Origin of the sequence: Solidesulfovibrio sp. C21, assembly GCF_047785625.1 — a bacterium.
Taxonomy (GTDB): Bacteria; Desulfobacterota; Desulfovibrionia; order Desulfovibrionales; family Desulfovibrionaceae; genus Solidesulfovibrio.
The window spans coordinates 1-48,066 of sequence record NZ_JBLODY010000031.1 but is presented as its reverse complement, the minus strand read 5'-3'; the positions used below and the strand labels follow the sequence as shown (position 1 = coordinate 48,066).

Here is a 48,066-nt window from a genome sequence, read left to right as displayed (position 1 = left end):
CCCTTTCTTCAGAAAGGGTTCCCCCCAGCCGCCGGAGGCATCCCCCCCTCCTCCTCTCCCTCACGTCCTACCACAGCGATAGCGCCGCGCCGGCCGAGCAGGCGCAGAAATTCGGCCACGGCCATCTCGGCCTCGCGGGCGTCGAGGTTGTAGCGCCTGGCCAGGTCGGCGGCGATCTCCCCGGCGGAGCGTTTGCCGTCGATGAGCCGCCACACGGCCGAGCCCATGGCGTCGAGTTCCACGGTCTTGCGCAGCACCTTGCCGTCCCACAGGCCGAAACGCCGGGCCAATCCGGCCAGGGCCGGGCGCACGGCCACGGGCAGGGACAGCTGCACCACGCCGGAGGGAGTTTCTGCGGCGCGCACATCGCGGCTGGCCACCGGGGAGAGTGCCATGGCCTGGCGCCGGGTCAGACCGCCGGACTCCAGGGGCACGGGTTTCTTTTTAAAGAGAGACACAGTGCGTTGCCACCTCGGCCAGCCATTGCCGGTCCACGGGTTTGCCCGAGGCGAGCCCCGCGCCGAGCAGTTTGTTGACGCCGGCCTCGTGGCGCATGACGCAAAGCCGCCCCTGCCGGCCAAGGCCCCGGGCCAGCGCGTCGATGACGCCCGTTCCCTGGCGGCTGGCCAGCCAGACCGCCGGAGCCCCGGCAAGACTCCCCGCCTCCCGCCGCGTCCGGTCGTCGCAGCCGAAGGCCAGGGCCGCCACCTCGGCCAGGCGTGAGCGTTCGAGGAGCACATCGGCCGGGGCCAGGCGGACGATGTCCAGGCGCTGCCGCCCGGCGGCGAAAGACAGGGAAAAACGGCCCGGCACGAAGGTGTGGGAACACAGCATGAATCCCGGCGGCGGCGTGAAGGAAAGGCCGAAGAGCCGGAAAGCCGGCGGCCCGGGATCATGATGGCGCAGGCTGGCCAGCACCTTGGCCACCAGACGGCGCATGGCCGCGTCCGGTCCCTCGCCCTCGCCGAAGGCCTGAAACACGGCGGCCAGGCCGCACTCCGGGCAAAAAAGCGCCGCCCCCAGCCCGGCCCGTCCGTTTTTGCTCCAGGAAAGCGGCATCAGCTCGAAATCGGAAAGGGGCTCAAGCCAGCTTTCCGGGAGCGTCGCCCCGGCCGAGGCCTCCCCCTTGGGGGTCAGGGCCCGAAGCGCCGCCTCCATGCCCTGGCGTCCGGCCCGGGGCCGCCATTTGAACTCGAAGGCCGGACCGTCGGGGCCCTCGAAATACAGGTAGCCGAGCCCGAGTCTGGCCGGTCGCCAGTCGCCGGGCACGTCCAGGGACACGCCGTTCCAGGCCACGGGGAAAAAGGCCGGGGCACCGGCGGCAAGCTGCTGTCGCGTCATGTCCTGCTTGTAGGCCAGGGCGGCGGCCCGGGGCAAGGCTTGCGGTTTCGGGGAGGAGGCGGCGGCGCGCGGCCCGACCGGCGTGGGCCCGGTGCGCGGCGTCAAAAGCGCTGCAGCACGACTTTGCTGTGGGGCGGCCCGGCTGTTTGGCCGCGCATTCCCCCTATTACAGTTTGGCAATACGCCCGCCAGCCGGTGCCAACCCTGCGGCGGCAAGAAATATTTTACAATAATGTTCAATATGACAAAGTTGAAACGACACAAAACCGTCTCTTTTCGCTAAACAGCAAAAAAGCACCACACCGGAGATACGGGATAATAATCCCGTTCCATGGCATTTTTCCGGAAACCCCATGCGACAACAACACATTTGTCGCACAGCAGGCCAAAACCCCTGGCCATGCCGGGCCGACATTCTCCCATGGCCCGCATGCACCGGGAAAAAACAATACGGGCCACCGCCCACGGCGCGGCGGCGCAACACCTTTCGCAGCGGAGACCCAACATGCCCTCCCCCTTCGATTCCTCGTAAGCACGGCCCCGAAGGCCTGGGCCGCGCCAGCCCCGGCGCAAGACGCACCATCCCCAACATCCAAGGATTCGGAGGAGAACATGAGAAAAACGCTGCGTTGCCTGCTTCTGGCCCTTTTCATGACCATCATCGCCCTGCCGGCGGTTGTCGGGGCCGAGGAAGCCCCTGTGCCCGATCCCACGGGCGCTTCCGTCGGCACCGCCGCCGACGTCGTGGGAGCCACCGCCGGCGCGCCCACCAAGGAAGATATGGCCACCCTGTCCCAAAACGAGCCCCTGGCCGCCAAACTGGCCGACGTCGTGGGGCATAACCGTATCTCCATCAACGTCGTCTGGACGCTGGTGTGCGGCTTTCTGGTCATGTTCATGCAGGCGGGCTTCGCCCTGGCGGAAACGGGTTTCACCCGCGCCAAGAACGCCGGCCACACCATGGCCATGAACATGATGGTCTACGGCATCGGCATGCTCGGCTACTGGATCTGCGGCTTCGCGCTCCAGATGGGCGGCGTCGGCGGGGTGGCCTCGCTCGGCGGCGGACAGGTGCTGGCCAACGAGTTTTCCATCAGCCTCGGCGGCCACGACTTCGGGCTTTTCGGCACCACGGGCTTTTTCCTGTCCGGCGTGTCCTATGACGCCATCGTGTTCACGATCTTCCTGTTCCAGATGGTCTTCATGGACACCACGGCCACCATCCCGACAGGCACCATGGCCGAGCGCTGGACGTTCAAGTCCTTCGTCTTCTACGGTTTTTTCATCTCCATGTTCGTCTATCCGCTCTACGCCAACTGGGTCTGGGGCGGCGGCTGGCTGTCCTGCCTCGGCAAGTACTTCAGCCTGGGCCATGGCGTGGTCGACTTCGCCGGCTCGTCGGTGGTGCACATGACCGGCGGCGTGACGGCTCTGGCCGGCGGCATCATCCTCGGACCGCGCCTCGGCAAGTACCGCGAGGACGGTACGCCCAACGCCCTGCCCGGCCACCACATTCCCATGGCCATCGCCGGCTGCTTCATCCTGGCCTTCGGCTGGTTCGGCTTCAACGCCGGCTCCACCCTGTCCGGCACGGACCTGCGCATCGGCGTCATCGCCACCAACACCATGCTGGCCTCGGCCGCCGGCGCGTTCTCGTCCATGGTCTACATGTGGACCTTCTACGGCAAGCCCGACATCTCCATGGTGGCCAACGGCCTGCTGGCCGGGCTGGTCGCCATCACCGCGCCGTGCGCCTTCGTCAACTCCGTTTCGGCTGTCATCATCGGGGCCATCGCCGGGGTGCTGTTGTGCATAAGCGTCTTTTTCGTGGAGCGTAAACTCAAGATCGACGACCCGGTCGGCGCCATCTCGGTCCATGGCGTCAACGGCGCGTTCGGCGTCCTTTCGGTGGGCCTTTTCGCCGACGGTACCTACGGCGATGCCTTAAACGGCGTGGACGGCACGGTCAGGGGGCTTTTCTACGGCGACGGCGGCCAGCTCGTGGCCCAGATCGTCGGCATCTGCACCAACTTTGTCTTTGTCTTCGTGGTGATGTATGTCTTTTTCAAGGTGCTTGACCGGATCGTCCCGCTTCGGGTCGATCCCGAGCACGAACTGGAAGGTCTGGACCAGCACGAAGTGGCGGTTACCGCCTATCCGGAATTCGTCCTGCAAAAAACCCACAGGTAAGACGCGGAGAACGCCATGAAAAAAATCGAAGCCATCATCAAGCCGTTCAAGCTTGACGAGGTCAAGGACGCCCTGGACAAGATCGGCATCCATGGGCTCACCGTCACCGAAGTGCGCGGCTACGGCCGCCAGAAAGGCCATGTCGAGGCCTACCGCGGCGTCGAATACCAGGTGCAGTTCAACGCCAAGGTGCGCCTGGACATCGTCGTGCCCGACGAACTGGCCGAAAAGGCCGTGGACGCCATCCGCACCACGGCCAACACCGGCAATATCGGCGACGGCAAAATCTTCGTCTACCCCGTCGAGGGCGTGGTGCGCATCCGCACCGGCGAATCCGGGGACGCGGCCATCTAGCGCCGCCGGAAACCGGCAATACGAAAGGGACGTGGGCGACCGCGTCCCTTTTTTCGTTGCTTCGACTTGACTTAAGTCATGCCGCCATTCCCCGCGCCAAAGCAGACTGCCTCCCGGAGGAAGCAGCACATGACGTACACGCAGGAGCCCGTCCCGACGAACAGGGACGGCTTTTTCCGCAAAATGCGCGGCGGCGGGACCTGCCCGTCCTGCGCCTGTCCGGCCGAGATCCTTTGGTCTTTCATCGGGGCCATGGGCGGCATTGGCCTTGTCGCCTGGCTGCACAGGAATGTGGCCGATCCGGCGGGATTGAGCCTTTTGATCGGCTCGTTCGGGGCCTCGGCGGTGCTGCTCTACGGCGCGCCCCAAAGTCCCCTGGCCCAGCCGCGAAACCTGCTCGGCGGCCATTTTCTGTCCGCCCTGTTCGGGGTCTCGGTGCGCCTGCTCGTGCCGGGTCCGTCCTGGCTGGCCTGCGCCCTGGCCGTGGCCGGGGCCATCGCCCTCATGCACGCCACGGGAACGCTCCATCCCCCGGGAGGCGCGACAGCACTCATCGCCGTCACCGCCGGGCCGAAGCTCGCCTCCCTGGGCTACCTCTTCGCCCTGATCCCGGCGCTCTCCGGCGCGGCGGTCATGCTGGTCGTGGCCCTCGTCGCCAACAACCTGGCCCCGGGCCGACGGTACCCGGAATATTGGCTTTGAGGGGGGAAGAAGAGAACGGAAGAGAATGCGAGAGGGGAAACCCTTTGAAAAGGGTTCTCCCCTCTCGCGCTCTCCCCTTCCTCAACTTTTTAGCGGGAAGTGCCCCACGGAGGACTTTCCGTTCTCAAGCAGCGATCTTTCAATACCCGGGAGCGGGCAGGTCGAGCACCATTTTGATATTCTCGCGCAGCACCGTGTTGCGGGCGTCGCTGACGCGTTCGACAACGCGGAACCCGGCTTTTTCGTACATGCGGCGCGACACGGGCAGGCCGTCCACGGTCCAAAGCGACATCCGGCCGCCCCCGCGTTCCCGCCACCAGGCCATGGCCCGGATAAAAAGCGCCTTGCCGATGCCGTTGCCCTGCCAGGCCGGGTCCACGAGGAAAAAGCGCAAGTGCGCCCCGTCCGCCCCGGAAGCGCGGCCGATGACGGCAATGGACCCGACCAGTACCTCGCCGGCATACGCCGCAAGCATCAGGTCCCTGTCCGGGTTGTAGCCCTCTATGAACGCGCACACGTCGCGCACGGCCATCACCTCATACGCTGCGCCCGCGCCCCAGACCTTGGCGTAATACCGGCCGAGCAGCGCGCCCACGCCGCCGATCAGCCCCGGCGCATAGCCGATGCGGATTGAGACCCCGCCGCCGGCCAAAACCTGTGCCGCTTCCTCCCGGCGCGTCGCGCCGTATTCCCTAGCGCGTGCCATCTCGCTCACTCCTTTCACAGGGGCCTTGCCGCCTGCCACAAGGCTTCAAAGGCCAGGGACAGCATGGCCGCCACCCCCCGGTTATAAATGACCACCGCCGTGAAATGCGGCGGCCCGCCGGCCGGGTCCTGCATGGAAAGCAGCGCCACCTCGTCGTCGAAGGCCTGCATCTTGAGCGGCAGCGAGTCGGCCACGCGCAGCGCCAACCCCTGGCCGCAAAGCGTCTCCAGCAGGACGCCCAGTTCCGGATCATCCAGTATGGCCGCGTCGCAAAGGGCCCGGTAGCCGAGCCCCCGGCCGAGCGGCGCCTGCATGAAGGTGGTGTTTTGCTCCACGGACAGGATCATGGGCCGGGTGATGCACGAGGCGACCGACCGCCTAGCCTCCCGGGCCAGGGCAAGCGCCCGGTGGGCGATGCGGGTCGGCCCCGAAAGCACCTCGACATAGGCCAGGGGATCGTTCTGCCCCCGGCCCGAGGTGAAGAGAGGCCCCAGGGCCGTGGCCAATCGGGTCGCCAGGGCCTTGGTCGTCTCCCGCTCCCGGGCCAGAGCCGCCTCCCGCTCCCGGGCCAGCAAATCGAGCCCCACCGCCGGGTCCACGGCCACAAAGGCCTTGGGCGAAACGTCCCGGGCCAGACACAGCCCCTTGGCGGCCAGGGAGGCCAGCACGTCGTACACGCGCTGCCTGGGGATGCCGGACCGGGCCGCCACCTCGGCCGACGTCAGTTCCGGCCGGCCGAGCAGCGCCAGATACGCTCCGGCCTCGTAGGCCGTCAGCCCCAGGGCCGTCAGTTCCTGCGGATCGATCGCCATTTGTCACCATCCTTCAGTGATGGCTATTTTCTAGCACCACTGTACAGTGGTGTCAACTGAACCGCCACGCTCCTTGCCAGGAAGCGTGGCCGGGGCTATTGCGCCTGGACGCGAAGTTGCCGGACGACCGCACACCCTCATCGCCCTTTCCTTCGCCCGCATCCGTAACCTCAAGTCCGGGACCCGCATGGATTTTACCGCGCCTTCGCAGATTGTCGGTTATGTCGCGTTCGCGCTCGGGATCTTCGCCTTTGCCCAGCGCATCGACTGGCGGCTCAAGTTTCTGGTGGCCAGCGAATGCGTGGCCTACACGCTGCACTTCTACCTGCTCGGCAACAATGCCGCGGCGGTCAGCGCGGCCCTGTCGGCCATGCGGACCTTTACCTCGCTCAAGACCCGCTCGCCGTGGGTGGCGGGATTCTTTCTGGCGCTCAACCTCGTGCTCGGCGTGGCCGTGGCCACGTCGTGGACGGCGGTCTTTCCCATCATGGCCGGACTGTCGGGCACGGTGGCGGTCTTTCTCCTGCGGGGGATCGGCATGCGGCTCGGACTGATGTGCGCGACGCTTTGCTGGCTGACCAACAACATCCTGTCGGGCTCCATCGGCGGCACGATGCTCGAATCGTCCATCGCCGTGGTCAACGCCACGACCATGCTGCGGCTGTGGCGGGCGGGCAGACTGCGCTAAAAGGAAAGCCGATCCGGACAAAGGATCGGAGCGGGCGGGGATCGGCGCGGGGAAAAAGCGTCTAGAGGATGGGGTCCATGGGCAGGACGAAAAAGAAGTTGTTGCCGAGCGACGTGGCCTCGTAGCCCTCGACCCCGCCGTGCAGCCGCACCACCTCGCGGATGAAGTACAGGCCGTGGCCGGTGCCGTACTCGCCCGAGGCGTTCTCCCCCCGCACCCCCTCCTCGAACAGGTGCGCGGCGGTCTCCGGCGGAATGGGCGGCCCGGAAGTGAAAACGTTGAGCTTGATGCCGTCGCGGCCGGGCCCGAAGAAATTCTCCTTGCGCTCCCAGCCAAAGGAAATGAACCGGCGCTTGCGGCCGGAACCGTCCACCACCTCGCGGGTGTACTTGACCGCGTTGGAAAAAAGATTGGCGTAGACTTGGCTGATAAGCCCGATGTCGACCACCACCTCGATTTCCTGATCCGGCACGCCGCCAAGGGAGGTGTCGATCTCGATGCCGCGTTCCTCGAAGCGGGGGCGGTAGCGTTCGAGCTGCAGGTCGATGACCTGCTTTTTGAAGTTGCAGGCCCGCTTCTCCAGCACATAGCGCCCTTCCTCGAAATGGGAGCGCCGCAGGAGCGTCTCCAGAAAAAGGCTGGTCTGTTCGTAGTGGGTGAGGATCTGACGATACTGGTCCATGAGTCCTTCATGGATGTAGCCCAGATCCCGCAGGAGCTTGTCCTGGGCGGGGCTTATCGCCTGCCCTTCCCCGGCTTCGCCCTCGAAGGACTGCTTGAGCTTCCATTCGAAGAACTTGAGCAGGTCGATTTTTGAGCGCAACCGCTTGTAATACAGCTTGAAATAGATGTTGGGCACGATGACGTTGTGCCCGATGTCCTTGACCAGGCTGCGGATGAAGTGGAGGTGCTCCTTGTTCTTGTTGGCCAGGATGCGGTTGTGGAGCTGGTAGCCGAAGCGGTTGGCATAGCGCTCGAAAAAAAGCTGGTCGTGTTCGCTCAGGCGGCTGGCCGGGAATATCTCGAGCATGCCGAAGACGTCCTCCCGGGGCGTGAACGGCAATTGCGAAATGAGTTCGTGGTTGCCCTTGATGGGGATTAAAAGCTTGTCCTCGCGCACCATGGCCTTTTGCGGAAAGGGCAGATCCCCAAGCTCCCCGGCGTCCTTGGGCGGGCATTTGTAGGCGCAACGCCGGATCGAGCCGCTCTTGCTGTCCAGGACATACAGGTTGCAGTCGATGTTGAAAAACATCTTGGGGATGAGCAGGCACACCGCATAGAGATGCTCCAGGGTCGGAAACTCCTGGGCCAGATCGAAAAAAACGTTGAGGGAGATACTTTGCAGGGCCGAAAAACTGTAGGCCTCGTAGTCGTCCATTTTCTGATGGACGCGGCGGGCCACGGCCTCGAGCACGTCACGGTCGAGGACGGACGAATCTTCCGAAGCGCCAAGGCTTAGGACCGTAAGCGTCTCGGCAACGTCCCTGGCGCTGGTCATGCGGGTCCTCCGGGTAGGGATGCAGTTCATTCCCCCATACCCGCGTTAGACGGTGAAGACAATACGGCGTCACCTAATCGATATGAATTTCAATGGGGCCGGGAGCAAAGCCCTTGAGTTCGGAGAGAAGCCCCCGGATGCCGGAAGCCAGAATGCGCTCCACGAAGGGATTGACGGTGAGCTGCCGGCCGCCGACGGTCACGGACAGGCCCACGCGGGTGGTGGCGCAGTCGTCGGGCGTGGCCCGGCCGGCCAGGATGTCGGCGGCCAGTTCGCCGCAGCCTTCCCGGCCGCAGGCCCCGCAGTCGAGACCGGGCAGGGCGAAACCTTTTTCCAGGACCGCCTCGGCCACGGCTTCCAGGCTTTCGAAATGGGGCAGCCCGGGGGCGCGCACCGTCCCGTAGGTCCCAAGGACGAGCCCCGGGGCGGAGAGCGCCTCGGCCTCGGCCGGCTCGCGCAACACCAGCACGCGCGGGGCCACGGCATGTTCCCGGCCGCCCTCGATCACCAGCACCTCGCCGTCGAGCATGGCGATCATGTCCGAAATCTTGCGCGGATCGTTCCAGAAAAGCGCGCTCTCCCGGGCGGCGATGGCCCCCACCGTGCGGCAATGCGCCAGGAACCGGTCGGTGTCCGTATCCTCCTTGTCGAGTCCCGGGTTGTGCGTGCACTTGAGCGCGCACGGCACGACACCCAGGCTGGAGAACCGCGCCAGCAGCGCCTCGCACAAGGCGGTCTTGCCGGATTTCTTGAACCCCAGAACCTGCACCCCTTTTCTCATGCCATCCTCCCGGGTTTGCCCGTTTCGCGGCCTTGCGTCGCCTCCGACATGGCAAGCCCGCCCTCGCGCAACTTGAGCTTGCTGTCGCACACCGCGTCCAGCCAGCGCTGGTCATGGCCGCTTATGACCAGGGTCGTGCCGTGTTCCTCCCGGGCGGCAAAGACCGCCCGGCGCACCAGCTCGGCGCTGTCCTTGTCCAGGTTGGCCGTGGGTTCGTCGAGCAGCAGCACCCTGGGCCGCAAGGCGAGCCTGGCCGCCAGGGCCACCCGCTTGACCTCGCCGCCGGAAAGCTGCCGCCAGGACCGTGGCGCGAAACGGCCCGGGTCGAGCCCCACGGCGGCCAGGGCCGTGTCCACGCGTTCCCGGATATCCTTCGCGCCCGCGCCCCGCACCAAAAGCCCGTAGCCCACGTTGGCCCGCACCGAACGCTTGAGCAGATACGGCTCCTGGGGAAAATAGGTGACTTCGCCGCGCAGGGCAAACTCGCGGCCAAGGGTCGGCTTCCCCCGGTAGCGCACCACGCCCGTAGCCGGGGATTCCAGAAAGGCCAGCAAACGCAAAAGCGTGCTCTTGCCGCCGCCGTTTGGTCCGGCAAGCCCCGTAATGGAGCCCGGCGCGATGACCAGGCGCGGGATATCGAGCACGACCCTCCCGTCATAGCGCTGGGTCACGTTCTCCAGCTCGTAGAGCGCGTCCATCAGCCGGCCCTCCGGCGGCAGACCGCCGCGATCAGGTTGACGGCGAAGGCGATGACCATGAGCACGATGCCGAGGGCAATGCCGGTTGCGAACTCGCCCTTGCCCGTCTCCAGGGCGATGGCCGTGGTGATGGTGCGGGTGTCCCACTTGATGTTGCCGCCAAGCATCATGGAAATGCCGATTTCGGACACGATGCGGCCGAAGGCGGCGGTGGTGGCGAGCAGCATGCCGAAGCGGGCCTCGGACAAGGTGGCCAGGAACAGATGACGCGGCTTGGCCCCGAGGGTGAGCAGGGTCGGGCGCAGCCTGGAATCGAGACTTTCCACGGCCTGGGCCGTCAGCGCGATGACGATGGGCAGCCCCAGGATGGTGAGCCCCACGGCCATGCCCGGCACGGTGAATAAAAGCTCCCAATTCCCGAGCGGCCCGCGCCGGGAGACGAAGGCATACACCACGAGCCCGATGACCACCGTGGGAAAGGAAAGAAAGGTTTCGACCACCAGCCGCACGGCCCGCTTGCCCGGAAACTCGTGGTAGCCGAGCACAAACCCGGCGGGCGCGCCGAGCATGAGGGTTGCGATCATGGCCTCGAAGGTGACGATCAGGGTGGTCCAGACAGCGGAAAAGGTTTCCGGATCGCCGTGCGCCAGAAGGGCCAGGGCCTGGCGTAGTCCGTCGAGAATATAATTCATAAGGGGCGGTTACCTCCGGCCGGGCCCTTGCGTGCCCGGCCGGTATGGGAATGCGGCGTCCTTATTTGGCGGCATTGGGCGTAAAGAGCTTTTTCCCCTTGAGGGTGAAATCGCCCACGAGCATTTGTCCCTTTGGTGACGCCAGCCACTCGCGAAACTTCTCGGCGGCCTTGAAGTTGGTGTTCTCGCAATTGTCCGGATTGACGGTGATGACGCTGTACTGATTGAGCAGCGGCTTGTCGCCCTCGACCAGCACGACCAGGGGCGGCTTGCCCCCGGCCTGGTCGGCGTACTTGATGTACGTGCCGCGATCGACCAGGGTGTAGGTGCCGCGTTCGCCGGCGATGTTGAGCGTCTTCATCATGCCCTGGCCCACCGAGGCGTACCAGGAATCCTTGTCCGGCACGGCCATGCCGGCGGACTTCCACAGGGCCTTTTCCTTCTTATGGGTGCCCGAATCATCGCCACGGCTCACGAAAGGCGCCTTGGCCGCGGCGATGGCCGCCAGAGCCTCGCCGGCCTTCTTGCCCTTGACCTTGGCCGGATCGGTCGCCGGGCCGACCAGCACGAAGTCGTTGTACATGACTTCGGTACGGTTAACGCCGTTGCCGTCCTCCACGAATTTTTTCTCGGCAGCCGGGGCATGGACCAGCAGCACGTCCACATCGCAGTTGCGGCCATGCTCCAGGGCCTTGCCCGTGCCAACGGCCACCCATTTGAGGGTGATGCCGGTGTCCTTTTTAAAGGCGTCGGCCAGAACCGGCAGCAGCCCGGTATCGTCGGTGCTGGTGGTGGTGGCCATCATCAGGGTTTCGTCCTTGGCCAAAGCCGGCCCGGCGCACAACACGGCAATGGCAACTGCCGCAAGCACCCAGCGCAAGGTTTTCAAACGCATCGCTTCCTCCTCTCTTTTCCACTGGTTAGCAATAGTCCGTCATGATTCTGAAATAGCCTATGAACGCTGTCAAGGCGACCCCTGGGCGGAAATTTGCGAAAAAAACCATTCCCGGCCCTAATGCCTTTTGCGGACAGGACGATAGGAGCAATGACAAGCTTGGTTTTATGCCTCAACTGCAATACGACTGCTACTCCTTCACAACACTCGCTTTTTCAACAGGTTATTTTCCGATTCATTCCTGTGATTTTCCACATGCGCGAGAGAAGCGTTGATTTCTCCCTCTGAGTCCACAGAATTTTTCTTTATTTTCGCCTAAAGGGTTTTCCCCTTAGGCCGATAGGTGAGGCAAGCAGCCACTCACAGCACGAGAATGGCAGCGATTGATCGGCTAGGGATGTTTACCAGCGAGTCAATACGATGGAGCAGACCGGCACAAGCCGTTCACCTCAAGTAACCCCATGCTGCCGGCGAGCTCTTCGCTTACATGGGTAGCAAGCTGGATGCACGCACTTTTCAAGGAGGAAAAGCCATGGCTCTCTCAATCAACAACAACCTGATGGCCAATACTGTTTCGCGGAACCTGAACAATTCCTACTCCGCTCTGGCCACTTCGACCCAACGTCTGTCCTCGGGCCTGCGCATCAACACCGCGGCTGACGACGCCGCCGGTCTGGCCATTCGCGAGCTCATGCGCTCGGACGTCGCCGCCATCAACCAGGGCGTTCGAAACGCCAACGACGCCATCTCCATGATCCAGACCGCCGACGGCGCGCTCCAGGTCGTGGACGAAAAGCTCATCCGCATGAAGGAACTGGCCGAACAGGCTTCCACCGGTACCTACACCTCGGATCAGCGCCTCATCATCGACTCCGAATACCAGGCCATGGCCTCGGAAATCACCCGTATCGCCAGCGCCACGGACTTCAACGGCATTTATCTCCTGAACGGCAACCTGTCCGGCAGCACCCACAGCGGCGCGGGGTTGAACGCCTCCGGCAAGCTCAAGGTGCACTTCGGTTCCGGCAACCAGAGCGCCGAGGACTACTACTACGTCCAGATCGGCACTTCCACCGCTTCCGCCCTGGGCGTGGGCCTGGGCGCCGCATCCGGCGCTACCGGCCGCAGCATCTCCACCCAGGAACTGGCCCAGAAGGCCCTCGACGCCATCCAGACGGCCATCGTGTCCAAGGACAAGATCCGGGCCAACCTGGGCGCCCTGCAAAACCGCCTGGAGAACACCATCTCCAACCTGCAGGTCCAGAGCGAAAACCTGAAGGCCGCCGAATCCCAGATCTCCGACGTGGATGTGGCGACCGAAATGACCCAGTTCGTCAAGAAGCAGATCCTGACCCAGTCGGCGGTGGCCATGTTGTCCCAGGCCAACTCCCTGCCCAAGATGGCCATGCAGCTCATCCAGGGTTAATAAGAAGCGCTTTCCCAAACAACAAAAGCCCGCTCCGGTCCAGGCCGGGGCGGGCTTTGTCGTTTGGGAAAGGTCCTACAGGCTTTCGCTGGCCGCCAAAAAAAAACGCAAGGCGGGAAACATATAGCGCCGGCCGTGATAAACGATATAGAAACTGCGCCGCATGACCAGTCCCGGCGTTTCCAGAAGCGTCACCGCCCCGCTTTCCAGGTAACCGCGGGCGGCCATACGGGATACGACCGACACCCCGAGACCGGCGGCCACGCATTCAAGCACCGCCAGCGACGAATGCACCTGCAACACCGTACGCAGGTGCCGCGGGTCGACGCCGGCCGCGGCAAGTCCCTCTTCCATGGCCTGTCGCGTGCCGGACCCCGGTTCGCGCATGACCCAGGGCAGTTCGGTCAGGCGTTGCCGCCAGTCGTCGCCGTCAGGACGGACAAGGGCCTGGGCGCGGGAACCGACAAGAACCAGCGAGTCCTCAAGGATCGACCGGCAGGCCAGCTCCGGCTGTCGCGCCGGCGCGCCGATGATGCCCACATGGGACTCGCCGGCCGCCACCATGGCCGTGATTTCCGAGGTGTCGCCGCCGCGCAGGTCCACGCGCACTTCGGGATACTGGTTGAGAAAACGGGCCACGAGTCCGGGAATGATGTATTGGGCCGGGATGGTGCTGCCGCCGATGACAAGGTCCCCGGAGACCCGCTGGGACAAGGCCAGGATATCGGCCTTGGCCATGTCAAGCTGACTGAAGATGGTGGTGCAGTAGCGATGGAGCACGTCGCCGGCCTGGGTCGGCAGCACGGTGCGGCCAAGACGATCGAAAAGCTGTGCCCCGAGTTCCTCTTCCAAGGCCATGATGTGGGCGCTGATCGTCGGCTGGGACAGCATGAGCTCCTCGCCGGCCTTGGAAAAACTGCGCAAATCATAGACTTTGGCAAAGGCCTGAAGACGACGAACATCCATCTCCGCCATCCTTCCCATAGAAAAAAACTATAGATACGCGTAAAAAAAAAGCAGGGCCGTATAACCGGCCCTGCCTGATACTATTCCTGAGACTCGCCTTCGGCCGGGGCAGCCGGCGTCTCGGCGGGAGTGGCGGCGGGAGCGGGCTTGGCCTCGACGGCCGCCTCGCCCTCACGGCGGGTCAGCTCGATGATGGCCATGGCGGCGCAATCGCCGTTTCGCGGCAGGCTCAGCTTGACCACGCGGGTGTACCCGCCACCCTGTCCGCGAAAACGGGGACCGACCTCGTCGAAGAGGCGGGCGACCAGCTGGTGGTTCTCCAGAACCTTGTAGGCCAGGCGACGGGCGTGCACGCTGTCGGTCTGGGACAGGGTCACCAGATGCTCGACAACGCCGCGCAACTCCTTGGCCTTGTGTTCGGTGGTACGAATGCGCTCGTGGACAAGAAGCGAGCGCGCCATATTACGCAGCATGGCCTTCCGATGGGGGGCGGACCTGCCAAATTTGCGTCCGGATTTTTTATGTCTCATCGACCTGCTTCCTCTTGAGCCATTCCTGGTATTTTTGCTCGAAGTTCTCGATGCGCATGCCGAATTCCAGGCCCATGTCTTCAAGCACCCGGCGAATTTCCTCAAGGGACTTCTTGCCGAAGTTCTTGGTCTTGAGCATCTCGTTTTCGGTCTTCTGCATGAGTTCGCCGACAGTTTGGATGTTGGCGGACTTTAAGCAGTTGGTCGCGCGCACGGAAAGTTCGAGCTCGTCTATGCTTTTGAAAAGGCTGGGATTGAGTTCGATGTCGTCGCGGCGGCGAGCCTTGTCGGCTTCGGACTCTTTCTCGTCGAAGTTGATAAAGACAGTCAGCTGGTCCTTGAGGATCTTGGCGCTGTAGGAAATGGCGTCCTCAGGAGAGATGGAGCCGTCGGTATCCACCTCAAGCACAAGCTTGTCGTAGTTGGTCATCTGGCCGACGCGGGCCTGTTCGATGGTGTAGGCCACCTTCTTGACCGGCGAAAAGCTGGAATCAAGCAGGATCAGGCCGATTTCCGAATCGAGCCCCTCGTGCATGTCGGCCGTGACATAGCCCTTGCCCATACGCACTTCGAGTTCGATGCGGAAGTCGCGGTCATCGGAAAGGGTGGCAATCAGCACATCCTCGCTTAAGACCGAAACATTCTGGTTGCCCTGGATGGCGCTGGCCAGAACCTCGCCTTTTTTATTGGCGAAAAGCGTCAGCCGCTGCGGGTCTTCGGTGGCCATGGCCAGCCGGACCTGTTTGAGGTTGAGGATGATTTCGGTCACATCCTCGATGACTCCCGGGATGGTCGAGAACTCGTGCTGCACGCCCTCAATGCGGGCGGCGACGATGGCCGCGCCCTGGAGGGAAGACAACAGCACCCGGCGCAACGCATTGCCGAGTGTGGTGCCGAACCCTCGTTCCAGGGGCTCGCACACGAACCGACCGTGGGTATCGGTCGAGTCGGAATCCCGTTCAAGGGTTTCCGGCTTGACCAACTCGGTCCAGTTCCGGGAGTTGATGAGCCGTTGGCCGTTGCGAATCAACATGGCGTCACCTTATGCAAAGCGTACTTTGCCGATTACTTGGAGTAAAGCTCGACGATGAGCTGCTCGTTGATCGGGAACTGCACGTCCTCGCGGGTGGGCAGGGCGTTGACCTTGCCTTTGAGCTTCTCGCCGTCCACTTCGAGCCAAGCCGGGCAGCCACGACGGGCGATGACCTGCTGGGCCTCCAGGATGATGGGGGACTGGCGGTTGCGCTCACGCACTTCGATGACGTCGCCGACCTTGACCTGGAGCGAAGGGATGGTCACGCGGCGGCCGTTGACGGTAAAGATGCCGTGCCGCACGAACTGGCGGGCCTGGTTGCGCGAAGTGGCGAAACCGAGGCGGTAGATCACGTTGTCCATGCGCCGCTCGAGAAAGCAAAGCAGGTTTTCGCCGGTGACGCCTTTTTTCATGTCGGCGCGCTGGAAATAGGCGCGGAACTGCCCTTCCAGGATGCCGTACATGCGGCGGGTCTTTTGCTTCTCGCGCAACATAACAGCGTAGTCGCTCACCTTTTTGCGAATCCGGCCGTGCTGCCCGGGGGCATACGGACGGCGCTCGTAAGCGCACTTATCGGTATAGCAGCGATCGCCCTTCAAAAACAGCTTCGCCCCTTCACGGCGGCAAATCCGGCATTTCGCTTCTGTGTATCGTGCCAAGGTCGTTCCTCCTCAATGTGCCGCGGACCGTCTTGCGTATTTATTCCCGGTCCCGCTTTCTCGTCTGGTTGCGTGCAGTCGGGCCGGGATGGCCCCGCGGCGAACCGAATGCCACTTCAGGCCCCCAAGGGGCCTGCTCGAAATATTTCCGCTTCTGCCCGGTGCCCCGACCAGGCGCGTCGCACCTTAGACGCGACGCCGTTTGGGCGGACGACAGCCGTTGTGGGGAATGGGCGTGATGTCGCGGATGAAGCTGACCTTGAACCCGGCATTGTGAATGGCGCGCATGGCGGCCTCACGTCCCGAGCCCGGCCCCTTGACCAGGATGCCGACGGTACGCATGCCGTTTTCCTGGGCCTTGCGGGCAGCGTTTTCAGCCGCAACCTGCGCGGCGAAGGGGGTGGATTTGCGCGACCCCTTGAAACCAGCGCCGCCAGAGGTGGCCCAGCTCACCACGTTGCCCTTCTGGTCAGTGAAGGTCACGATGGTGTTGTTAAACGAGGCCTGAATGTGGGCCACACCCACGGGAATGTTCTTGCGTTCCTTTTTGCCAATGCGGCGCGGTTTCGCCATGGATATATCTCCGAAACGGCCCGTAGCGGGCTCGTCGCGTGGTTGTTTACGGTTACTTTTTCTTCTTGGCCATCACGCCGCGACGCGGGCCCTTGCGGGTGCGCGAATTGGTGTGGGTGCGCTGTCCGCGGCAGGGAAGCCCGCGACGGTGGCGAAACCCACGATAGCAGCCGATGTCCATGAGGCGCTTGATATTGGCGGTTACATCACGCCGCAAATCGCCCTCGACCTTGAAATTGGCCTCGATTTCCTTGCGGATGGTGTTGGTTTCCTCGGGGGTGAGGGCGTCTGAATTTTTCGTCCAATCGACGCCTGTTGCCTCAAGGATCGTCAGGGCCGTGGAACGGCCGATGCCGAAGATGTAGGTCAGCGCGATATCCATCCGCTTATTTTTGGGAAGGTCGACTCCCGCGATTCTGGCCACGACGTTCCTCCGTTATCCCTGACGCTGTTTGTGCCGGGGGTTCTCGCAGATCACCCGAACCACGCCGTGACGCCGGATGATTTTGCACTTAGGACAAAGTTTTTTCACCGAAGGTCTGACTTTCATGTCGCTCTCTCTCCGTATCCCGGCGATGGAAACGACCGGTGCCTACCGGCATCGGTCGCATCAATCAACCAGGCTTAAAATCCGAGGTCCGTTTTTGGTCACTGCCACCGTGTGCTCGAAATGAGCCGAGAGGCTGCGGTCCTTGGTCACGGCCGTCCAATTGTCGGACAGCACTTCGACGTCGGGGCCACCGGCGGTCACCATGGGTTCGATGGCCAGCACCATCCCGGGCTGCAACGGTACGGGGTGGGCGTCCTGCGGCTCGAAATTCGGGATTTCGGGCTTTTCGTGAAGCTTCCTCCCGATGCCGTGACCAACAAATCGTTTTACAACACTTAGGCCATGTCCTTCAACATATTTTTGCACGGCCCGCGAAATATCATACAGGTCATTGCCGGTCCGAGCGTTGGTGATGCCCGTTGCCAGCGATTCCCGCGTCACCTGCAAAAGCGTCGTTGCGGCCTCGTCGATCTGCCCCACCGGGGCGGTCGTGGCCGCATCGCCGTAAAACCCGTCGTAGACCACGCCCATGTCGAAACTGACGATGTCCCCTTCCTTGAGCTCCCGGTCGGACGGAAAGCCATGCACGACTTCTTCGTTGACCGAGCAACACAAGGCGTAAGGAAATCCGTACATGCCCAGAAATGCCGGCTTGACCTTGAAATCATCACACCGTTTGCGTGCGATCTCCTCGAATTGCATGGTCCGCACACCCGGCTTGACCGCTTCCGTCATCTCTTGCAAAATGATGGCCACGATCCGACAAGCCTGCCGCATGGAAGCAATCTCAAGGTCATTTTTGAGGAATATCCCCCTGACCTTCTTCAAAACGACTACCTGCCCTTGATCCTCCCCTTCTGCATGAGACCCTCATACTGTCGGGAGATCAGATAGGACTCGATCTGCGACATGAAATCCATGGCGACGCCAACAACAATCAGAAGCGAGGTGCCACCGAAGTAGAACGGCACGTTGAATTGCTGGATCATCACCATAGGCAACACGCAGACCACGGATATATAGAGTGAACCCCAAAGCGTGATGCGCGCCAAGACCTTGTCGATGAACTCCTTGGTCTTGGCCCCGGGACGAATACCCGGGATGAACCCACCTTGCTTGCGGATATTTTCGGCAATATCGGCCGGATCAAAAATGATGGCCGTATAAAAGTAACAAAAGAAGACGATCAGCGTCACGAAGATCACATTGTAGGTGATCGTCTGGGGGCTGAAAAAAGCGGCCACGCTTTTGAGCCACGGTACGCTGGAGAACTCGCCCAAAGTCGCCGGGAAAAGCAGGATGGAGGAGGCGAAAATGGGCGGAATCACGCCGGCGGTATTGACCCGGAGCGGCAGATGCGTGGTCTGCCCGCCATACATTTTACGCCCCACCATGCGCTTGGCGTATTGGATGGGGATGCGCCGCTGCCCGCGCTCCATGAACACGATGGCGGCCAGGACGGCCAGCATCAGCACCACGAGGAACACAAGGACGAAAAGCGAAATCTCACCGGCCTTGAGCAGATCGAAGGTGGACAGCACGGCCCGGGGCAACCCGGCCACGATACCGGCATAGATGATCATGGAAATGCCGTTGCCGATGCCTTTCTCGGTCATCAACTCGCCAAGCCACATCAGGAAGATCGTGCCCGCGGTCAAGGTCAGGATGGTCATGAGCCGAAAGCTCCAGCCGGCCATGATGACCACCGGCGCGCCGGTCGGGCTGGCCATGCTCTCCAGGCCCACGGCAATGCCGAAGCCCTGGATGATGGTGATGAGCACCGTGCCGTAGCGGGTGTATTGGGTGATCTTCTTGCGCCCGGCCGCCCCCTCCTCCTTTTGCATCTTGGCCAGTTCGGGGCTGACCACGGTCAGCAACTGGATGATGATGGAGGAGGAGATGTAGGGCATGATTCCCAGGGCGAAGATGGAAAGGTTACGCAAACCGCCGCCGGAGAACATATCGAAGAGGCCGAACAGGGTGTTCTTGGCGCTCTCGAAGAAATCCGCCAGCGCGGTCGAATCCACCCCCGGTACCGGCACATGCACGCCGATACGGTAGATGGCCACCAGAAAAAACGTCCAAAGGAGCTTTTTTTTCAGCTCCGGCAGACGGGCCAGATTTTCGACTCCGGTAAGTGCCACTGCAACTTCCGTTATGCTTCGGTTGCGGGTTCGGCTTCGACGGCGCCGAGCATCACGGCCTTGCCGCCGGCAGCGGTGATCTTCTCGGCGGCCTTGGCGCTGAAGCGATGGGCCTCAACGGTCACGGCCGAAGACACGTCACCCTGGCTCAGGATCTTCACCAACGCGCCCGCACTGGCCAGGCCACGCTCGTAAATGTCGTCCAGGCTGATCTCGGTCTTGCCCGCGAAAGCGGACAAGAGCCGTTCCAGATTCAGCGGCTGGTAGACGATCTTGAACTTGTAGTTCTTAAATCCCCGTTTGGGCAGCCGACGGGCCAAGGGCATCTGGCCGCCTTCGAACCAGGGGCGTTCGGAAACGCCCGCACGGGCATTCTGGCCCTTGTTACCCTTGCCGGCGGTGCAGCCCTGACCGGTGGCGCGGCCGCGACCAAGGCGCTTGCGGCTGGCGCGCTCCTCGGGGAACGGATAGATCTCGTGGAGTTTCATGATTCGGTAACCTCAACCAGATGCTTGACCTTCTCGATCATGCCGAGCACGGTGTCGGACTTCTCGAAGGAACGTTCCTGCCGAATCTTTTTCAGCCCAAGCGCGGCCAGCGTGCCGCGCTGCTTGGGCGTATTGCCGTAGCGCCTTTTGAGCAGCTTGACGGTAATCGTAGCCATGGCGGTCTCCCTTATTTGCGCGGGGTGGCCAGAGCCTTGCCGCGCATGGCGCCGACGCTCTCGGCGCTGCGCAGCGAAGCCAGACCTTCCATGGTGGCGCGCAGGACATTGTGCGGATTGTTGGTGCCGATGGCCTTGGTCAGGATGTCGTTGACGCCGCAGGCTTCCATGATCGCCCGCACCGGGCCGCCGGCGATGATGCCGGTACCCTTGGAAGCGGGTTTGAGCATGACGCGGCCGGCACCGAACTGGCCAAGAACCTCGTAGGGCAACGTGCCGTCGAGCAGGGGAATGCTGATCATGCCTTTTCTGGCCTGCTCGGTGGCCTTGCGGATGGCCTCGGGGACCTCGTTGGCCTTGCCGAGTCCGCAGCCCACCGACCCTTTGCCGTCGCCGACGACGACCAGGGCGCTGAAGCTGAACCGGCGGCCGCCTTTGACGACCTTGGCCACGCGGTTGAGGTACACGATCTTTTCGATCTGTCCGAGGTCGGACTGTTGGTCCATGCCGTCATCCTTACGTCGATTAGAATTTGAGGCCGCCATCCCGGGCTCCGTCGGCAAGGGCTTTGATCCTGCCGTGGTAGAGGTAGCCGCTTCGGTCAAAGACAACGGCTTCAATTTTGCGTTCCAGGGCCTTTTGCGCCAGATCCTTGCCGACCTTGGTTGCGGCTTCCTTGTCGGCCTTGAGCGGCACGTCGGCCTTGCCCAGGGTCAGGCTCGAGGAAGATACCAGGGTCTGGCCGGAGAGATCGTCGATCACCTGGGCATAGATGTGCCGGTTGGACCGGAACACAACCAGGCGGGGACGCTCGGCGCTGCCGACCAGCTTCTTGCGGATGCGGACTTTCCGGCGCGCACGCGCCAGGGTCTTACTCATCTTCATGATGCGGTCCTATTTCTTGCCGCCGGACTTACCGGCCTTGCGGCGAATGGTTTCGGTCTCGTACTTGATGCCCTTGCCCTTAAACGGCTCGGGCGGACGCACACGGCGGATACGGGCGGCAGTCTCGCCGAGAAGCACCTTGTCGATGCCGGTCAGCGTGAGCTTGTTGCCCTCGACCTTGGCCTCGATGCCGGTCGGCAGTTTGAAGTCGACCGGATGCGAGTAGCCGACGGAAAGCGTCACGGTGTGGCCGGAGGTGGCGACCTTGTAGCCGACGCCGATGACTTCAAGGGTTTTGGTGAAGCCCTTGCTCACACCCTCGACCAGGTTGGCCAGAAGGGTGCGGCGCAGGCCGTGCTGGGCCCGGGCCAGGCGCGTGTCGTCCACACGGCTCACATGCACCTTGCCGGACTCGACCGAGTATTCAATTTTCGGATGCTTGGGCGTGGACAACTGCCCCTTGGGGCCCTTGACCATCACCGCTTCGCTCGCGACCTCCACGGACACGCCGGAAGGCAGCTCGATTTCGCGTTTTCCTATCCTGGACATGACATCTTCTCCGCGACTTGTCTTCTTACCAGATTTCGCACAGGAGCTCGCCGCCGACGTGGAGCTCCTGGGCCTTGCCGCCTTCCAGGATGCCCCTGGAAGTGGACAGGATGCTGATGCCCAGGCCATTTTGGACCTTGGGGATGGAGCCGGCGCCGACGTAGACACGGCGGCCAGGCTTGCTCACCCGCTTGAGTCCGGCGATGAGCGGCTTGCCGCCATCGTACTTCAAGTTGATGGACAAGGTGCTCTCGTTCACCGCGAAGTCGGCAATATAGCCTTCGTCCTTCAGGATGGCGGCGATGGAGGCCTTGAGTATTGAGGCCGGGATGGCCAATTCCGCATGCAGCGCGTGATGCGCGTTACGAATGCGGGCCAGCATATCGGAAATGGGGTCGGTCACCGACATGGCGTCCTTCTCCTTAGCTTACCAGCTCGACTTGCGCACGCCCGGCATTTGACCGGTCAGCGACATGTTACGGAAGCAAATGCGGCAAACGCCGTACTTGCGTAAAAACGCCCTGGGACGACCGCAGATGGGACAGCGGTTATACGCTCTGGTTGAAAACTTCGGCTTGCGGCTGGCTTTCACCATCAAAGATTTGCGGGCCACGTCCGATCTCCTTACTTTTTAAACGGCATACCGAGTTGGTCGAGGAACATCTTCCCCTCCTTGTCGGACTGCGCCGTCGTGACGATAGTGACGTTCATGCCCTTGACGTGTTCGACGCGATCCACGTTGATTTCCGGGAAAATCGTATGCTCCCGGATGCCGAGTGTGAAATTGCCGCGTCCGTCGAAGCCACGATCGGGCACGCCGCGAAAGTCGCGGACCCGGGGCAGCGCGAAGTTAATCAGTTTGTCAAGGAAATCCCACATGCGCATCCGGCGAAGAGTCACACGGCACCCCACCGGCATGCCCTCCCGGAGCTTAAACGCCGCGATGGACTTGCGGGCACGCGTCACAACGGCCTTCTGTCCCGAAATGGCGGTCAGCTCGACCACAGCTTCCTCAATGAGCTTGTTGTTGTTGCCCGCTTCGCCCAAACCCATGTTGAGCGAAATGAAGGAAAGCCGGGGGATTTGCATGCTGGAAGTGTACCCGAACTCTTTTTTGAGCTCCGGGGCGATCTTCTCGGCATAAATTTGTTCCAGGCGGGTCATACCGTGTTCCTTTCTCCTCAAGCGATTTCGCGTCCGCACTTCTTGCAGAAGCGGACTTTTTTGCCGTCGACGGTTTCTTTATAACCGATCTTGGCAGGTTTAGCGCAACCGTCACACAGAAAAGCCACATTGGAGATGTCCAGGGGCGCTTCCTTTTCGACGATCCCGCCGGGAATCTTGGCGTAGGGATTGGCCTTGGTGTGGCGCTTGACCATGTTCACCTTTTCCACCAGCACGGCATTCTTCTTGGGCAGGATCTTGAGCACCTTGCCCACCTTGCCCTTGTCCTTGCCGGTGGTGACCATCACCTTGTCGTTCTTACGAATCCGATACGTTTTCATGGCGTCCTCGATGGCGTGGAGCGGCGTCCTACAGGACTTCCGGCGCCAGCGACACGATTTTCATGAAGTTTTTCTGACGCAGCTCGCGGGCCACCGGTCCGAAGATACGGGTGCCGACAGGTTCGAGCTGGGCCGACAGCAGCACGGCCGAGTTGTTGTCGAACTTGATGAAGGATCCGTCGGGCCGCCCCACTTCTTTCTTGGTGCGCACCACAACAGCCTTCATCACCGCGCCCTTTTTCACCTTGGAATTGGGCAGGGCGTCCTTCACGGCCACCACAATGATGTCGCCAACCGAGGCGTAACGGCGACGGGAGCCGCCGAGAACCTTGATGCAGCTGACCTTCTTGGCGCCGGAATTGTCCGCCACGTCGAGCTGGGTTTCTACCTGGATCATGGCCTTGCTCCTAAACCGCTTTTTCCATGATTTTCACGAGATGCCAGCGCTTACGGGCAGACAGCGGGCGATGCTCGATGATGCTGACCATATCGCCGACGCCGCAATCATTTTGCGGATCGTGGGCCATGAATTTTTTCCGACGGCGAATGTACTTCTTAAACAACGGATGCTTGACCAAGGTCTCGACCATGACCGTAATGGTCTTGTCGGCCTTGTCGGAAACGACGACGCCGGTCAGCACCCGGCGGTTGCTCTTATGTTCTTCCATGGCGAACCCCAGTTAGGCTTGGCGCTTTTTTTCGTTTTGCACGGTCAGGATGCGCGCGATATCCTTACGCACCTGACGCAGGCGATGCGTCTTTTCCAGCTGGGCGGTGGCGTGCTGGAAACGCAGCTTGAAGAGCTCCTCGCGGGACTCGCCAAGCTTTTGGGCCAAGCCGTTTCCGTCGAGTTCACGCAGTTCGGCGGTCTTCATGGCTAAACGCCCTCCTTGGCCACGATCTTGGTCTTGATCGGCAGCTTGTGCTGGGCACGGGTCAAGGCTTCCTTGGCCGTTTCCAGATCAACGCCCTTGATCTCGTAGAGCATGCGACCGGGCTTGACCGGAGCAAACCAGCCCACGGGCGCCCCTTTACCTTTACCTTGACGGACTTCGGCCGGCTTTTCCGTCTTGACGCGATCCGGGAAGACGCGAATCCAGACCTTCCCGCCGCGCTTGATGTGCCGCATGATGGCGACACGGGCGGCCTCGATCTGCTGGCTGGTCAGCTTGCCGTGCTCCAGGGCCTTGATGCCGATATCACCAAAGTCGATGGAGGCGCCTTTGGTGGCCGGACCGCGCAGGCGGCCCTTCTGCATCTTGCGATACTTGGTTTTTTTTGGAGCCAACATTACGCTTCCACCTCATGATCAAGAATCTCGCCTTTGAAAATCCAGACCTTGACCCCGATGACGCCGTAGGTCGTCTTGGCGATGGCAAAGCCGTAGTCGATGTCGGCGCGCAGGGTCTGCAGCGGCACGCGGCCGTCGCGGTACCATTCGGAGCGGGCGATTTCCGCCCCGGCCAGACGGCCGGCACAGGAAACCTTGATGCCCTCGGCGCCGAACTTGCGCGAGAGGCCGACCGTGCGCTTCATGGCCCGGCGGAAGGCCACACGGCGCTCCAACTGCAGGGCGATGTTCTCGGCCACCAGCTGGGAATCGATCTCCGGACGGCGGATCTCGTTGACCTCGACCGTGAATTCGCGGCCGAAGCGCTGCTTGAGATCGCCGCGGACCTTCTCGATCTCCGTGCCCTTGCGGCCGATGACGATGCCGGGGCGGGCGGTGTGGATGATCAGGCGGATCTTGCCCCCGGCCCGTTCGATCTCGATTTTGGAAATACCGGCGTGGTACAGGTTCTTTTTAACGAACTTGCGAATATTGTTGTCCTCGAAAACGAACGCGGGATAATCCTTTTTGGAAAACCAGCGGGACAGCCAATTCTTGTTGTACCCGAGCCGGAACCCGTAGGGATGTACTTTCTGGCCCATAGTGTCGCTCCTAGTTCTCGGCCACGACGACGGTGATATGGCTCGTGCGCTTGACGATCCTAAAGGCGCGGCCCATGGAGCGCGTCATGATGCGCTTCCAGGTCGGCCCGGGATTGACGATCACCTGTTTGACCGTGAGGTTGTCGATGTCAACACCCGAAATCTGCTCGGCATTGGCCACGGCAGAACCTAAGACTTTGCCGATGAGCTTGGCCGACTTCTTGGGTGTGAACTTCAGTATATTCATGGCCTCCTCAACCGGACGGCCAAGAATGTTGGCGGCAACGAGCCGCGCCTTCTGGGGCGACACGCGGATGAATTTGGCTCTCGCTTTGGCTTCCATGGCTTTATCCCGGCCGGGAACGATCCCCGGCTACTTTTTCACTTTGCTTTTCTTGTCCGCGGCATGGCCGTGGAAGGTCCGCGTGGGGGCGAACTCGCCAAGCTTGTGGCCGACCATGTTCTCGGAGACGAACACCGGGATGAACTTCTTGCCGTTGTGGACGGCGAAGGTGAGCCCCACCATCTCGGGCAGGATCATGGACCGGCGCGACCACGTCTTGATCACATGGCGGTCCTTGTTCTCCACGGCGTAGGTGACCTTTTTTTCCAGGTGCCCGTCGACGAACGGGCCTTTTTTCAGCGAACGAGGCATAGGCTAATCCCCTTACTTTTGTCCGCGCCGCTTGACGATGAGCTTGGACGAGGGCTTTTTCTTGTTTCTGGTCTTGTAGCCCTTGGTCGGCTTGCCCCACGGAGTAACCGGGTGACGGCCGCCTGAGCTTTTGCCCTCGCCGCCGCCCAGCGGATGGTCGACGGGGTTCATGGCCACGCCGCGGACTTTGGGGCGGTTGCCCAGCCAGCGGTTACGCCCGGCCTTGCCGATGGAAATATTCTCGTGCATCACGTTGCCGACCTGGCCGACGGTGGCCAGGCAGGTGGCCAGGATGTTGCGCACTTCGCCCGAGGGCAGACGCAACAGGGCATACTTGCCCTCCTTGGCCACGAGCTGGGCGTAGGTGCCGGCGGCGCGGCAGATCTGCCCGCCCCGGCCCGGGGTCAACTCGATGTTGTGCAAAAGGGTACCGACCGGGATCTTCTTGAGCTCCAGCGCATTGCCGGGCTTGATGTCCGAGCCGTCACCGGCGCTCACCTGATCGCCGACGGAAATCCCAACCGGCGCCAAAATGTAACGCTTTTCACCATCGGCGTAATGCAAAAGCGCGATACGGGCGCTACGATTCGGGTCATACTCCACGGAAAACACCGTGGCCGGCACGCCGAACTTGTCGCGCTTGAAGTCGATGATGCGGTAGACGCGCTTGTTGCCGCCGCCCCGACGCCGCGAGGTGATCCGGCCATAGCAGTTGCGGCCGGAAGCGCGGGGAAGTCCCTCGCACAGGGACCGTTCGGGCTCGGTCCGGGTGATCTCCTCGAAGGTGGAGACCGTCTGGAACCGCCGACCGGGCGACGTGGGCTTAAGCTTGCGGATGGACATGACTAAACCCCTTCGAAGAACTCTATTTTATCACCCTGCGCCAGGGTCACGTAGGCTTTCTTGTAGCCCGGGATGCGTCCCGTCACCTTGCCCATGCGCGAGCGGGCCAGCGGACGGCGCCGAACGACCCGGACGGAATTGACCTTGACCGAAAAAGCCTTTTCCACGGCCCGGGCGATCTCGATCTTGTTCGCCTCGGGGTGGACGAAAAAAACCACCTGGTTGGCGGCGTCCTTCACCATCGTGGCCTTTTCGGAAACCAGGGGCCGCAAAAGGATGTTAGCGTACTCCATGACCGAGCCTCTCCTGGACCTTCAGGGCCGCGTCCTTGACCATGACCAGATGTTCGTAGCGCAGGACGTCGTACACGTTGAGCATATCCTCCCGGACCACTTTGATGCCGGGAAGGTTTCTGGCGGAAAGCTCGAGATTGTTATCCGAAGCGGGCAGAACAATCAAGGCTTTTTTCAGTCCGAAGTCCGTTGTCACCTTGGCCATGTGCTTGGTCTTGACCTCGGGCACGGAAAGGGCGTCCACCAGCACCAGGGAATCGTCGCCCAGCTTGGCCGACAGGGCCATGCGCAGGGCCAGCAAGCGCACCTTGCGGTTGACCTTGAAGGTATAGTCACGGGGCTGGGGCCCGTGTACGACGGCGCCGCCGCGCCAGATGGGCGAGCGGGTGGAGCCGGCGCGGGCACGACCGGTGCCCTTCTGCCGCCAGGGCTTCTTGCCGCCGCCGCGGACGGTGCTACGGGTTTTGACACTGTGGGTGCCGGCGCGCTTGGCAGCGAGCTGGGCGCGCACGACCAGATGCAGCAACTCGGGCTGCACTTCGACTTCAAAGACCTCGGGGGCCAGCTCGACATCGCCGATTTCCTGGCGGCCCTGGTCATAGAGTTTTACGTTTGCCATGGCGTTTTATCCCGTTATCCCTGCTTGCGTACCATGACCACGCAGTTGCGCGGCCCGGGCACCTGGCCTTTGACCAGGATCAGGTTCATTTCCGGGCGCACGTCCACGACCTGGATGCCCGACACCGTAACGGTGCGCGCGCCCATGTGGCCGGCCATGTGTTTGCCTTTCATGACCTTGCCCGGTTCGGTGTTGTTGCCGATGGAACCGCCAGAGCGGTGGGCTTTCTCCGTACCATGGGTCTTTTTGAGACCCTTGAAATTCCAGCGCTTCATAACGCCGGCGAAGCCCTTGCCGATGGAGGTGCCCGTCACTTTGACGATCTCGCCCGGGGCGAAGATGTCGACAGTGACGTCCATGCCCAGCTCAAAAGCGGCCGGGCCGTCGCAGCGCAGCTCACGAAGCGTACGGAAGTAGCCGCGACCGGCCTTGTCCATATGCCCCTTGGCGGGCTTGGTTACCTTGCGTTCCGGGATCGTGTCGAACCCGATCTGCATGGCGTTGTACCCGTCTTTTTCCTCGGTTTTCACCTGGGTGACGGGGCAGGGTCCGGCCTCAATGACCGTGACCGGAATGATCGAACCATCATCGCCGAAAACCCGGGTCATGCCCAGTTTACGGCCGAGAATTCCAAGCGTGGCAGCCATGCCGACCTTCCCTTAGAGCTTGATTTCCACGTCAACACCGGCGGGCAGGCTCAGCTTGCCAAGCGCGTCCACCGTCTGCTGCGTGGGCTCCATAATGTCCAAAAGACGTTTGTGAACCCGCATCTCGAACTGCTCGCGGGACTTCTTGTCCACGTGCACGGAGCGGTTGACCGTGACCTTGTTGATATCCGTGGGCAGCGGGATCGGCCCGGCAACGCCGGCACCGGTATTGCGCGCGGTATCCACGATCTCGGCCACCGCCTTGTCCAGGATGCGGTAGTCGTAGGCCTTAAGCTTAATGCGAATGCGATCGTTTTGCATGGAAACCATGATATTTACTCCACGATTTCCGACACGACGCCGGCGCCGACGGTACGGCCGCCTTCGCGGATGGCGAAGCGCAGGCCCTTCTCCATGGCGATGGGGGCGATCAACTCCACGTTGAACGTGGCGTTGTCGCCGGGCATCACCATTTCGACGCCCTCGTCCAGGGTCACGACGCCCGTGATGTCGGTCGTGCGGAAATAGAATTGGGGACGGTAGCCGGTGAAAAACGGGGTGTGGCGGCCGCCCTCTTCCTTGTTGAGAACGTAGACCTCGCCCTTGAACTTGCGGTGCGGCGTGATGGTGCCGGGCTTGGCCAGAACCTGGCCGCGTACGACATCGTCGCGCTTGACGCCGCGCAGCAGCACGCCGACGTTGTCGCCGGCCTGGCCCTGGTCGAGGATCTTACGGAACATTTCAACGCCGGTGCAGGTAGTCTTGACCGTGTCCTTGATGCCGACAATCGCCACTTCGTCGCCCACGGTGATGATGCCGCGCTCGATACGACCGGTGACGACGGTGCCGCGGCCGGAGATGGAGAACACGTCCTCGATGGGCATCAGGTACGGCTTGTCGATGTCGCGCTTGGGCTCGGGAATGTAGGAGTCGCAGGCGTCAAGCAGCTCGAAGATCGGCTTGGCGTCCGGGCTGTCCGGGCCTTCGGCCTCGAGGGCCTTCAGCGCCGAACCCTTGATGATCGGGATGTCGTCACCGGGGAAGCCGTACTTGGTGAGCAGCTCGCGCACTTCGAGTTCGACGAGTTCGAGCAACTCGGGGTCGTCGACCAGGTCGACCTTGTTCATGAAGACGACGAGCTGGGGCACGCCGACCTGCCTGGCGAGCAGGATGTGCTCACGGGTCTGGGGCATGGGGCCGTCGGTGGCGGCCACCACCAGGATGCCGCCGTCCATCTGGGCCGCGCCGGTGATCATGTTCTTGATGTAGTCGGCGTGACCGGGGCAGTCGACGTGAGCGTAATGCCGCTTTTCAGTCTCGTACTCCACGTGGGCCGTGGCGATGGTGATGCCGCGTTCCTTTTCCTCGGGGGCCTTGTCGATCTGATCGAAAGGAACGTATTCGCCAAAACCCTTGAGGCTGGCCAGGCGCGTGATCGCGGCCGTCAGCGTGGTCTTGCCGTGGTCGATGTGCCCGATGGTGCCAATGTTTACGTGCGGCTTTTTCCGCTCAAATTTCGCCTTGCCCATGTCGTCCCCCTGAACATCCGCGCTTGCGGATCGTTAATGTTCCACCTCGCCCGTCTCGCCACGGGCGTTATTTCTTCTTCATTATTTCCTCGGCCAAAGCGGCCGGGACCTTCTCGTAGTGGTCGAACTGCATGCTGAAGGTGGCGCGGCCCTGCGATTTGGAGCGCAGGTCCGTGGCGTACCCGAACATGGACGACAGGGGCACGTGGGCGGTGATGATCTGAGAGCCGGCCCGGGAGTCCATCTTGGCGATGCGGCCACGACGGCCGTTCAAGTCGCCCATGACGTCGCCCATATATTCTTCCGGCGTAACCACTTCCACGGCCATGATCGGCTCGAGCAGCACGGGGGAGGCTTTCTGCACAGCCTCCTTGAAGCACTGGGAGGCGCAGATGAAAAACGCCTGCTCCGAGGAGTCGACTTCGTGGTAGGAGCCGAAGACCAACTTGGCCCGGACGTCCACCAGGGGGAAGCCGGCGATCACCCCGCCTTTCATGGCATTGCGAATACCTTTGTCAACAGCCGGAATATATTCCTTGGGAATGACGCCGCCCACGATCTTGTTGACGAACTCGTAGCCGCCGTCTTCCTTGGGCTCGATTTCCAGCACCACATGGCCGTACTGGCCGCGGCCACCGGTCTGCTTGACGTAGCGCAGATCGTTCTTGATCGCCTTGGTGATGGTCTCACGGTAGGCGACCTGGGGCGCGCCGACGTTGGCGTTGACGCCGAACTCGCGCATGAGGCGGTCGACGATGATCTCCAGGTGCAGCTCACCCATGCCGGCGATGAGCGTCTGGCCCGACTCCTCGTCGGACTTGACACGGAAGGACGGGTCTTCCTTGGCCAGCTTGCCGAGCGCCTGGGACAGCGTGTCGCGGTCGGCCTTGGTCTTGGGCTCGATGGCGACCTCGATGACGGGCTCGGGGATGCTCAGCGATTCCAGGGCCACGGGACGGTTTTCCGCGCACAGCGTGTCGCCGGTGGAGGTGATCTTCATGCCCACGGCGGCCACGATGTCGCCGGCGTCGGCGGACTTGATCTCCTCACGCTTGTTGGCGTGCATCTTGAGCAGACGGCCGATGCGTTCCTTCTTGCCGGTGTTGGCGTTGAGGACCGTCATGCCGGTCTCGATACGGCCGGAGTAGAGGCGCAGAAACGTCAGGTGGCCGATGAACGGATCGCTCATGAGCTTGAAGGCCAGGGCGGCAAGAGGCGCGTCCACGTCGCACGGGCACTCGATGAGCTTTTCCTCGTTGTCGGGATCGTGGCCCTGCATGGGCGGGATATCGAGGGGCGAAGGCAGGAAGTCGACCACCGCGTCGAGCAGGGGCTGCACGCCCTTGTTCTTGAACGCCGAACCGCACAGCACCGGACAGATGGCCAGCTTGATTGTGGCCTTGCGAATGCCGGCGATCAGGTCCTCGGGGGTGAGCTCCTCGCCGCCGAGATACTTCTCCATGAGGACCTCGTCCTCTTCGGCGATGGACTCGACCATGTGTTGATGCAGCTCTTCGTAACGCTCCATCAACTCGGCCGGGATGTCCTTGTAGACATACTCCTTGCCGAGCGACTCGGTGTCGAAATAGACGGCCTTGCCCTGGATCATGTCCACCACGCCCTGAAAATTCTCTTCGGAGCCGATGGGGATCTGCAGGGGCACGGGCTTGGCGCCCAGGCGGTCGCGGATCATGTCGACGCAACGGAAAAAGTCAGCGCCGACGCGATCCATCTTGTTGACGAAGCTCATGCGGGGCACGTGGTAGCGCTCGGCCTGCCGCCAGACCGTTTCGGACTGGGGTTCGACGCCGGAAACGGCATCGAACACGGCGACCGTCCCGTCGAGGACACGCAAGGACCGCTCCACCTCGATGGTAAAATCCACGTGGCCGGGCGTGTCGATGATGTTGATGCGATGATCGCGCCAGTAGCAAGTGGTGGCGGCGGAAGTGATCGTAATGCCGCGCTCCTGCTCTTGGACCATCCAGTCCATGGTGGCCTGGCCATCATGGACCTCGCCAATCTTGTGCGACACCCCGGTGTAATAGAGAATACGTTCGGTGGTGGTCGTCTTTCCGGCATCGATGTGGGCCATGATGCCGATATTGCGTTGCCGCTCAATGGGTACAGTCTTAGACACGACGCTATCCTTGTGCGACTACCACCGGTAATGGGCAAACGCCTTGTTGGCGTCGGCCATGCGGTGCGTATCCTCTTTCTTTTTCACGGCTCCGCCGCGATTATGATAGGCATCCAGCAGCTCGCCGGACAACTTCTCCGCCATGCCCTTCTCGCCCCGGGACCGGGCGTTACCCACCAGCCAGCGCAGGGCCAGGGTGAGCTGCCGCTCGGGCCGGACTTCCATGGGCACCTGATAGGTGGCACCACCGACCCGGCGGGGTTTGACTTCCATGTGGGGCTTGACGTTGGCCACAGCCTTCTCGAAAGCCTTGAGGGGGTCTTCGCCGGACTTCTCGGCCAGCACGTCCACGGCCTGATAGAAAAGTCCCTCGGCCACGCCCCTCTTTCCGTCGTACATCAGACGGTTGATGAACTTGGTCACCAGGTGACTGCCGAACTTGGGATCGGGCAGCACCGAACGCTTGGAAACCGGACCTTTACGCGGCATACGCGTCTCTCCTTAACTTACTTGGGCCGCTTGGCGCCGTACTTGGAACGGCCCTGGCGACGGTCGGCAACGCCGGCTGTGTCGAGCGTGCCACGGATAATATGATACCGGACGCCGGGAAGGTCTTTGACGCGGCCGCCCCGGATCATCACCACAGAGTGTTCCTGCAGGTTGTGGCCCTCGCCCGGAATGTAAGAGGTCACCTCGATGCCGTTGGTCAGGCGCACACGGGCGACCTTGCGCAAAGCCGAGTTCGGCTTTTTCGGCGTGGTGGTGTACACACGGGTGCACACTCCCCGTCGCTGCGGGCAGGCTTGCAGGGCGGGCGTCTTGCGACGCTTGGTCACCTGGGCCCGCGCCTTGCGAATAAGCTGGTTGATCGTGGGCATAGCCGTCTCCGTTCAAAAAAATCGTAGTGTATGGCAAAGACAGAGGCATATAGACCCATCACCAACCCGTGTCAAGCGGCGATGGGACTCACCATGAAAAAAACAGGCCCTCTCGCCCGATGGTGGGCGGGAGGGCCTGTCTTGTTACCCTAGTTGCCGACGTTTGTCAGCCTAGAATGTGATGCGGATTCCGGCATGACCGCCCCAGGCGTCCAGGCCGTGATCGTCAAAGCCGATGCGCTGGTAGCGGCCGACCAGTTCAAAGGCCACGTTCTGGGTCATGGCCACGGAAAAGCCCACGTCCACAGGCAGGGTCGGGTTGCTGTACTGGCCCTGACCACCGTTGCGGTAATACGGGATGCGGTCGCTCGAGAACAGGCCGCCGATACCGGTTCCGATGAAGAAGGCCGCCTTGTCCGTGTGCACCGGATAGAAGCGCACCAGGGCATTGGCGCCAAAAGCCCAGGGATTCTGCTCGTAGCCGCCGTAATTCGTGCCTTCCTTCTTCTGGTCGAACGAATAGGCCAGGGCCTCGGCGCCGATCGACAGGCCGTCCATGATGAAATACCCGCCGCTAGCGCCGAAGGTAATAATCGAGTTCACCTGCTTCTGGCTCGTTCCGTAGACGCCGAATTCAGGCGTCACATAAAAGGTCCCCGCCTCGCCGATGGCGAAGGACCGGGCCGGAAGCACCGCCAGACCGAGCATGGCGGCCATAAAAAGCACCAGTATCTTTTGCAGTCGCGCGTTCATGGCCTTCCTCCTTGATCAAATCCTCATTTAAGCGTTTCTTCCCGTTGGCGAAACCCTCCATGCGCGTCCCCGGGGTGCCTTCACAAGCGGTTCGCCTCGCATGGCTCGTCTGGAGTAAGTCATAAGTCGCCTTGGGAACTTGGAAAGGGGTCGGGACCTTTTTCCCTGTTCGGGAAGGGTTTCTCGCCCGGACTTTCTACCCGAACGTTTCATAGCAGACGGGCGTCAGCCCGGCAAGAGATGTTACAGCCACCTGAAAATCTTGCCCTCTTTGCGCCCTTCCGGTATCTTTCCGGTCGCACTCGCAGCCCTGGGAGGACGACGTGGAGACAAAAAAACCCTTCGGGGTGGACCTGGAAGAACAGCTGGCCAAGTACAAGACCAAAATCGAGGAAGCACGCCGGGAAGCCCGGGGAAAGGGGCCGGATTATTTCGACCGCTGGACCGGGGAGCTCGAGCACATGCTCGATACCTACGACAAGGCCCGCTACAAGCTGACGCTTTTGCGCAAAGGCGGCGGCGACGCCCTGGCCGAATTACGGGAGGGGTTCGAGTCCGCGCTTTCCGACCTCAAGGCGGCCCTGACCCGGGCCAAAAACAAATTTTAGGACGGTGCCGCCCCCCCCTCTTCGCAGACCGGCCTTCCTCCGCCGTCTCCTTCCCGCTTTCCTCCCTGTTCAAACGCAAAAGGGCGACCGCCAGGTCGCCCTTTTGTCTCCCCGGGAGAAGCGCCCTTCCCCCGATCGTCCCGGCCTCGCCTAGGCGGTCACGGAGAGGCCGCCGCTTCCTGAATCGGAACCCGCCTGCGATTGCCCGGAACCGTAGCGGCTTGCGCCATAGCGGTGGATGTATTGGCCGGTAATGTCGGCCAGGCTGTCCGCATCGGGCTTGTTCGAGCCGTAGCTGCTGCCCTTGGCCGAGTTCGAAAATGGGATGTCCTTGGTCTTTTGGCTTACAATTTTGCCATTGGCGTCCGTGACCGTAATGGTCTCCTGCATGCTCTCGGAGGTGAACGTCGTGGTCACCGTGGTCGTGGTGCCGCCCTTGTCCCCGCCGGAGGAAGACGTGCCGGAGGCCGCGGAACCGCCTGACGCGTTTTCGGAGCTCGAGCCGCTTTTGGTGCTCGACGTGCTGTCGGAACTCGTGGTGGCCTCAGCCGAGGCGACGGTCGTGGTCGGCGACGTGGTCGAGGTCGTTGAGGACAGCAGGTTGCCGTCGGCGTCGTAGCTCTGGCTTTCGGTCGCGGAACCGCCGTCCGGCCCGTTTCGGGTGACGGAGCTGGTGACGCTGCCGTCGGCGGCGGTGAGGTGGGTGCGGCGTTCCAGGATCTTGTCGTCGACGCCGGTCAGGGTGTCCGTGACCTTGAAACCGGCATCCGTGTTCTCGCCGGTGACGGTCCGGGTGGACGTGTTGCCCCCCGGGTCGGTCATGGTCATGACCGTGTTGAATGTGCCGTCGGCGTTTTCGGTCGTCTTTTCGGTGCCGACCACCTTGCCTTCGGCATTGGTCATGGTGACGTTGCGCGAGGTGCTGCCGTCGTCGTTTTTGGTTTCGGTCGCGCTGCGGGTCAGTTCGGGCCCAGTCCCTTGCATGGAGGGGGATGGCGGCATGCCGGCTTCCCCCGACGCCTCGTCCTGGCCGGACGCGGTAAGGGAACCGGTTTCCATATCATAGGACAATCCGTTGCCGTTTAGAAGCGCGGTAAGGATGTCGTTGAAGCTTCCGACGGAGCTGGTCGTGGACGCGGAGGCGTCGGAAGAAGTTGCCGACGTGCCGTCGGTGGCGTCGCTTCCCTGCGACAGGAGACTCAGGATGGACGACTGGCTGGAACGGGTCTGCCCGTAGCTGGCAAGCAGCTGCTGGAGCCAATTGTCCCCGGATGATTGCCCAATGGACTGGACGCTCATGCCATACCTCCCGGGGGGCGGAATTTTTTGCCGGGTGCATCGCTCCCCACCGGGAGATAGGCAAAAGCCGTGCCTGAAAAAGGAAAGGGCTTCCGGCGCTGGCGGCGTCAAACGGTTACAAGCAAAGTGCGGGCCAGAGGATATTTCGGAGATTTCGGGAAGGAACTCGCGCGAAAGGGAAAAGACCTCGCGGCAAGCAAGGTCCTTCCCCCGGTGTTCTTTTTCGAGGAGCAGCCCCTAGAGGCTGTCGATTTCAATCTCGTACTCAAGCCCGTAGCCACGATCCAGGCGCAGCTTCTTTTCGCTTGAAAAATCCTTGGGCGTATACTCGTTGGACGCCGGCTCAGGGCACAACAGCCCCATCCGCTGGTAGCCTTCGGCGACCAGCTCGCTGCAGAATAACGAACTCAGGTCTTCCTTATTATCCCCGAGAATCCCCTCGTACAGGGATTTGAGCAATTCGATGCGGCTTTTCTCATAGGGCCGACCGCTCACTTCGTGCCGAAAGGCATTGAGGGCCGCCACCATGGTGTCGTCGAGGGGATTCGTCAAAGGACGCACGGCGATCTCGTACCCATTGGCAAAGCAACGTTCCAGGCGCTCGGAGAGTTCCACACGCTGCACGCCCTTGGTGAGCTTGCCCGTATCGGCATCTTTGACATCGCACAGCGTGGTCGATTCCCAACAAAAGATCGAACCCTGCGGATCAAGGGGGCTGCAAAACCGGTAGACCATGCCGACATGAGACCATTTGCTCATGGAAAAAAACTTGATCCCTTCGGAAATTCTGCTTTTACCCGAAAAAAGTAAAATATCGCCCGTCTTCAACCGATCCCGGATGTCCTTGTACTGCATGCTGTCCTCCTTTTGCTCTATCGACGCTCCTTTTTCCAAAAGTCCGACACGATTCGCCTGGCACAGGGAGGCTGCATACCCATCGCCGGGGACGCATCGCCCTTCGATCCGGGCGACCGTACCGCACCGACATGCCTCCTATCGCTTATTTGCAATTAAATATTTAAGGCCGACATCTACGTCAAACTATTTTTTACTATTCGTGAAACGTAACCTCAAATTCTCAAAAAACCCGGCCCGACAACTGTCGGACCGGGTTTTTTGGGGGCCAGTTTCCTCAACTGCGTCGGGGAAAACCGGCCGGAGGGTCTGTCTCTCCGGAAGTCTCTTTTCCCCAAGGGCAGTCGGCTGCCCACAAAAGGAAAAAGCTGGGGAATGGGAGCGCGCCAAAGGAGAGCCCCCTTTCATAGGGTCTCCCCGCTCGCGCCGTCTTTTCCTTCTTCCGCTTGAGCCCTTGGCTAGTGTTGCGTTCTCGAAATTCGTGTATACGAATTTCGAAAGTAATATATTTAAATAATTATTTTTTCTCTAAAAAATATTGTCATATTTTTTAGAGAACGCCACACTAGCCGCCGAGGTAGGCCTTTTTGACCTCGGGGTCGCACCGCAGTTCCTCGGCCGTGCCGGACGTCTTGATCTCGCCGGTGTCCAGCACGTAGCCGCGGTGGGCAAAGGACAGCGCCACCTTGGCGTTTTGCTCGATGAGCAGGATGGTGAGCCCCTGCTCGTTGAGCTTTTTGAGCGTGCGGAACATCTCGTACATGAGCAGCGGCGCCAGCCCCATGCTCGGCTCGTCGAGCAAAATGAAGTCGCAGCCCGTCATGATGGCCCGGCCCACGGCCAGCATCTGCTGCTCGCCGCCGGAGAGCGATTCGCTGCGCTGCTTGCGCCGCTCGGACAGGCGCGGGAAAAGCGACAGCACCCGCTCGAGGTCGCGGTCAATGGCATCCTGGTCGGCCTTGCGGGCATAGGTGGCGAGCACCAGGTTTTCCATCACGGTCAGGTTGCCGAAGATGTGCCGGCCCTCGGGCGAAAGGTCCATGTGGAGCTTTCGGACCACATCGTGCGGCTCCATGCCCAGAATGGACGTGCCGGCGTACTTGATGTCCCCTTCCACCACCTTGGGGGCTTCGGGGGGCGGCAGCCGCATGATGGAGAGCAGCGTGGTGGTCTTGCCCGCGCCGTTGGCCCCGATAAGGGTCACGATCTCCCCCTTGTTCACATGGAAGGAGATGCCGTGCAGGGCCTCGATATTCCCATACTTGACCCGGAGATTTTCAACGGAGAGCAGCATCAGATTGTATCGTCTCCCAGGTAGGCTTTGATGACTTCGGGGTTGTTCTGGATATCGGTCGGCGTGCCTTCGGCGATGGTGGCGCCGAAGTCGATGACCTTGATCCACGAACACAAGCTCATGACCACGTCCATCTGGTGTTCGATCATCCAGATGGTCAGGCCGAAGTCCTTGTGGATGTCCGTGATGAGCTTGATGAGACCTTCCACGTCGGCGGAGTTGAGCCCGGCGGCCGGTTCGTCGAGCATCAAAAGAGACGGCCGGATGGAAAGCGCCCGGGCGATCTCCACCAGGCGCTGCACGCCGTAGGGCAGGTTTTTGGGATACTCCCCCGCCACCTCGCGCAGTCCCAGGCGCGTGAGGATATCCATGGCGTGATCCTCGATCTCGCGTTCGCGCTTCATGTAGCGCGGCGTGCGCAGGAAGCAGTCCAGCAGCCCGTAGCCAAGCGCGTGGTATTGGGCGATGCGGATGTTGTCGAGCACCGTCATGTCGAACCACAGCCGGATATTCTGGAAGGTGCGGGCGATGCCCTTGCCCGTGACCTGATGGGGTTTTTTGCCCTTGATGGATTCGCCCTTGAAGAGGATCTCGCCGCGCGTGGGCTTGTAAAAGCCGCTGACGAGGTTGAACACCGTGGTCTTGCCGGCCCCGTTGGGACCGATAAGCGCCGCCAGCTGCCCTTCCTCCAGGGACACGGAAAACTCCGACACGGCGCACAGCCCGCCGAAGTACTGGGTCATATCCTGTACGTCCAAAAGCGCCACGGCCTACCCCTTGAACTTGTAGAATTTGCGAAGCCCCGGAAACACGTCCGCCAGTTCCCGCCGGCCCATGATGCCCTCGGGCCGAAACTGCATGAGCAGCACGAGCACCAGCGGAATGACCACCCACTTGATGATCTGCAGGGGACGCAAAGCCTCCATGAGCAGCGTGACGAGGATGGCCGAGAGCACGGCGCCCGTCAGCGACCCCATGCCGCCGAGATAGACCATGACCATGATTTCCGTGGACTTGAGGATGGTGAACGACCCCGGGTTCACGTAGCCGAGGATGTGGGCGAACAGGCCGCCCGCGACCCCGGCCAGGCCGCACGACACCATGAAGGCCACGAGCTTGATGTGGTTGGTGTCAACGCTCATGATCTCGGCCGCGATCTCGTCCTGGCTTATGGCATCCACCCCCTTGCCGAAGGTGGAATAGATGAAACGGCGGATGAGCCAGACCGAAAAGACCGTGCCGACAAACACCCAGATCATCATCCAGGGCAGGTTGGCCGTATTCCCCATGGCGTTCATGACCGAACCCATGCCCATAAAACCCCGGGCGCCGCCGATGATGTTGATGTTCTCGATGGTGGACTTGACGATATAGGCGGCGGCGATGGTGATGATGGCCAGATAGTCGCCCCGGGTCTTGAACGAGGGGATGGCCACGAGCAGCCCGACGACCGAGGCGGCCAGCCCGCCGATGAGCAGGATCACCGGAAACAACCACACGGCCAGCGACGGCGGCAGAAGCGGCTGCCCGAAAGCGGCCGACTTGGCGAAAAGCGCCACGGACAGCACCGAGGACACGTAGGCCCCGACGGCCATGAACCCGGCATGGCCGCAGGAAAACTCGCCCATGTTGCCGTTTATGATGTTGAGGCTCGAGGAAAGGATGATGTTGACGCCCATGAACATGATCACGGACTGCCAATAGATGTTGAGGGCTCCTGTTTGCGAGGCCCAGACCAGCACGGCGAACAGCACGGCCAGCAGGGCGGGAACGGACAGACGTTTCATGCGGAAACTCCCCGACTGGTCCTAGATTTTCGTCGACTTGGCCACGCCGAACAGGCCGGTCGGTCGGATGGACAAAATAAGCAGCAGGATCGAGAAGGCGATGAGGTCGCGGAAGGTGGAGGGGAAAAAGGCCACCACCATGATCTCCACGAACCCCAGGAGAAACCCTCCGGCAAAGGCCCCGGCGATGGAGCCGATGCCGCCGACCACGGCCGCGATGAACGCCTTCCAGCCGATCAGCGCCCCCATGTAGGGATCGAGCACCGGATAGGTCATGGCGAAGAAGATGCCCGCCAGACCGGCGAAGGCCGAGCCCAAAACAAAGGTGAACACGATGACCGTGTCGGCCGGAATGCCCATGAGCGGCACGGCGAAACGGTCGTAGGAAATGGCCCGCATGGCCATGCCGATCTTGGTGCGGGAGACGATGAACTGCAGGAGCAGGAAGCCCAGGATGGCCACGCCGATGACCATGAGCTTTAAGTTGGTCACCGTGACCCCGAAGAAGTGGTAGACGTGGGTCGGGATCAGGGTGGGAAAGCTTTTGCGGCTGGCGCCGAGCAGGGCCAGGTTGCCGTTTTCCAGGATCAGGCCGCACATGAGCGCGGTGATGACCACGTAGAGGCGGTTGACGCCCTTGCGCCGTAGCGGCCGGTAGGCCACCCGCTCGAGGGTCACGCCGACCACGGCGGTAAGGATCATGGTCAGCGGCACGGCCAGGGTCATCACCAGCCAGCCGGGCAGGCCCGGGATCAGGCCGAACTTGCCGAGCAGGAAGGTGCAGACGAAAAAGGCGATATAGGCCCCGACCATGAAAATGTCGCCATGGGCGAAGTTGATAAGGAGCAGCACGCCGTACACCAGGCAGTAGCCAAGCGCGATCAGGGAATAGAAACTTCCCCACTGCAGGGCGTTAAGGATGTTTTGCAGAAGGCTTTGCAGCAACGGAGACCCCCTTGGCGCGACGTTCGGCCACCCGGCCGGGCGCGAGCCCGTGCCGGCCTGAATGCTTCGACGGCCGCCCGGGACGCCCCGGCGGCGGGGCGTCCCGGACAGGCGTTACAACCGGCGGATGCCGGGCGGATGCTACGGGCAGACGGACTTGTAGAAGGCGAACTTGCCGTTGTCGTCGATCTTGACCACCACGGCGCACTTGATGGGATCATGGGGGCCGGTGGCGGGATAGGACATGTCGCCGGTGATGCCTTCGAACTTCTTGATGCCGGCCATGGCCTTCATGAGGGCCTCGCGGTCCTTGGCCATGTCGCCGGTGATGGCGGGCATGGCCTTGACGCCGTCGAGCATCAGGTTGGCGCCGTCCCAGGTCAGGGCCGCGACGTCGTCAGGGGTCTTGTTGTAAAGCTTGGTGTACTCGTCGATGAATTCCTTGGTCTTGCCCTTGGCGCCGGCGGCGGCGTAGTGGGTGACGAAGAAGTAGCCCTTGCAGTCATCGCCGCAAAGGCCCATCAGGTCGCCGGAGCCCCAGGAGTCGCTGCCCATGATGGGCTTGTCGAAGCCGAGCGACTTGGCCTGCTTCACGACCAGCGGCACCTCGTTGTAGTACTGGGGCACGAAGAGCACGTCCGCGCCGGACTTGGCGATGTTGGTCAGCTGGGCCGAGAAGTCCACGTCCTTGGTGGTGAAGGTCTCGAAAGCGACAACCGAGCCGGGGCCGTGGATCTTTTCGAAGGCGGCCTTGAAGTCCTCGGCCAGACCCTTGGGATAGTCGGAGGCGATGTCGTAGAGCACGGCGGCCTTTTTGGCCTTGAATTCCTCGGTGGCGAACTTGGCGGCCGTGGGGCCCTGGAAGGTATCGAGGAAGCAGCCGCGAAAGACGTAGGGCCGATCCTTGGTGGTGTTGGGGTTGGTGGACCAGGGGGCCATCATCGGGGCCTTGAGGTCGTTGGAGGCCTCGGCGGCGGGCACGGCCTGCTTGCTGGACTGCGGGCCGACGATGCCGAGGACGTCGTCCTGGGTGATGAGCTTGCGCGCGGCGGACAGGGCGGACTCGGCCTTGGACTCGTTGTCCTCGTAGACGAATTCCACCAGGTATTTCTTGCCGCCGACGGTAATGCCGCCGGCATCGTTGATTTTCTTTTTGAGCATCTCGGCGGCGTTCTTCGAGGACTCGCCCACATCCGGAATATCACCGGTCATCGGGATGTTGAACCCGAGTTTGATGGTATCCGCGGCCCGGACCGGAGCGGCCGCCACGAGCACGAGAAAAAGGGCAATGAGCCAGGACCTTTTCATGAACGCCTCCTGTTTGCAGTCAATTTCAACAACTTACACGTAAAGTTTCGGTTACGATCGAAATACATGAACTTTCGGGCGAAGGGAATCCCCTTCTCGTATCAAACCACATTTTTGTGAAATTTTACCGGGGTGAAGGAGCCGCCGCGATGCCCCACTCCCCACTGCCGCATCCCGGGCCAGGCCAGCGCCGCGGACAGCGGGGACAAGCATTTTGATTTCCTTGGGGATACCAACGCGCATCGGCCTGCCTCGTGGGGTACTTTTCCTAAAATTCGGGCTTCCCTTCGGTCGTTACGCGCTCGGAGCAGGGGCGCGCTCGATAAGGACGCCCTTCTGTAAACGAATTTTCGAAATATGACAATATTGTCCGAACAATCTTTGGTTAAACTCGGCTGGCCTCAAAAACCGTTCTGGGTTATGGCCTTTCCCCCGGCGATCAGCCGCCGCCAAGACTATTCGGAAAGGATCCCGTCACCATGACCCACACCGCCCGTTTGCGCATCACCTGCCCAGACCGCCCCGGCATCGTTTCGGCCGTCACCACCTTCCTGCACGCCCACGGGGCCAATATTGTCGACCTGGACCAGCATTCGACGGACCCCGAGGGGGGGACGTTTTTCATGCGGCTCGAATTTCACACCCCTTATATGGATGTGTCCCGCCCGGCCCTGGAGTCGTCCTTCGGCGAAGTTGTCGGAACGCCGTTTTCCATGGACTGGCGGTTGTCGTATTCCGACGTGCACAAGCGCGCGGTCGTTTTGGTTTCGCGCCAGGACCACTGCCTGATGGAGCTGTTATGGCGGCATGCCCGGGGTGAGCTGCCCTGCGAGGTGGCGATGGTGATCAGCAACCACGAGGACGCGCGCGGCAGCGTGGAGGGCTTCGGGGTGCCTTTCTCCTGCGTGCCGGTCGGCGACGGGGGCATGCCCGAGGTCGAGGCGCGCATGGCCGAGATCCTCGGCGATGCGACGGACCTGCTCGTGCTGGCCCGATACATGCGGGTGCTGTCGGCGGATTTTCTTTCGCCCTACGAAAACCGGGTCATCAACATCCACCATTCGTTTTTGCCGGCCTTTGTCGGGGCCGATCCTTACCGGCAGGCCCACGAGCGTGGGGTCAAGCTGATCGGGGCCACGGCCCATTACGTCACGGCCGAGCTGGACGCCGGGCCGATCATCGAGCAGGACACGGCGCGGGTGACGCACCGGTTTTCGGTGGCCGACCTCAAGGCCACGGGCAGCGAACTGGAGCGCACGGTGCTGGCCCGGGCGGTCAAGTGGCACCTGGAGGACCGGGTCATCGTTTTCGGCAACAAGACGGTGGTGTTCCGGTAAGGCGGCCGGGCGGCGGCGCGATCAACCGGCATCCGTTGCCGGTGCGGCCGGCGGCGCGGCAGCGGCTTTTTTCTCCGCCGCCGCCTTGAGCTTTTTGGCGATGAGGAAGCCGGGATTGATGGCCAGGCATTTGCCGGCCTCGGTGGCGGCGGCCGCGAAGTCGCCCAGCTCGAAAAGAACCCGCCCCAGGTTGAAATGCAGGTTCTCGTCGGCCTCGGACACGGTCAGCGCCTTTGCATAGTAGGCCCGGGCCATGTCCAGAAGCCCATGCTTGCGCATGCGGATGCCGAATTCATTGAACAGAAATTTGTTCTCCGGCCCGAAGGCCAGCTCGATGGACATGATCTTCTCGAAGATCTCCCCCGCCTCCACCCTCTTGCCGGCCGCGAGATACGCATTGCCCAGGCCGAAAATCGCCCGCAGGTTCTCCGCGTCGTATTCCAGGGCCTTCTGGAAGGACTTCTCGGCCCTCTCCGTACGCCCGGCCTCGAGCTGCTTGTCCCCCTTTTCAAGCTCGGCAAGCATCGCCTCCATGCGCGGCTTGACCTGGTTGTAATAGATCAGCGGCTCGGGCTTGAATTTCTCCAGAAACTCCGGCTCGGAAACCGGCGTCTTCTCGCCGCTCGGCACGCTGTTGGCGTTTAAAGCCTGCACCAAAATGCCGGACTCGGGCGTCTTCTCGGCGTAATAATAAAGCGCGCGCTCACTGGCCCGGGTGGTCCCGCCAAAGCCGGTTTTGTAGGATTCCCGCAAGGAAACCGCCACGGCGAATCGCGCGGCCTCAAACGCATCAGCCATGCCCACCTCCACGTCGCTGCTGTGAAAGGCTCCCCGTCGGGTCCCTGGCATACACTATTTTCCTGCGCCGGGCATTCTCCCCACCCCGCCCCAAGTCACTTATCGGAAAGCACATTCGCAAGACAGGAAGCAAACCAGATATCATTTCAAGGAGAAACGACAGATACGAACATTTTTTTCTTGCTCCCCATTTCGGGTTCCGATATCTTTTGACATCTTCGCTCAAACCCGTGCAGTCGCCTCGCCCGTGGCGGGATACGGCGGCGCGGAAAGTTACGCGAACGACTCGCTTGGGGAGTCAACATAGAGTGCGCGCCGACTGTTTTTCACTACCTTGCCGTTGCCGAAACCGACGGATGCACTCCAACTATCGGGCCATTCCGGCCGTACGGCCGATGGAATCGTCCTGGGAAGGAGCGTAGCCGGCGGTTTGTTGCCAGACGGACCTCCGTACACGCTTCGCGTTCGCATTGACGTCAACCGTTTGGGAGTCCGTGTCTCATGTCCAAGAACATTTATGTTGGCAACTTGCCCTTCCGTAGTACCGAGGAAAGCGTCCACGATCTCTTCGCCCATTACGGCGAGGTCCAATCCGTCAAACTGATTTCCGACCGCGAGACAGGCAAACCGCGCGGCTTCGGTTTCGTGGAGATGGATGACGACAGCGCCGCGGACGAAGCGATTCGGGCGCTCGACGGGACGGAGTTCGAGGGCCGCAGCCTCAAGGTCAACGAGGCCAAGCCCCGCGCCCCCAGGCCCCCGCGTCGTCCGGCCTGGTAGTCCCCCGGAGTAACCTCTCTTTCCCGGAGTCGTCGGCTGGCAGGCGGCTCCGGGTTCCTTTTTTCCCTTCCCCCATACTGGCCCCATTCTTGCTACCCCATGCGACACCCCAGAGGAGGCACGCATGCGCGTCAAATATCTGATCATCGGGGCCGGCCCCACAGGACTTGGCGCCGCTTGGCAGTTGCAGCAAAGCGGCGAAAACGATTTTCTCGTCCTCGAACGCCACCCCTACAGCGGCGGCCTGTCCGCCAGCTTCACCGACCATACGGGGTTTACCTGGGATGTGGGCGGCCACGTGGTCTTTTCCCACTACCCGGCCTTCGACAAACTCCTCGACGAACTTTTAGGCGACGACGTGCTCAGGCACCAGCGCGAGTCCTGGATACGCGTGGCCGGCACCTTTGTGCCCTACCCCTTCCAGAACAACATCCGTCGCCTGCCGCCCGCGCTCGCCTGGGAGTGCGTGGAAGGGCTGCTCGCGGCCGGACGGGCCGCCGCCGCCGATGCGCACAAAACGCCCCCGGTCCATTTCCGCGAGTGGATCGACCGGGTCTTCGGCCCGGGTATCGCCCGGCTGTTCATGGTCCCCTACAACTTCAAGGTCTGGGCCCATCCGGCCGAGCTCATGTCCCACCGCTGGATCGGCGAACGCGTGTCCGTGGTGGACGCCGACCGGGTGATCAAGAACATCATCCTCGGCCAGGACGATGTGGCCTGGGGGCCCAACAACACCTTTTCCTTCCCGCTTCGCGGCGGCACCGGCGAGATCTACCGCCGCCTGGCCGCGCGCTTTCCCGACCGGGTGCGCCTGGGCGACGGCGCTTTCCGGCTCGACGCGACCGCCAAAACCCTGCGCACCACCTCCGGCGACACCGTGGCCTATGACCACCTCCTCTCCACCATGCCCCTCGACCGGCTGGTCGTGGACGTGCTTCAGGAGGCGACCCCGGCCATGACCGCTGCCGCCGGACGGCTCAAGCACAGCGGCTCGGCCATCCACGGCCTGGGCTTCGACGGCGCGCCGCCCGATCCCCGCTGCTGGATGTATTTTCCCGAACCCGACTGCCCCTTTTACCGGGTCACCAACTTCCACAACTATTCCTACAACAACACCCCGGACCCGGACGGCGCGCGGCCCCGAAAACGGGCGATCATGACCGAAACCAGCTACTCCGAGCACAAGCCCGAAAACCTGGACAGCCTGCCCGGACGCACCGTGGACGGCCTCGCCGCGACCACGCTCATCGCCCCGGACGACCGCGACCGCCTCGTTTCCACCTGGGAGATGCGCGTGGACTACGCCTACCCCATCCCCTGCCTGGAGCGCGACGCCGCCCTGGCCGTCATTCAGCCGGCGCTCGAAGCCCGGGGCGTGTTCTCCCGGGGACGCTTCGGCGGCTGGAAATACGAGGTCGGCAACATGGACCATTCCTTCATGCAGGGCGCGCAGTGGGCCGACCGGATACTCACCGGCGCCCCGGAAACGGTGTATACGCTGTAAGGGATACGGTGAGATGCGAGAGGGGAAACCCTTTAAAAAGGGTTCTCCCCTCTCGCGCTCTCCCTTTCCTAAATTTTTTATCAATAACACATTATTAACATTAAAAATTCCCGAGAGGGAGGGACGAACAAAAACCTCTGCACGGGACACGGGTCCGCCCCATAGCGGTGTTGACGTCGCCGTCCGATCTGGGACAGGGTCGGGCACCGGAGATAAACCCGGCGCATAGAAGGAGCAACGTTTCACCGTGATTACGACCATCCCCCCCTACGCGGCCCGGCGCGACCGGCTGCGCCAACGCCTGGCGGAAATGGGGCACACCGCCCTGCTCGTCACCCATGCGGCCAACCGCTACTATTTGAGCGGCTTCGAGCTGCACGACCCCCAATGCAACGAATCGGCCGGCTGGCTGTGCGTGGCGGCCAACGGCCGCGACGCGCTTTTCACCGACGCCCGCTACCGCGACGCGGCCCTGCGTCTTTGGCCGGCCAAGGACCTGTGCATCTACGGCAGCAACCGTTTCGCCGCCATCGCCGCCTTTCTGGCCCAACGCGGCATCACCCACGCCGCCTTCGAAGCCACGGACATCTCCTTCGACACCCACGCCAAGCTGGCCGAGCACATGGGTCTCGCCCCGGTCACCGGGGCGGTGGAGCCGCTGCGCCTGATCAAGGACGCGGACGAGATCGCCCGCATGCGCCGCTCGGCCGCCGTCAACCACGCCGTCATGCAGCGCCTGCCCGACGTGCTGACGCCCGGCCGCACCGAGGCGCAAGCCGCCTGGGAAATCGAAAAACTCTTCCGGGAATTCGGCGCCAGCGAACTGGCCTTTTCCTCCATCGTGGCCGTCGACGCCAACGCGGCGCTGCCCCACGCCATACCGGGCGAAACCGTCATCACCGACGAGTGCATGGTGCTGATCGACGTGGGCGGCCGGCGCGACGACTACTGCTCGGACCAGACCCGCACGGTGTGGGTGGGCAAAAATCCCCCCGAGCGTTTCCGGACCATGCTCGCCCAGGTCAAGGAGGCCCAGGCCGCCGCACTGGCCGAGCTGCGACCGGGACTGCCCTTTCGTGACGCCTATGCCCTGGCCCGGAACGTTTTCGTCAAGGCCGGGGTGGCCGATCGCTTCACCCATTCCCTGGGCCACGGCGTCGGCCTGGAGACCCACGAGGGCCCGAGCCTCAACCCGTCCGCGAGAGGCGAGCTGGAACCGGGCATGGTGGTCACGGTGGAGCCGGGGCTCTACTACCCCGACTGGGGCGGAGCGCGCTGGGAGCATATGGCCCTTATCACCGAGAACGGCTGCGAGACGCTGTGAAACGCCGCCGTCGCCGCCAGCCTCCCTACCGCCCGGCCACGGCCTCGGCCCGCCTGTACGTGCGCCTGGAGGCGCGCCATGTGGCCCTGCTCAAGTTCCTGCTCGAGGCCGAGGACAACCTGGCCCTGCCCACGGTGGTCGACCGCTTCGCCGCCGTGGTGCGCCTCGCCTACGCGCCGCAGGCGGCCGCCCGGGTGGAAGGGTTCGTGCGCGACCTGACCGCCATGTGCCCGGAAGCCACGGTCTGCCTGCGCCCCGGCGCGGCTTTTCCATTGCCAACCGGGCACGCCTCCTCTAACTAGATCTGCCTGACGGGTTGAACCCCGGCCGGCCCCGGACGCAACTGCAACAGGCGGCGTGCCCATGCCTCCCGTATCCGCGCCACCCCGCATTCTGCTGGTGGACGACAATGCCGCCAACCTGATCCTGATGCGGCTTTTCCTCGGCTGCGACTACCGCATCGACGAGGCCGCCAACGGCCGCGAGGCGGTGGACCGTTTCGCCGCCTCGGCCTACGACCTCATTTTCATGGACCTGGAAATGCCGGTCCTCGACGGCCACGACGCCACCAAGGCCATCCGGGCCCTGGAACTGCGGCAAAAGCGCCCGCCCACCCCCATCCTGATTCTCACCGCCCATTCCCTGGACGAGCAGCGGGACCGCTGCCGCGTGGCGGGCTGCTCGGACTTCCTGATCAAGCCCGTGCGCAAGGCCGCCATCCTGGCCGTTTTGCAGCGGTTCCTCGGCCGCGACACCCCTGCGCCCGACATGCCGGCTCCCGCGCCACCCCAGGCTGCCGCGCCGTCCCCACGCGCCCTTCTCGTGGATCAGGAACGCCTGAGCCTGTTACTGCCACTATTTTTCGACACCGCCGCGAAGACCCTGGATACGGCGCGCCTGGCCCTGGACCGGGGCGATCTGGATACCGCCCGCCGGCAGGGACACAAGCTCAAGGGATCGGCGTTGTCGTACGGATTCGAGGCAATCGGACTGGCGGCCAAGGACCTGGAACTGGCCGGCGAGGCGCCCCATGCCGCGGCCGCCCTGGACCGGGCTGCGCGGCTTTTGAAAGCAGCCGGGGGGAAACCTTTCTGAAG

Annotated in this window: 64 protein-coding genes; 12 read left to right on the top strand and 52 right to left on the bottom strand. The window is 62.4% G+C overall.

Annotation, left to right across the window (positions count from 1 at the left end):
* Positions 1 to 8 precede the first annotated feature (8 nt).
* Together ACMZ6R_RS11130 and ACMZ6R_RS11125 are read right to left on the bottom strand one after the other, a co-directional pair.
* A complete protein-coding gene (locus tag ACMZ6R_RS11130) occupies positions 9 to 458 on the bottom strand; it encodes a PqqD family protein (protein WP_416111367.1) in 450 nt (149 codons plus the stop codon).
* On the bottom strand, positions 445 to 1,446 hold the full coding sequence (locus ACMZ6R_RS11125; RefSeq protein WP_416111365.1) for a hypothetical protein: 1,002 nt from the start codon (positions 1,444 to 1,446) through the stop codon (positions 445 to 447). Before ACMZ6R_RS11125 ends, ACMZ6R_RS11130 begins: the two co-directional genes overlap by 14 nt.
* A gap of 507 nt (positions 1,447 to 1,953) precedes the next feature.
* Between ACMZ6R_RS11125 and ACMZ6R_RS11120 the strand changes: the two genes are divergently transcribed.
* From ACMZ6R_RS11120 to ACMZ6R_RS11110, 3 genes are all read left to right on the top strand, one after another.
* The gene (locus ACMZ6R_RS11120; protein WP_416111363.1) at positions 1,954 to 3,531 is read left to right on the top strand and encodes an ammonium transporter; all 1,578 of its coding nucleotides are present in this window, start codon (positions 1,954 to 1,956) and stop codon (positions 3,529 to 3,531) included.
* A gap of 15 nt (positions 3,532 to 3,546) precedes the next feature.
* Positions 3,547 to 3,885 carry a P-II family nitrogen regulator gene (locus ACMZ6R_RS11115; protein ID WP_416111361.1) on the top strand — a complete coding sequence of 113 codons (339 nt, stop codon included), beginning with the start codon at positions 3,547 to 3,549 and terminating at the stop codon, positions 3,883 to 3,885.
* Between the two features lie 129 nt (positions 3,886 to 4,014).
* A complete protein-coding gene (locus ACMZ6R_RS11110; RefSeq protein ID WP_416111359.1) occupies positions 4,015 to 4,587 on the top strand; it encodes an HPP family protein in 573 nt (190 codons plus the stop codon).
* A gap of 139 nt (positions 4,588 to 4,726) precedes the next feature.
* On the opposite strand, the gene ACMZ6R_RS11105 is transcribed toward ACMZ6R_RS11110, so the two are convergent.
* Both ACMZ6R_RS11105 and ACMZ6R_RS11100 read right to left on the bottom strand, forming a co-directional pair.
* A complete protein-coding gene (locus tag ACMZ6R_RS11105; protein ID WP_416111357.1) occupies positions 4,727 to 5,293 on the bottom strand; it encodes a GNAT family N-acetyltransferase in 567 nt (188 codons plus the stop codon).
* Between the two features lie 14 nt (positions 5,294 to 5,307).
* Entirely contained in the window at positions 5,308 to 6,105 is a 798-nt protein-coding gene (locus tag ACMZ6R_RS11100; protein WP_416111355.1) for a TrmB family transcriptional regulator, read from the bottom strand.
* 85 nt (positions 6,106 to 6,190) lie between these two features.
* Here ACMZ6R_RS11100 and ACMZ6R_RS11095 point away from each other — a divergent pair, with 85 nt between their 5' ends.
* The gene (locus ACMZ6R_RS11095; RefSeq protein WP_416111353.1) at positions 6,191 to 6,793 is read left to right on the top strand and encodes a YgjV family protein; all 603 of its coding nucleotides are present in this window, start codon (positions 6,191 to 6,193) and stop codon (positions 6,791 to 6,793) included.
* A gap of 61 nt (positions 6,794 to 6,854) precedes the next feature.
* On the opposite strand, the gene ACMZ6R_RS11090 is transcribed toward ACMZ6R_RS11095, so the two are convergent.
* From ACMZ6R_RS11090 to ACMZ6R_RS11070, 5 genes are all read right to left on the bottom strand, one after another.
* Positions 6,855 to 8,291, bottom strand: coding sequence for a sensor histidine kinase (locus tag ACMZ6R_RS11090; RefSeq protein WP_416111351.1), 1,437 nt, complete (start codon positions 8,289 to 8,291; stop codon positions 6,855 to 6,857).
* A gap of 73 nt (positions 8,292 to 8,364) precedes the next feature.
* On the bottom strand, positions 8,365 to 9,072 hold the full coding sequence (locus tag ACMZ6R_RS11085; RefSeq protein ID WP_416111349.1) for a molybdopterin-guanine dinucleotide biosynthesis protein MobB: 708 nt from the start codon (positions 9,070 to 9,072) through the stop codon (positions 8,365 to 8,367).
* Positions 9,069 to 9,770, bottom strand: coding sequence for an ABC transporter ATP-binding protein (locus tag ACMZ6R_RS11080; protein WP_416111347.1), 702 nt, complete (start codon positions 9,768 to 9,770; stop codon positions 9,069 to 9,071). The genes ACMZ6R_RS11085 and ACMZ6R_RS11080 overlap by 4 nt, the downstream gene beginning before the upstream one ends.
* Positions 9,770 to 10,462, bottom strand: coding sequence for an ABC transporter permease (locus ACMZ6R_RS11075; protein ID WP_416111345.1), 693 nt, complete (start codon positions 10,460 to 10,462; stop codon positions 9,770 to 9,772). Before ACMZ6R_RS11075 ends, ACMZ6R_RS11080 begins: the two co-directional genes overlap by 1 nt.
* Positions 10,463 to 10,523: 61 nt before the next feature.
* Positions 10,524 to 11,357, bottom strand: a complete 834-nt coding sequence (locus ACMZ6R_RS11070) for a substrate-binding domain-containing protein (protein WP_416111343.1) — start codon at positions 11,355 to 11,357, stop codon at positions 10,524 to 10,526.
* Positions 11,358 to 11,889: 532 nt separating this feature from the next.
* Between ACMZ6R_RS11070 and ACMZ6R_RS11065 the strand changes: the two genes are divergently transcribed.
* On the top strand, positions 11,890 to 12,783 hold the full coding sequence (locus ACMZ6R_RS11065) for a flagellin (RefSeq protein ID WP_416111341.1): 894 nt from the start codon (positions 11,890 to 11,892) through the stop codon (positions 12,781 to 12,783).
* Positions 12,784 to 12,858: 75 nt separating this feature from the next.
* Here the strand turns inward: ACMZ6R_RS11065 and ACMZ6R_RS11060 are convergent, their stop codons facing one another.
* From ACMZ6R_RS11060 to ACMZ6R_RS10890, 35 genes are all read right to left on the bottom strand, one after another.
* The gene (locus tag ACMZ6R_RS11060) at positions 12,859 to 13,749 is read right to left on the bottom strand and encodes a selenium metabolism-associated LysR family transcriptional regulator (RefSeq protein ID WP_416111339.1); all 891 of its coding nucleotides are present in this window, start codon (positions 13,747 to 13,749) and stop codon (positions 12,859 to 12,861) included.
* Positions 13,750 to 13,829: 80 nt separating this feature from the next.
* Positions 13,830 to 14,279 carry a 50S ribosomal protein L17 gene (gene rplQ, locus ACMZ6R_RS11055; protein WP_416111337.1) on the bottom strand — a complete coding sequence of 150 codons (450 nt, stop codon included), beginning with the start codon at positions 14,277 to 14,279 and terminating at the stop codon, positions 13,830 to 13,832.
* Positions 14,269 to 15,312 carry a DNA-directed RNA polymerase subunit alpha gene (locus ACMZ6R_RS11050; protein ID WP_416111335.1) on the bottom strand — a complete coding sequence of 348 codons (1,044 nt, stop codon included), beginning with the start codon at positions 15,310 to 15,312 and terminating at the stop codon, positions 14,269 to 14,271. Before ACMZ6R_RS11050 ends, rplQ begins: the two co-directional genes overlap by 11 nt.
* A 32-nt stretch (positions 15,313 to 15,344) precedes the next feature.
* Entirely contained in the window at positions 15,345 to 15,971 is a 627-nt protein-coding gene (gene rpsD / locus ACMZ6R_RS11045; RefSeq protein ID WP_416111333.1) for a 30S ribosomal protein S4, read from the bottom strand.
* A 186-nt stretch (positions 15,972 to 16,157) separates the two neighbouring features.
* Positions 16,158 to 16,544, bottom strand: a complete 387-nt coding sequence (gene rpsK / locus ACMZ6R_RS11040) for a 30S ribosomal protein S11 (protein ID WP_416111331.1) — start codon at positions 16,542 to 16,544, stop codon at positions 16,158 to 16,160.
* Between the two features lie 52 nt (positions 16,545 to 16,596).
* Positions 16,597 to 16,968, bottom strand: coding sequence for a 30S ribosomal protein S13 (gene rpsM / locus ACMZ6R_RS11035; RefSeq protein ID WP_416111329.1), 372 nt, complete (start codon positions 16,966 to 16,968; stop codon positions 16,597 to 16,599).
* 12 nt (positions 16,969 to 16,980) lie between these two features.
* Positions 16,981 to 17,094: a 50S ribosomal protein L36 gene (rpmJ, locus tag ACMZ6R_RS11030; protein ID WP_081458447.1), complete on the bottom strand. Its 114-nt coding sequence runs from the start codon at positions 17,092 to 17,094 to the stop codon at positions 16,981 to 16,983.
* Positions 17,095 to 17,154: 60 nt separating this feature from the next.
* Positions 17,155 to 17,922: a type I methionyl aminopeptidase gene (gene map, locus ACMZ6R_RS11025; RefSeq protein WP_416111327.1), complete on the bottom strand. Its 768-nt coding sequence runs from the start codon at positions 17,920 to 17,922 to the stop codon at positions 17,155 to 17,157.
* 5 nt (positions 17,923 to 17,927) lie between these two features.
* Positions 17,928 to 19,238 carry a preprotein translocase subunit SecY gene (secY, locus tag ACMZ6R_RS11020; RefSeq protein ID WP_416111325.1) on the bottom strand — a complete coding sequence of 437 codons (1,311 nt, stop codon included), beginning with the start codon at positions 19,236 to 19,238 and terminating at the stop codon, positions 17,928 to 17,930.
* A gap of 11 nt (positions 19,239 to 19,249) precedes the next feature.
* On the bottom strand, positions 19,250 to 19,726 hold the full coding sequence (rplO, locus tag ACMZ6R_RS11015) for a 50S ribosomal protein L15 (RefSeq protein ID WP_416111323.1): 477 nt from the start codon (positions 19,724 to 19,726) through the stop codon (positions 19,250 to 19,252).
* Positions 19,723 to 19,902, bottom strand: a complete 180-nt coding sequence (rpmD, locus tag ACMZ6R_RS11010) for a 50S ribosomal protein L30 (RefSeq protein ID WP_416111321.1) — start codon at positions 19,900 to 19,902, stop codon at positions 19,723 to 19,725. Before rpmD ends, rplO begins: the two co-directional genes overlap by 4 nt.
* Positions 19,903 to 19,913: 11 nt before the next feature.
* Entirely contained in the window at positions 19,914 to 20,408 is a 495-nt protein-coding gene (rpsE, locus tag ACMZ6R_RS11005; RefSeq protein ID WP_416111319.1) for a 30S ribosomal protein S5, read from the bottom strand.
* Positions 20,409 to 20,427: 19 nt separating this feature from the next.
* Complete coding sequence (gene rplR / locus ACMZ6R_RS11000) at positions 20,428 to 20,787, bottom strand: 50S ribosomal protein L18 (RefSeq protein ID WP_416111317.1); 360 nt, start codon at positions 20,785 to 20,787, stop codon at positions 20,428 to 20,430.
* A gap of 9 nt (positions 20,788 to 20,796) precedes the next feature.
* Positions 20,797 to 21,336 (bottom strand): 50S ribosomal protein L6, encoded by a 540-nt coding sequence (gene rplF / locus ACMZ6R_RS10995; RefSeq protein ID WP_416111315.1) that lies wholly within the window; start codon positions 21,334 to 21,336, stop codon positions 20,797 to 20,799.
* A gap of 25 nt (positions 21,337 to 21,361) precedes the next feature.
* Positions 21,362 to 21,745, bottom strand: coding sequence for a 30S ribosomal protein S8 (gene rpsH / locus ACMZ6R_RS10990; protein ID WP_416111313.1), 384 nt, complete (start codon positions 21,743 to 21,745; stop codon positions 21,362 to 21,364).
* Positions 21,746 to 21,763: 18 nt separating this feature from the next.
* Entirely contained in the window at positions 21,764 to 21,949 is a 186-nt protein-coding gene (locus tag ACMZ6R_RS10985) for a type Z 30S ribosomal protein S14 (RefSeq protein ID WP_416111311.1), read from the bottom strand.
* 11 nt (positions 21,950 to 21,960) lie between these two features.
* A complete protein-coding gene (rplE, locus tag ACMZ6R_RS10980) occupies positions 21,961 to 22,500 on the bottom strand; it encodes a 50S ribosomal protein L5 (RefSeq protein WP_416111309.1) in 540 nt (179 codons plus the stop codon).
* A 17-nt stretch (positions 22,501 to 22,517) separates the two neighbouring features.
* Positions 22,518 to 22,841 carry a 50S ribosomal protein L24 gene (rplX, locus tag ACMZ6R_RS10975; RefSeq protein ID WP_416111307.1) on the bottom strand — a complete coding sequence of 108 codons (324 nt, stop codon included), beginning with the start codon at positions 22,839 to 22,841 and terminating at the stop codon, positions 22,518 to 22,520.
* Positions 22,842 to 22,869: 28 nt separating this feature from the next.
* Positions 22,870 to 23,238, bottom strand: a complete 369-nt coding sequence (gene rplN / locus ACMZ6R_RS10970; protein ID WP_005993035.1) for a 50S ribosomal protein L14 — start codon at positions 23,236 to 23,238, stop codon at positions 22,870 to 22,872.
* Positions 23,239 to 23,248: 10 nt separating this feature from the next.
* Positions 23,249 to 23,509 carry a 30S ribosomal protein S17 gene (gene rpsQ, locus ACMZ6R_RS10965; protein WP_416111305.1) on the bottom strand — a complete coding sequence of 87 codons (261 nt, stop codon included), beginning with the start codon at positions 23,507 to 23,509 and terminating at the stop codon, positions 23,249 to 23,251.
* A gap of 12 nt (positions 23,510 to 23,521) precedes the next feature.
* Entirely contained in the window at positions 23,522 to 23,716 is a 195-nt protein-coding gene (gene rpmC / locus ACMZ6R_RS10960; protein ID WP_416111303.1) for a 50S ribosomal protein L29, read from the bottom strand.
* A 2-nt stretch (positions 23,717 to 23,718) separates the two neighbouring features.
* Complete coding sequence (gene rplP, locus ACMZ6R_RS10955; protein ID WP_416111301.1) at positions 23,719 to 24,132, bottom strand: 50S ribosomal protein L16; 414 nt, start codon at positions 24,130 to 24,132, stop codon at positions 23,719 to 23,721.
* On the bottom strand, positions 24,132 to 24,773 hold the full coding sequence (gene rpsC / locus ACMZ6R_RS10950) for a 30S ribosomal protein S3 (protein WP_416111299.1): 642 nt from the start codon (positions 24,771 to 24,773) through the stop codon (positions 24,132 to 24,134). Before rpsC ends, rplP begins: the two co-directional genes overlap by 1 nt.
* 10 nt (positions 24,774 to 24,783) lie before the next feature.
* The gene (gene rplV / locus ACMZ6R_RS10945; protein WP_005993029.1) at positions 24,784 to 25,116 is read right to left on the bottom strand and encodes a 50S ribosomal protein L22; all 333 of its coding nucleotides are present in this window, start codon (positions 25,114 to 25,116) and stop codon (positions 24,784 to 24,786) included.
* A gap of 30 nt (positions 25,117 to 25,146) precedes the next feature.
* Positions 25,147 to 25,428, bottom strand: a complete 282-nt coding sequence (gene rpsS, locus ACMZ6R_RS10940) for a 30S ribosomal protein S19 (protein WP_416111297.1) — start codon at positions 25,426 to 25,428, stop codon at positions 25,147 to 25,149.
* Positions 25,429 to 25,440: 12 nt separating this feature from the next.
* Entirely contained in the window at positions 25,441 to 26,271 is an 831-nt protein-coding gene (gene rplB, locus ACMZ6R_RS10935; protein ID WP_416111295.1) for a 50S ribosomal protein L2, read from the bottom strand.
* Positions 26,272 to 26,273: 2 nt separating this feature from the next.
* Complete coding sequence (gene rplW / locus ACMZ6R_RS10930; protein ID WP_416111293.1) at positions 26,274 to 26,564, bottom strand: 50S ribosomal protein L23; 291 nt, start codon at positions 26,562 to 26,564, stop codon at positions 26,274 to 26,276.
* Positions 26,551 to 27,183, bottom strand: a complete 633-nt coding sequence (rplD, locus tag ACMZ6R_RS10925; protein ID WP_416111291.1) for a 50S ribosomal protein L4 — start codon at positions 27,181 to 27,183, stop codon at positions 26,551 to 26,553. The genes rplW and rplD overlap by 14 nt, the downstream gene beginning before the upstream one ends.
* Before the next feature lie 14 nt (positions 27,184 to 27,197).
* Entirely contained in the window at positions 27,198 to 27,830 is a 633-nt protein-coding gene (rplC, locus tag ACMZ6R_RS10920; RefSeq protein ID WP_416111289.1) for a 50S ribosomal protein L3, read from the bottom strand.
* Positions 27,831 to 27,842: 12 nt separating this feature from the next.
* Positions 27,843 to 28,160 (bottom strand): 30S ribosomal protein S10, encoded by a 318-nt coding sequence (rpsJ, locus tag ACMZ6R_RS10915; RefSeq protein ID WP_005993023.1) that lies wholly within the window; start codon positions 28,158 to 28,160, stop codon positions 27,843 to 27,845.
* A 5-nt stretch (positions 28,161 to 28,165) separates the two neighbouring features.
* Entirely contained in the window at positions 28,166 to 29,359 is a 1,194-nt protein-coding gene (gene tuf / locus ACMZ6R_RS10910; protein WP_416111286.1) for an elongation factor Tu, read from the bottom strand.
* Between the two features lie 67 nt (positions 29,360 to 29,426).
* Positions 29,427 to 31,499, bottom strand: a complete 2,073-nt coding sequence (gene fusA, locus ACMZ6R_RS10905) for an elongation factor G (protein WP_416111284.1) — start codon at positions 31,497 to 31,499, stop codon at positions 29,427 to 29,429.
* 18 nt (positions 31,500 to 31,517) lie between these two features.
* Positions 31,518 to 31,988, bottom strand: a complete 471-nt coding sequence (gene rpsG / locus ACMZ6R_RS10900) for a 30S ribosomal protein S7 (protein WP_416111282.1) — start codon at positions 31,986 to 31,988, stop codon at positions 31,518 to 31,520.
* Between the two features lie 17 nt (positions 31,989 to 32,005).
* On the bottom strand, positions 32,006 to 32,377 hold the full coding sequence (rpsL, locus tag ACMZ6R_RS10895) for a 30S ribosomal protein S12 (protein WP_416111280.1): 372 nt from the start codon (positions 32,375 to 32,377) through the stop codon (positions 32,006 to 32,008).
* A gap of 171 nt (positions 32,378 to 32,548) precedes the next feature.
* Positions 32,549 to 33,130: an outer membrane beta-barrel protein gene (locus ACMZ6R_RS10890; protein ID WP_416111278.1), complete on the bottom strand. Its 582-nt coding sequence runs from the start codon at positions 33,128 to 33,130 to the stop codon at positions 32,549 to 32,551.
* A 323-nt stretch (positions 33,131 to 33,453) separates the two neighbouring features.
* On the opposite strand from ACMZ6R_RS10890, the gene ACMZ6R_RS10885 reads away from it, so the two are divergent.
* Positions 33,454 to 33,738 (top strand): hypothetical protein, encoded by a 285-nt coding sequence (locus tag ACMZ6R_RS10885; protein WP_416111276.1) that lies wholly within the window; start codon positions 33,454 to 33,456, stop codon positions 33,736 to 33,738.
* 150 nt (positions 33,739 to 33,888) lie between these two features.
* Here ACMZ6R_RS10885 and ACMZ6R_RS10880 read toward each other — a convergent pair whose 3' ends face one another.
* From ACMZ6R_RS10880 to ACMZ6R_RS10850, 7 genes are all read right to left on the bottom strand, one after another.
* Entirely contained in the window at positions 33,889 to 35,037 is a 1,149-nt protein-coding gene (locus ACMZ6R_RS10880) for a hypothetical protein (RefSeq protein ID WP_416111274.1), read from the bottom strand.
* Between the two features lie 237 nt (positions 35,038 to 35,274).
* Positions 35,275 to 35,892 (bottom strand): hypothetical protein, encoded by a 618-nt coding sequence (locus tag ACMZ6R_RS10875; protein ID WP_416111272.1) that lies wholly within the window; start codon positions 35,890 to 35,892, stop codon positions 35,275 to 35,277.
* A 565-nt stretch (positions 35,893 to 36,457) separates the two neighbouring features.
* Positions 36,458 to 37,186: an ABC transporter ATP-binding protein gene (locus tag ACMZ6R_RS10870; protein WP_416111270.1), complete on the bottom strand. Its 729-nt coding sequence runs from the start codon at positions 37,184 to 37,186 to the stop codon at positions 36,458 to 36,460.
* Positions 37,186 to 37,953, bottom strand: coding sequence for an ABC transporter ATP-binding protein (locus ACMZ6R_RS10865; RefSeq protein ID WP_416111268.1), 768 nt, complete (start codon positions 37,951 to 37,953; stop codon positions 37,186 to 37,188). The genes ACMZ6R_RS10870 and ACMZ6R_RS10865 overlap by 1 nt, the downstream gene beginning before the upstream one ends.
* Positions 37,954 to 37,956: 3 nt before the next feature.
* Complete coding sequence (locus tag ACMZ6R_RS10860) at positions 37,957 to 38,973, bottom strand: branched-chain amino acid ABC transporter permease (protein WP_416111266.1); 1,017 nt, start codon at positions 38,971 to 38,973, stop codon at positions 37,957 to 37,959.
* 21 nt (positions 38,974 to 38,994) lie between these two features.
* Entirely contained in the window at positions 38,995 to 39,918 is a 924-nt protein-coding gene (locus ACMZ6R_RS10855; RefSeq protein WP_416111264.1) for a branched-chain amino acid ABC transporter permease, read from the bottom strand.
* 141 nt (positions 39,919 to 40,059) lie between these two features.
* Entirely contained in the window at positions 40,060 to 41,226 is a 1,167-nt protein-coding gene (locus ACMZ6R_RS10850) for an ABC transporter substrate-binding protein (protein ID WP_416111262.1), read from the bottom strand.
* Positions 41,227 to 41,705: 479 nt separating this feature from the next.
* Between ACMZ6R_RS10850 and purU the strand changes: the two genes are divergently transcribed.
* Positions 41,706 to 42,563, top strand: coding sequence for a formyltetrahydrofolate deformylase (gene purU / locus ACMZ6R_RS10845; protein WP_416111260.1), 858 nt, complete (start codon positions 41,706 to 41,708; stop codon positions 42,561 to 42,563).
* Between the two features lie 21 nt (positions 42,564 to 42,584).
* On the opposite strand, the gene ACMZ6R_RS10840 is transcribed toward purU, so the two are convergent.
* Positions 42,585 to 43,361 (bottom strand): tetratricopeptide repeat protein, encoded by a 777-nt coding sequence (locus ACMZ6R_RS10840; protein ID WP_416111258.1) that lies wholly within the window; start codon positions 43,359 to 43,361, stop codon positions 42,585 to 42,587.
* Positions 43,362 to 43,862: 501 nt separating this feature from the next.
* Here ACMZ6R_RS10840 and ACMZ6R_RS10835 point away from each other — a divergent pair.
* The 5 genes from ACMZ6R_RS10835 to ACMZ6R_RS10815 all read left to right on the top strand — a co-directional run bounded on the left by ACMZ6R_RS10835 (position 43,863) and on the right by ACMZ6R_RS10815 (position 48,064).
* The gene (locus tag ACMZ6R_RS10835; RefSeq protein ID WP_416111256.1) at positions 43,863 to 44,141 is read left to right on the top strand and encodes an RNA recognition motif domain-containing protein; all 279 of its coding nucleotides are present in this window, start codon (positions 43,863 to 43,865) and stop codon (positions 44,139 to 44,141) included.
* A 124-nt stretch (positions 44,142 to 44,265) separates the two neighbouring features.
* Entirely contained in the window at positions 44,266 to 45,645 is a 1,380-nt protein-coding gene (locus ACMZ6R_RS10830) for a protoporphyrinogen/coproporphyrinogen oxidase (RefSeq protein WP_416111254.1), read from the top strand.
* Positions 45,646 to 45,892: 247 nt separating this feature from the next.
* On the top strand, positions 45,893 to 46,969 hold the full coding sequence (locus ACMZ6R_RS10825) for a M24 family metallopeptidase (RefSeq protein ID WP_416111252.1): 1,077 nt from the start codon (positions 45,893 to 45,895) through the stop codon (positions 46,967 to 46,969).
* Positions 46,966 to 47,271, top strand: a complete 306-nt coding sequence (locus tag ACMZ6R_RS10820) for a DUF4911 domain-containing protein (RefSeq protein WP_416111250.1) — start codon at positions 46,966 to 46,968, stop codon at positions 47,269 to 47,271. The genes ACMZ6R_RS10825 and ACMZ6R_RS10820 overlap by 4 nt, the downstream gene beginning before the upstream one ends.
* A 61-nt stretch (positions 47,272 to 47,332) precedes the next feature.
* The gene (locus ACMZ6R_RS10815) at positions 47,333 to 48,064 is read left to right on the top strand and encodes a response regulator (protein ID WP_416111248.1); all 732 of its coding nucleotides are present in this window, start codon (positions 47,333 to 47,335) and stop codon (positions 48,062 to 48,064) included.
* Positions 48,065 to 48,066 lie beyond the last annotated feature (2 nt).

Bases quoted from the DNA above. Each gene is read 5' to 3' on its own strand.
- rpmD (WP_416111321.1), bottom strand. From the start codon at position 19,902: ATGGCTACGATTACCGTCAAGCTGCTCAAAAGGCGCTACGGCAATACG.
- ACMZ6R_RS10835 (WP_416111256.1), top strand. From the start codon at position 43,863: ATGTCCAAGAACATTTATGTTGGCAACTTGCCCTTCCGTAGTACCGAG.
- ACMZ6R_RS11110 (WP_416111359.1), top strand. From the start codon at position 4,015: ATGACGTACACGCAGGAGCCCGTCCCGACGAACAGGGACGGCTTTTTC.
- ACMZ6R_RS10815 (WP_416111248.1), top strand. From the start codon at position 47,333: ATGCCTCCCGTATCCGCGCCACCCCGCATTCTGCTGGTGGACGACAAT.
- ACMZ6R_RS11080 (WP_416111347.1), bottom strand. From the start codon at position 9,770: ATGGACGCGCTCTACGAGCTGGAGAACGTGACCCAGCGCTATGACGGG.
- rplQ (WP_416111337.1), bottom strand. From the start codon at position 14,279: ATGAGACATAAAAAATCCGGACGCAAATTTGGCAGGTCCGCCCCCCAT.
- rpsG (WP_416111282.1), bottom strand. From the start codon at position 31,988: ATGCCGCGTAAAGGTCCGGTTTCCAAGCGTTCGGTGCTGCCCGATCCC.
- ACMZ6R_RS10860 (WP_416111266.1), bottom strand. From the start codon at position 38,973: ATGAAACGTCTGTCCGTTCCCGCCCTGCTGGCCGTGCTGTTCGCCGTG.
- rplP (WP_416111301.1), bottom strand. From the start codon at position 24,132: ATGTTGGCTCCAAAAAAAACCAAGTATCGCAAGATGCAGAAGGGCCGC.
- rplE (WP_416111309.1), bottom strand. From the start codon at position 22,500: ATGACCCGCCTGGAACAAATTTATGCCGAGAAGATCGCCCCGGAGCTC.
- ACMZ6R_RS10890 (WP_416111278.1), bottom strand. From the start codon at position 33,130: ATGAACGCGCGACTGCAAAAGATACTGGTGCTTTTTATGGCCGCCATG.
- rplV (WP_005993029.1), bottom strand. From the start codon at position 25,116: ATGGAAGCCAAAGCGAGAGCCAAATTCATCCGCGTGTCGCCCCAGAAG.
- ACMZ6R_RS11120 (WP_416111363.1), top strand. From the start codon at position 1,954: ATGAGAAAAACGCTGCGTTGCCTGCTTCTGGCCCTTTTCATGACCATC.
- ACMZ6R_RS10870 (WP_416111270.1), bottom strand. From the start codon at position 37,186: ATGCTGCTCTCCGTTGAAAATCTCCGGGTCAAGTATGGGAATATCGAG.
- ACMZ6R_RS11115 (WP_416111361.1), top strand. From the start codon at position 3,547: ATGAAAAAAATCGAAGCCATCATCAAGCCGTTCAAGCTTGACGAGGTC.
- rpsE (WP_416111319.1), bottom strand. From the start codon at position 20,408: ATGGACCAACAGTCCGACCTCGGACAGATCGAAAAGATCGTGTACCTC.
- ACMZ6R_RS11090 (WP_416111351.1), bottom strand. From the start codon at position 8,291: ATGACCAGCGCCAGGGACGTTGCCGAGACGCTTACGGTCCTAAGCCTT.
- ACMZ6R_RS10840 (WP_416111258.1), bottom strand. From the start codon at position 43,361: ATGGCTGATGCGTTTGAGGCCGCGCGATTCGCCGTGGCGGTTTCCTTG.
- purU (WP_416111260.1), top strand. From the start codon at position 41,706: ATGACCCACACCGCCCGTTTGCGCATCACCTGCCCAGACCGCCCCGGC.
- rplO (WP_416111323.1), bottom strand. From the start codon at position 19,726: ATGAAACTCCACGAGATCTATCCGTTCCCCGAGGAGCGCGCCAGCCGC.
- rplF (WP_416111315.1), bottom strand. From the start codon at position 21,336: ATGTCCAGGATAGGAAAACGCGAAATCGAGCTGCCTTCCGGCGTGTCC.
- rpsK (WP_416111331.1), bottom strand. From the start codon at position 16,544: ATGGCGAAACCGCGCCGCATTGGCAAAAAGGAACGCAAGAACATTCCC.
- rpmC (WP_416111303.1), bottom strand. From the start codon at position 23,716: ATGAAGACCGCCGAACTGCGTGAACTCGACGGAAACGGCTTGGCCCAA.
- ACMZ6R_RS10875 (WP_416111272.1), bottom strand. From the start codon at position 35,892: ATGCAGTACAAGGACATCCGGGATCGGTTGAAGACGGGCGATATTTTA.
- rplX (WP_416111307.1), bottom strand. From the start codon at position 22,841: ATGAAAACGTATCGGATTCGTAAGAACGACAAGGTGATGGTCACCACC.
- ACMZ6R_RS11065 (WP_416111341.1), top strand. From the start codon at position 11,890: ATGGCTCTCTCAATCAACAACAACCTGATGGCCAATACTGTTTCGCGG.
- rplW (WP_416111293.1), bottom strand. From the start codon at position 26,564: ATGGAGTACGCTAACATCCTTTTGCGGCCCCTGGTTTCCGAAAAGGCC.
- rplR (WP_416111317.1), bottom strand. From the start codon at position 20,787: ATGAAGATGAGTAAGACCCTGGCGCGTGCGCGCCGGAAAGTCCGCATC.
- ACMZ6R_RS10830 (WP_416111254.1), top strand. From the start codon at position 44,266: ATGCGCGTCAAATATCTGATCATCGGGGCCGGCCCCACAGGACTTGGC.
- rpsJ (WP_005993023.1), bottom strand. From the start codon at position 28,160: ATGGTTTCCATGCAAAACGATCGCATTCGCATTAAGCTTAAGGCCTAC.
- rpsC (WP_416111299.1), bottom strand. From the start codon at position 24,773: ATGGGCCAGAAAGTACATCCCTACGGGTTCCGGCTCGGGTACAACAAG.
- rpsS (WP_416111297.1), bottom strand. From the start codon at position 25,428: ATGCCTCGTTCGCTGAAAAAAGGCCCGTTCGTCGACGGGCACCTGGAA.
- rplN (WP_005993035.1), bottom strand. From the start codon at position 23,238: ATGATCCAGGTAGAAACCCAGCTCGACGTGGCGGACAATTCCGGCGCC.
- ACMZ6R_RS11075 (WP_416111345.1), bottom strand. From the start codon at position 10,462: ATGAATTATATTCTCGACGGACTACGCCAGGCCCTGGCCCTTCTGGCG.
- rplC (WP_416111289.1), bottom strand. From the start codon at position 27,830: ATGGCTGCCACGCTTGGAATTCTCGGCCGTAAACTGGGCATGACCCGG.
- rpsL (WP_416111280.1), bottom strand. From the start codon at position 32,377: ATGCCCACGATCAACCAGCTTATTCGCAAGGCGCGGGCCCAGGTGACC.
- rplD (WP_416111291.1), bottom strand. From the start codon at position 27,183: ATGGCAAACGTAAAACTCTATGACCAGGGCCGCCAGGAAATCGGCGAT.
- ACMZ6R_RS11070 (WP_416111343.1), bottom strand. From the start codon at position 11,357: ATGCGTTTGAAAACCTTGCGCTGGGTGCTTGCGGCAGTTGCCATTGCC.
- rpmJ (WP_081458447.1), bottom strand. From the start codon at position 17,094: ATGAAAGTCAGACCTTCGGTGAAAAAACTTTGTCCTAAGTGCAAAATC.
- ACMZ6R_RS11105 (WP_416111357.1), bottom strand. From the start codon at position 5,293: ATGGCACGCGCTAGGGAATACGGCGCGACGCGCCGGGAGGAAGCGGCA.
- ACMZ6R_RS10850 (WP_416111262.1), bottom strand. From the start codon at position 41,226: ATGAAAAGGTCCTGGCTCATTGCCCTTTTTCTCGTGCTCGTGGCGGCC.
- ACMZ6R_RS11050 (WP_416111335.1), bottom strand. From the start codon at position 15,312: ATGTTGATTCGCAACGGCCAACGGCTCATCAACTCCCGGAACTGGACC.
- rplB (WP_416111295.1), bottom strand. From the start codon at position 26,271: ATGTCCATCCGCAAGCTTAAGCCCACGTCGCCCGGTCGGCGGTTCCAG.
- rpsH (WP_416111313.1), bottom strand. From the start codon at position 21,745: ATGTCGGTGACCGACCCCATTTCCGATATGCTGGCCCGCATTCGTAAC.
- ACMZ6R_RS11085 (WP_416111349.1), bottom strand. From the start codon at position 9,072: ATGAGAAAAGGGGTGCAGGTTCTGGGGTTCAAGAAATCCGGCAAGACC.
- tuf (WP_416111286.1), bottom strand. From the start codon at position 29,359: ATGGGCAAGGCGAAATTTGAGCGGAAAAAGCCGCACGTAAACATTGGC.
- ACMZ6R_RS11100 (WP_416111355.1), bottom strand. From the start codon at position 6,105: ATGGCGATCGATCCGCAGGAACTGACGGCCCTGGGGCTGACGGCCTAC.
- ACMZ6R_RS11060 (WP_416111339.1), bottom strand. From the start codon at position 13,749: ATGGATGTTCGTCGTCTTCAGGCCTTTGCCAAAGTCTATGATTTGCGC.
- rpsQ (WP_416111305.1), bottom strand. From the start codon at position 23,509: ATGGAAGAACATAAGAGCAACCGCCGGGTGCTGACCGGCGTCGTCGTT.
- ACMZ6R_RS10880 (WP_416111274.1), bottom strand. From the start codon at position 35,037: ATGAGCGTCCAGTCCATTGGGCAATCATCCGGGGACAATTGGCTCCAG.